The organism is Maribacter sp. 4G9, assembly GCF_002742265.1.
Lineage (GTDB): Bacteria > Bacteroidota > Bacteroidia > Flavobacteriales > Flavobacteriaceae > Maribacter.
Window position 1 is genome coordinate 57123 of record NZ_MDGL01000179.1, and the last position, 57671, is coordinate 114793.

The 57671-nt window shown below is 41.3% G+C and carries 50 protein-coding genes (1 of these 50 only partly in view); 22 read left to right on the plus strand and 28 right to left on the minus strand.

Annotated features, from left to right (window positions below; translation table 11 throughout):
• The 3 genes in view from lpxB to surE are tightly spaced (at most 1 nt apart) and all read right to left on the minus strand, a layout consistent with a single transcriptional unit that may run on beyond the window.
• A protein-coding gene (gene lpxB / locus BFP75_RS18715) for a lipid-A-disaccharide synthase (protein ID WP_099546853.1) crosses the window boundary here: on the minus strand, positions 1-265 show its beginning. 854 nt of this gene lie to the left of the window's left edge; only the first 265 of its 1119 coding nucleotides appear in the window; its start codon is at positions 263-265; the stop codon falls past the left edge of the window.
• A 1-nt stretch (position 266) separates the two neighbouring features.
• Positions 267-551: a hypothetical protein gene (locus BFP75_RS18720; protein WP_099546854.1), complete on the minus strand. Its 285-nt coding sequence runs from the start codon at positions 549-551 to the stop codon at positions 267-269.
• Complete coding sequence (gene surE / locus BFP75_RS18725; protein WP_099546855.1) at positions 548-1324, minus strand: 5'/3'-nucleotidase SurE; 777 nt, start codon at positions 1322-1324, stop codon at positions 548-550. Before surE ends, BFP75_RS18720 begins: the two co-directional genes overlap by 4 nt.
• 189 nt (positions 1325-1513) lie before the next feature.
• Here surE and BFP75_RS18730 point away from each other — a divergent pair, with 189 nt between their 5' ends.
• Positions 1514-3658, plus strand: coding sequence for a carboxy terminal-processing peptidase (locus BFP75_RS18730; protein ID WP_099546856.1), 2145 nt, complete (start codon positions 1514-1516; stop codon positions 3656-3658).
• A gap of 55 nt (positions 3659-3713) precedes the next feature.
• Here the strand turns inward: BFP75_RS18730 and msrA are convergent, their stop codons facing one another.
• Both msrA and msrB read right to left on the minus strand, forming a co-directional pair.
• The gene (msrA, locus tag BFP75_RS18735; RefSeq protein ID WP_099546857.1) at positions 3714-4253 is read right to left on the minus strand and encodes a peptide-methionine (S)-S-oxide reductase MsrA; all 540 of its coding nucleotides are present in this window, start codon (positions 4251-4253) and stop codon (positions 3714-3716) included.
• 4 nt (positions 4254-4257) lie between these two features.
• On the minus strand, positions 4258-4707 hold the full coding sequence (msrB, locus tag BFP75_RS18740) for a peptide-methionine (R)-S-oxide reductase MsrB (RefSeq protein ID WP_099546858.1): 450 nt from the start codon (positions 4705-4707) through the stop codon (positions 4258-4260).
• An 86-nt stretch (positions 4708-4793) separates the two neighbouring features.
• On the opposite strand from msrB, the gene BFP75_RS18745 reads away from it, so the two are divergent.
• Complete coding sequence (locus BFP75_RS18745) at positions 4794-5606, plus strand: DNA/RNA non-specific endonuclease (RefSeq protein ID WP_099546859.1); 813 nt, start codon at positions 4794-4796, stop codon at positions 5604-5606.
• Here BFP75_RS18745 and rodA read toward each other — a convergent pair.
• The 13 genes from rodA to miaB all read right to left on the minus strand — a co-directional run bounded on the left by rodA (position 5603) and on the right by miaB (position 20857).
• On the minus strand, positions 5603-6883 hold the full coding sequence (gene rodA / locus BFP75_RS18750) for a rod shape-determining protein RodA (RefSeq protein ID WP_099546860.1): 1281 nt from the start codon (positions 6881-6883) through the stop codon (positions 5603-5605). The genes BFP75_RS18745 and rodA overlap by 4 nt on opposite strands.
• Positions 6873-8741: a penicillin-binding protein 2 gene (gene mrdA, locus BFP75_RS18755; protein ID WP_099546861.1), complete on the minus strand. Its 1869-nt coding sequence runs from the start codon at positions 8739-8741 to the stop codon at positions 6873-6875. The genes rodA and mrdA overlap by 11 nt, the downstream gene beginning before the upstream one ends.
• Before the next feature lie 495 nt (positions 8742-9236).
• Positions 9237-10058, minus strand: coding sequence for a rod shape-determining protein MreC (mreC, locus tag BFP75_RS18765; RefSeq protein ID WP_099546863.1), 822 nt, complete (start codon positions 10056-10058; stop codon positions 9237-9239).
• Between the two features lie 39 nt (positions 10059-10097).
• Positions 10098-11126 (minus strand): rod shape-determining protein, encoded by a 1029-nt coding sequence (locus BFP75_RS18770; protein ID WP_099546864.1) that lies wholly within the window; start codon positions 11124-11126, stop codon positions 10098-10100.
• Between the two features lie 56 nt (positions 11127-11182).
• The gene (gene purH / locus BFP75_RS18775) at positions 11183-12715 is read right to left on the minus strand and encodes a bifunctional phosphoribosylaminoimidazolecarboxamide formyltransferase/IMP cyclohydrolase (RefSeq protein ID WP_099546865.1); all 1533 of its coding nucleotides are present in this window, start codon (positions 12713-12715) and stop codon (positions 11183-11185) included.
• A gap of 91 nt (positions 12716-12806) precedes the next feature.
• On the minus strand, positions 12807-13256 hold the full coding sequence (locus BFP75_RS18780; protein WP_099546918.1) for a GAF domain-containing protein: 450 nt from the start codon (positions 13254-13256) through the stop codon (positions 12807-12809).
• Positions 13257-13746: 490 nt separating this feature from the next.
• Positions 13747-15378, minus strand: a complete 1632-nt coding sequence (gene groL / locus BFP75_RS18790; protein WP_099546866.1) for a chaperonin GroEL — start codon at positions 15376-15378, stop codon at positions 13747-13749.
• Between the two features lie 114 nt (positions 15379-15492).
• Positions 15493-15771: a co-chaperone GroES gene (gene groES / locus BFP75_RS18795; RefSeq protein ID WP_094997291.1), complete on the minus strand. Its 279-nt coding sequence runs from the start codon at positions 15769-15771 to the stop codon at positions 15493-15495.
• Between the two features lie 144 nt (positions 15772-15915).
• Positions 15916-16275, minus strand: coding sequence for a preprotein translocase subunit SecG (secG, locus tag BFP75_RS18800; RefSeq protein ID WP_099546867.1), 360 nt, complete (start codon positions 16273-16275; stop codon positions 15916-15918).
• A gap of 5 nt (positions 16276-16280) precedes the next feature.
• A complete protein-coding gene (locus BFP75_RS18805; RefSeq protein ID WP_099546868.1) occupies positions 16281-17177 on the minus strand; it encodes a hypothetical protein in 897 nt (298 codons plus the stop codon).
• Between the two features lie 3 nt (positions 17178-17180).
• A complete protein-coding gene (locus tag BFP75_RS18810; RefSeq protein WP_240531835.1) occupies positions 17181-17702 on the minus strand; it encodes an LptE family protein in 522 nt (173 codons plus the stop codon).
• Positions 17703-18025: 323 nt separating this feature from the next.
• On the minus strand, positions 18026-19297 hold the full coding sequence (locus BFP75_RS18815; protein WP_099546870.1) for a sigma-54 interaction domain-containing protein: 1272 nt from the start codon (positions 19295-19297) through the stop codon (positions 18026-18028).
• 114 nt (positions 19298-19411) lie between these two features.
• Positions 19412-20857 carry a tRNA (N6-isopentenyl adenosine(37)-C2)-methylthiotransferase MiaB gene (gene miaB / locus BFP75_RS18820; RefSeq protein ID WP_099546919.1) on the minus strand — a complete coding sequence of 482 codons (1446 nt, stop codon included), beginning with the start codon at positions 20855-20857 and terminating at the stop codon, positions 19412-19414.
• 229 nt (positions 20858-21086) lie between these two features.
• Here miaB and BFP75_RS18825 point away from each other — a divergent pair, with 229 nt between their 5' ends.
• The gene (locus BFP75_RS18825; RefSeq protein WP_099546871.1) at positions 21087-22355 is read left to right on the plus strand and encodes an LVIVD repeat-containing protein; all 1269 of its coding nucleotides are present in this window, start codon (positions 21087-21089) and stop codon (positions 22353-22355) included.
• A gap of 69 nt (positions 22356-22424) precedes the next feature.
• Here the strand turns inward: BFP75_RS18825 and BFP75_RS18830 are convergent, their stop codons facing one another.
• Positions 22425-25571, minus strand: a complete 3147-nt coding sequence (locus BFP75_RS18830; protein WP_099546872.1) for a WD40/YVTN/BNR-like repeat-containing protein — start codon at positions 25569-25571, stop codon at positions 22425-22427.
• A gap of 175 nt (positions 25572-25746) precedes the next feature.
• Between BFP75_RS18830 and topA the strand changes: the two genes are divergently transcribed.
• From topA to BFP75_RS18905, 15 genes are all read left to right on the plus strand, one after another.
• A complete protein-coding gene (gene topA, locus BFP75_RS18835) occupies positions 25747-28236 on the plus strand; it encodes a type I DNA topoisomerase (RefSeq protein WP_099546873.1) in 2490 nt (829 codons plus the stop codon).
• 69 nt (positions 28237-28305) lie between these two features.
• The gene (locus tag BFP75_RS18840) at positions 28306-29463 is read left to right on the plus strand and encodes a formimidoylglutamase (protein WP_099546874.1); all 1158 of its coding nucleotides are present in this window, start codon (positions 28306-28308) and stop codon (positions 29461-29463) included.
• Between the two features lie 120 nt (positions 29464-29583).
• Entirely contained in the window at positions 29584-30948 is a 1365-nt protein-coding gene (gldK, locus tag BFP75_RS18845; RefSeq protein WP_099546875.1) for a gliding motility lipoprotein GldK, read from the plus strand.
• 72 nt (positions 30949-31020) lie between these two features.
• On the plus strand, positions 31021-31671 hold the full coding sequence (gene gldL / locus BFP75_RS18850) for a gliding motility protein GldL (protein ID WP_099546876.1): 651 nt from the start codon (positions 31021-31023) through the stop codon (positions 31669-31671).
• A 58-nt stretch (positions 31672-31729) separates the two neighbouring features.
• On the plus strand, positions 31730-33289 hold the full coding sequence (gene gldM, locus BFP75_RS18855; protein WP_099546877.1) for a gliding motility protein GldM: 1560 nt from the start codon (positions 31730-31732) through the stop codon (positions 33287-33289).
• Between the two features lie 61 nt (positions 33290-33350).
• A complete protein-coding gene (gene gldN / locus BFP75_RS18860) occupies positions 33351-34238 on the plus strand; it encodes a gliding motility protein GldN (RefSeq protein ID WP_099546878.1) in 888 nt (295 codons plus the stop codon).
• Between the two features lie 77 nt (positions 34239-34315).
• Positions 34316-35368 (plus strand): NAD(P)/FAD-dependent oxidoreductase, encoded by a 1053-nt coding sequence (locus BFP75_RS18865; protein ID WP_099546879.1) that lies wholly within the window; start codon positions 34316-34318, stop codon positions 35366-35368.
• 147 nt (positions 35369-35515) lie between these two features.
• Positions 35516-37426, plus strand: coding sequence for an ABC-F family ATP-binding cassette domain-containing protein (locus tag BFP75_RS18870; RefSeq protein WP_099546880.1), 1911 nt, complete (start codon positions 35516-35518; stop codon positions 37424-37426).
• A 155-nt stretch (positions 37427-37581) separates the two neighbouring features.
• Complete coding sequence (locus BFP75_RS18875; RefSeq protein WP_099546881.1) at positions 37582-38457, plus strand: hypothetical protein; 876 nt, start codon at positions 37582-37584, stop codon at positions 38455-38457.
• A gap of 170 nt (positions 38458-38627) precedes the next feature.
• On the plus strand, positions 38628-39515 hold the full coding sequence (locus BFP75_RS18880) for a leucine-rich repeat domain-containing protein (protein ID WP_099546882.1): 888 nt from the start codon (positions 38628-38630) through the stop codon (positions 39513-39515).
• A 415-nt stretch (positions 39516-39930) separates the two neighbouring features.
• Complete coding sequence (locus tag BFP75_RS18885) at positions 39931-41061, plus strand: efflux RND transporter periplasmic adaptor subunit (protein WP_099546883.1); 1131 nt, start codon at positions 39931-39933, stop codon at positions 41059-41061.
• Complete coding sequence (locus BFP75_RS18890) at positions 41061-44336, plus strand: efflux RND transporter permease subunit (protein WP_099546884.1); 3276 nt, start codon at positions 41061-41063, stop codon at positions 44334-44336. Before BFP75_RS18885 ends, BFP75_RS18890 begins: the two co-directional genes overlap by 1 nt.
• Positions 44336-45652 carry a TolC family protein gene (locus BFP75_RS18895; protein WP_099546885.1) on the plus strand — a complete coding sequence of 439 codons (1317 nt, stop codon included), beginning with the start codon at positions 44336-44338 and terminating at the stop codon, positions 45650-45652. Before BFP75_RS18890 ends, BFP75_RS18895 begins: the two co-directional genes overlap by 1 nt.
• A gap of 35 nt (positions 45653-45687) precedes the next feature.
• Positions 45688-46359, plus strand: coding sequence for a hypothetical protein (locus tag BFP75_RS18900; protein WP_099546886.1), 672 nt, complete (start codon positions 45688-45690; stop codon positions 46357-46359).
• A 12-nt stretch (positions 46360-46371) separates the two neighbouring features.
• A complete protein-coding gene (locus tag BFP75_RS18905) occupies positions 46372-46554 on the plus strand; it encodes a CPXCG motif-containing cysteine-rich protein (RefSeq protein WP_099546887.1) in 183 nt (60 codons plus the stop codon).
• Between the two features lie 39 nt (positions 46555-46593).
• Here the strand turns inward: BFP75_RS18905 and BFP75_RS18910 are convergent, their stop codons facing one another.
• Together BFP75_RS18910 and BFP75_RS18915 are read right to left on the minus strand one after the other, a co-directional pair.
• Positions 46594-47274, minus strand: a complete 681-nt coding sequence (locus tag BFP75_RS18910; protein ID WP_099546888.1) for a head GIN domain-containing protein — start codon at positions 47272-47274, stop codon at positions 46594-46596.
• Positions 47275-47366: 92 nt separating this feature from the next.
• Complete coding sequence (locus BFP75_RS18915) at positions 47367-48212, minus strand: AraC family transcriptional regulator (RefSeq protein WP_099546889.1); 846 nt, start codon at positions 48210-48212, stop codon at positions 47367-47369.
• A gap of 142 nt (positions 48213-48354) precedes the next feature.
• Here BFP75_RS18915 and BFP75_RS18920 point away from each other — a divergent pair, with 142 nt between their 5' ends.
• The 4 genes from BFP75_RS18920 to BFP75_RS18935 all read left to right on the plus strand — a co-directional run bounded on the left by BFP75_RS18920 (position 48355) and on the right by BFP75_RS18935 (position 53357).
• On the plus strand, positions 48355-49284 hold the full coding sequence (locus tag BFP75_RS18920; RefSeq protein WP_099546890.1) for a dihydrodipicolinate synthase family protein: 930 nt from the start codon (positions 48355-48357) through the stop codon (positions 49282-49284).
• Between the two features lie 8 nt (positions 49285-49292).
• Positions 49293-51020 carry a DUF885 domain-containing protein gene (locus BFP75_RS18925; protein ID WP_240531836.1) on the plus strand — a complete coding sequence of 576 codons (1728 nt, stop codon included), beginning with the start codon at positions 49293-49295 and terminating at the stop codon, positions 51018-51020.
• 68 nt (positions 51021-51088) lie between these two features.
• Positions 51089-52096: a 4-hydroxyproline epimerase gene (locus BFP75_RS18930; RefSeq protein WP_099546891.1), complete on the plus strand. Its 1008-nt coding sequence runs from the start codon at positions 51089-51091 to the stop codon at positions 52094-52096.
• A gap of 1 nt (position 52097) precedes the next feature.
• Positions 52098-53357, plus strand: coding sequence for an NAD(P)/FAD-dependent oxidoreductase (locus tag BFP75_RS18935; RefSeq protein WP_099546892.1), 1260 nt, complete (start codon positions 52098-52100; stop codon positions 53355-53357).
• Positions 53358-53366: 9 nt separating this feature from the next.
• Here the strand turns inward: BFP75_RS18935 and BFP75_RS18940 are convergent, their stop codons facing one another.
• From BFP75_RS18940 to rpsU, 7 genes are all read right to left on the minus strand, one after another.
• A complete protein-coding gene (locus BFP75_RS18940) occupies positions 53367-53786 on the minus strand; it encodes a GNAT family N-acetyltransferase (RefSeq protein WP_099546893.1) in 420 nt (139 codons plus the stop codon).
• Positions 53780-54214, minus strand: a complete 435-nt coding sequence (locus BFP75_RS18945) for a hypothetical protein (protein WP_099546894.1) — start codon at positions 54212-54214, stop codon at positions 53780-53782. The genes BFP75_RS18940 and BFP75_RS18945 overlap by 7 nt, the downstream gene beginning before the upstream one ends.
• Positions 54215-54255: 41 nt before the next feature.
• Positions 54256-55455 carry a glutamate-5-semialdehyde dehydrogenase gene (locus BFP75_RS18950; RefSeq protein WP_099546895.1) on the minus strand — a complete coding sequence of 400 codons (1200 nt, stop codon included), beginning with the start codon at positions 55453-55455 and terminating at the stop codon, positions 54256-54258.
• Complete coding sequence (proB, locus tag BFP75_RS18955; RefSeq protein WP_099546896.1) at positions 55452-56240, minus strand: glutamate 5-kinase; 789 nt, start codon at positions 56238-56240, stop codon at positions 55452-55454. The genes BFP75_RS18950 and proB overlap by 4 nt, the downstream gene beginning before the upstream one ends.
• Positions 56233-57048: a pyrroline-5-carboxylate reductase gene (gene proC / locus BFP75_RS18960; protein ID WP_099546897.1), complete on the minus strand. Its 816-nt coding sequence runs from the start codon at positions 57046-57048 to the stop codon at positions 56233-56235. Before proC ends, proB begins: the two co-directional genes overlap by 8 nt.
• Positions 57049-57093: 45 nt before the next feature.
• Positions 57094-57285: a hypothetical protein gene (locus tag BFP75_RS18965; RefSeq protein WP_099546898.1), complete on the minus strand. Its 192-nt coding sequence runs from the start codon at positions 57283-57285 to the stop codon at positions 57094-57096.
• Positions 57286-57463: 178 nt separating this feature from the next.
• Complete coding sequence (gene rpsU, locus BFP75_RS18970; protein WP_099546899.1) at positions 57464-57661, minus strand: 30S ribosomal protein S21; 198 nt, start codon at positions 57659-57661, stop codon at positions 57464-57466.
• Positions 57662-57671 lie beyond the last annotated feature (10 nt).

A 57671-nucleotide genomic window follows, 5' to 3' on the forward strand; every position in this document is an offset into this window, starting at 1 on the left:
CGATACTATCCGGATTAAAACTTTGAATGTCTTTTTTGCAAAAAGCAATGTTTCTGAAAATGGTATGTAGGTTCATCAACACTTCAAGAAAGCCCATGAAGGCCATTTCTTTGTAGTGTTTTACAAGGGTCGCACCGGCTTCCTGCATTAGATCTCCGCCCCAACATCGCACTTGGGCACTTGGATCTTCCTTCTTAAGTGCTTTGATCAAATTGGAGCCGTGCAAGTCTCCTGAGGCTTCCCCTGCAATGATGTAATATTTCATTCTAAAAAACTTTGTAGTATAGAATCACCAAAGCCGTTAGAATGGTGGCAATTAGAACCCCCTTGGCCCTATTGTCCCTCTTTATCCGCAAAAATCCAAAAAAAGCGATCAAGTTTAAAATGGCACCTAGTGCCAACAGACTGCCTACATGACCTTGTGTAACAGCGGCAGTATAGGTCTCCATAATACTTAGGTCTGAGAATAATACGATATAGGCCAAAGTTCCAGTGGTATTGGCAATGATGCCCACTAAAAACCCTATCAAAAGTTCTTTTTTAACGTTCATTTTAAGTTCCAATTATTGATGTCCTGTATGACATGATGTGCCGTAAGGTCAAACTGGGTGGGCACTACTGAAATATACCCGTTTGCCAAGGCCCATTCGTCCGTATCTTCCCCTTTGTCCAAGAGTTCGAATTCGCCCGTCAACCAATAGTAATCCTTACCCATAGGGTTTGTCCTTTTATCAAACTTCTCCTTCCAATTCGCTTTTGCCTGCCTACAGACCTTAATTCCCTTCAGGTCTTTTTTTGGCAGTTTGGGAATGTTTACGTTGAGAACCACCCCTTTTGGGATGCCAAACTTTAAGGCCTCACGGACAATGTTTTTTACAAAATCTTCGGAAGGTGCGAAATCTGCCTCCCAATTATAGTCGCACAGTGAAAATCCTATGGCCGGCACTCCCTCTATACCAGCTTCAATGGCAGCACTCATAGTGCCGGAATAGATGACGTTGATGGAGGAATTTGATCCATGGTTGATACCGCTCACGCAAATATCCGGCTTCCTTTCCAAAAGTTCTTGAAGGCCTAATTTCACGCAGTCGGCGGGGGTACCACTACAACTATATTCCTCCGTACCAGTATGACTGAGGTCCACCTGCATTTTTTTTGAATAGAGTGTACTGTCCAAGGTTATGGCGTGCCCCATTCCGGATTGGGGGCTATCGGGAGCTACCACCACAACATCCCCTATTTCTTTCATGTAGGAGACCAATGCACGAAGCCCAGGGGCCGTGATTCCATCATCATTGGTTACCAATATCAAAGGTTTTCCCATGGTTTATACTTTCTGGGGTAAAAATACGTTTTTAAATAGGATTTGTCATTTGGCTCGTTTAACAAAAAATTAATCCCAAGCCCCCAAATTGGCATGGTATTTTCTTTATCTTAGAGGATTTCGACAAAAAAGTTGCTCGTATAATCTATAAACTCCTAGGTTTTGAAAATTAGATTTAAAAATATATTTATGAAAAGAAATTTAGCTTATGTTCTTACGGTAATGCTGGTTGCGGTGGCATCCTGCAGTTTCACCAATAAGTCTTTTGACAATGACGATAAGGATAAATTGTTATTGGACCTGATTACCTATGTTTTGGAAAAGGGACATTACGAGCCCAAGGAAATCGACGATGATTTTTCGGTAAGCGTTTTTGAGGACTTTATAGATGTTCTCGATCCCACAAAACGCTATTTTTTGGCTTCAGATATAGCTGATTTTGAGCAATATAAGTTCCAAATCGATGATCAAATAAAAAATACGGATATCTCTTTTTTCAATTTGGTGTATGAAAGGCTGATGGAAAGAATGGGCGATGCGAAGGAAATCTACAAGGAAGTCCTTAAGAAACCTTTCGATTATTCGGAGAATGAAATTATAAGTATAAAATACGAGGACGAGCCATTCGCTTCCAACAGGCAGGAATTAATGGAAAGATGGAGGAAGCAACTCAAATATGCTACTTTGGGTACGTATGACTCCAAGATCGCACATGCTGAAAAGCCGGCTGACGAGGACATATCAGATGACCATGACCATAGTGCCCATTCCCAGAAAGAGGCTGAAATAGAATCAAGGGAATCAACCGAAGCTACCTTGGATGAGTTTTTTGATTTCGTGGATGATTTGGAGCGAAAGGATTGGTTCGTGCAGTATATCAATACCATAGTGGACGAGTTTGATCCTCACACATTTTATTTTGCCCCGGACGACAAGGAGAAATTTGACATGAATATGTCCGGAAAATTTGAAGGTATAGGTGCCAGGCTACAGAAAAAACCGGAAGGTGCCAAAATTGTTGAAATCATTTCAGGGGGTCCGGTGTGGAGAGATCAACGGTTGGAAGTTGGCGACGAAATTATCAAGGTGGGCCAAAATGGCGAGGAACCTATCAACATAGTTGGTATGCGCTTGGATGATGCCATAAAGTTGATCAAGGGCCCACAGGGAACGGTTGTTGACTTAACAGTACGAAAGGTAGATGGTTCCTTGGAGGAGATATCGTTGACTAGGGATGTTGTGGAATTGGAAGAGTCATATGCAAAATCTGCCAATATTATACGAGGTGATGAAAAATTCGGGATTATCAATCTTCCAAAATTCTATGTGGATTTTGAGGATTACAACGAAAGAAATGCCGCTACAGATGTGGCCAAGGAAGTTGAGCGCCTAAAAGAAGAAGGTGTAGAAGGATTGATTTTGGACCTAAGGGACAACGGGGGAGGTTCCTTGAAGACAGTTGTTGAAATGGCTGGTCTATTCATTAAGGATGGTCCCATTGTGCAGGTTAGGTCTGGAAACAAGCAAAAAGAAGTTTATGATGATAAGGATGAAAGAATACAGTGGGAAGGACCTTTGGTGATACTCGTGAATGAGCTTTCTGCATCCGCATCCGAAATTTTGGCCGCTGCCATGCAGGATTATAAAAGGGCCATCGTGATAGGAAGCAAGCAAACCTTTGGAAAGGGAACCGTACAAAACGTCATACCTTTGGACAACATCGTTAGAAGCAATGAGCATGGAGATTTGGGAGCCATTAAATTGACTACCCAAAAATTCTATAGAATCAATGGAGGTTCCACCCAATTGGAAGGTGTTAAAAGTGATGTTGTGGTACCGGATAAATACAGTTATATCGATTTGGGGGAACGCGATCAGGCGAATCCTTTAAAATGGGATAAAATTACTCCTGCCGACTATGAAATCTGGGATGGGTATCTTGATTATGAGCAAACGGTGGCCAAGAGTAAAAAGAGAATGGAAAGCAACCCACAGATAAAACTTATTGAGGAGAATGCCAAATGGTTGAAGTCTGAACAGGACGAAACAGAGATTTCCCTAAATTACAATACGTATAAAGAGGAAAAGGAAAAGGATAAGGAACAGTCCAATTATTTCAAAAATCTAATGGACTATGACTCTAAATTAACTTTTACATCCTTGAAATATGAACAGGAATTATTTGCCCAAGATTCTGTATTAAGGGAAAAAAGGGATAGATGGCATAAGAGTTTGGCCAAGGATGTATATGTAGAAGAAGCCGTTAATGTTCTTGAGGATTTAAAAATGAACAATCTTAAGAACCTCAAACTCGCCAGTAGCGTAAAAAACTAACCCTTGGTATAAGGTATATAATAAAAAAGGCCCCATTTAAACGGGGCCTTTTTTATTATTTGATTTTAGTGGCATGCAACTTTCTTAGCTTGGCAAGTTTAGGATTAATGACCACTTGGCAATACCCTTGTGAGCCATTATTTTTATAGTAGTCTTGATGATAGTCCTCTGCCTCATAAAAAATGCCAATTGGGGATACTTCCGTTACAATGGGATTTTCATAGAGTGGTGCTACATCTGCTAGTATATTTTCCGCAATTTTTTTCTGATAATCATCTCTATAGTAGATTACGGAGCGGTATTGTGTTCCTACGTCCGCCCCCTGCCTGTTCAAGGTGGTAGGGTCATGCGTGGTCATGAAGATTTGTAAAAGGTCGTACAGGGTAATTATGGTAGGGTCATAGGATATTTTTACAACTTCGGCATGACCGGTCAGACCGGAACATATTTCCCTATACGTGGGTTTGCCAGGTGCATTTCCACCCGTATATCCTGATATAACGGTTTGTACGCCCTTGACTTCTTGAAATACGGCTTCGGTGCACCAAAAACATCCTCCGCCCACTGTGATGGAATCTAAATTTGTTTTATTCATTGACCTACTCCTTTATCATTTTCATAGATACGGAATTTATACAATATCGTAATCCGCTTGGAGGAGGACCATCAGGAAAGACATGCCCTAGATGGGCATCACATGTATTGCAAAGAACTTCTACCCGTACCATTCCAAAAGAGGAGTCCTTTATGTACTTTATGGCATTTTCTTTTATGGGCTGGGTAAAGCTTGGCCATCCTGTTCCAGATTCAAACTTAATGCTCGAGTCAAATAAAAGGGTACCACAACAAATGCATCCATATTTTCCCGCATCGTGAACACTACATAAGGCACCTGAATGGGGAGCTTCCGTTCCCTTCTTTCGGGTAATCCTAAATTGCTCTGGGGTCAATAGTTGTTTCCATTCACTTTCCGATTTTTCTACGCGCGTGTCCGGAGTGGGATTCCCTTTAACTGAAAAATGAATTATATCTTTCCAAGTAAGTGCCATAAGTGTCCTTTCTTTATTAATCGTTCGATATGTTATAGGTCGGTTTTAACCTGAAAATCTTACAAATTTGTGGTTACCTTTGAAGGATGTCCAGATATCGTAAAAATAGCACTATTTACTCCATTTTAATAGTGATGTGTATCGTTGGGTTTTGGGTATTTGAGAACTTTTACACTCCGGATACCTATTCAAAAAAGAATGATGAAAATAACGCAAGTTCTTTTCCTTTGGAGTATTTGCCCAGTTCCACTACCGGGGATATCGTGCATCATTCCTATTTTTCATTATCGTATTATGAGCCGTTTGAACAAGCGGAATGGGTCGCTTATGAATTGGAAAAAAAACATTTGACTTACGATGATCGAAATAGACCTTATTTCATTGAAGATCCTTATGTCAAGTCCAAGTCGGCAGACTGGCGAAACTACAGGGGTTCTGGGTATGACAGAGGACATTTATGCCCAGCTGGGGACCGTAGGTTTTCGGAACAAGCCTATAATGAAACATTTTATACGAGTAATATCAGTCCGCAGGACAAGGATTTTAATGCCGGTGTTTGGAATCGGTTGGAGATACAAGTACGACAATGGGCAAAACGTTATGGAAAAGTGATCGTTATAACGGGCGGTGTTCTGGAACCGGGATTACAAGAAATAGGGGAGGAGGACGTGGATGTTCCCAAGAAATTTTTTAAGATAGTTGCCCGCGAGGAAGGGAAAAAATTCAAGGTTTTGGGCTTTTTACTTCCTGGAGTGGAACAGCAAAAACCGCTACAAGACTTTTGCATTCCTATAGATAGTATAGAAGCCCTAACCGGAATCGACTTTTTTGGGCAAATGGATGTTGGACTACAGAAAGAATTGGAAGGAAATGTGGATACGGGAGATTGGAGGTTCTAAAAATTTTCCTTCAATCGATTTGTGTCCAATTTCAAAAAAACAAAAAGCAATAGGGTAAAGAAAAGTAGCCCTGAGCCGCCGTAGCTAAAAAAAGGTAAAGGGATCCCAATGGTAGGTAAAATTCCTATGACCATGCCTATATTAATAAAATAGTGGATCAGGAGGACAGATATGACACCATAGCCATACATTCTTGAAAATGCATTTTTTTGACGTTCCGCCAGGTAAATCAATCTTAAAAAAAGAATGGAAAAAAGGATAATTACCGTAGCTGTTCCAATGAATCCCCATTCTTCTCCTATCGTTGTAAAAATATAATCGGTGTCCTGTTCAGGTACGAAATCTCCTTTGGTTCTGGTGCCTTCCAAAAACCCCTTTCCGAAAAAACCTCCAGATTCTATAGCTTTCTCCGACTGGTAGGTATTATATCCGATAGTCTTTCTAATCTGTTCCAATTTTTCAGGGTCTTTTTCCAAACGAAGCCACAGGCTGAACCGATCCCGATGTCGTTGTTCAAAAAGATTGTTAAATACAAAATTCACCGATAGTGAGAAGAGAATTATGGCAATAGAGCCTATAGCGATTGGAAGTAAGGGAACCTTTAAGGACTTACGTTTTAGAAGAAAAAACAGGGCTATCAAAAGTAATAATCCAATTGTCAGCCAAATAGTTCCGAACATTAAAGTGGTTATAAAGATTAAAATCAAGGTAAAACCAATACCTAAGTAATATAAGGGCAACCCTTCCCTAAAAATCACGAATATCAAGGAAAAGAACACCAAAGCGCTTCCGGGATCAGGTTGAGGTATAATAAGCAGGGCAGGAATAAAGATGATCAATAAGGCGTAGAGTTGGTCTTTGATACGCCTTAGGTCTGTTTGTATATCGCTCAAGTATTTCGCAAGGGCCAGGGCAGTGGCTACCTTTGCCAATTCAGACGGTTGAAAGTTAAAAAAACCTAGGTCGTACCAAGATGTTGCTCCTGCTATAGTTTTACCAAACAGGTACAGTCCTATCAAAGAAAGTATGGTAAGTAGATAAAATAGGCTTGCAAAGCGTTCATAAAAGTTGGCTTCCAAGGCAAGAATTACAATTATAGTTACAAAGCTTACAATGATAAAAAAGAGCTGTTTTCCCGATCGCGTAGTTAAATCCAATAGCGAGGTTTGCTCATCAGTAAACGTACTTGAATAAATATTGGTCCAACCTATGATAACCAGTGCCAAGTAAATAAGAATCGTAAGCCAATCTATGCGTCTTAGAACTTTACCAAACACGTTCGTTTATTTTAAATTCCTCACCACTAAACGGTTTGGCGTATTCGTGTTCCAGTGTTTTTTCCAACATCTTCTTCTCCAAATCCTTTCTGGTAATTTCACCTTTTAAGTATTTTTCTATCATCAAAGACGCTATATGACCTGCATATCTTGAACCGAAATAGCCATTTTCAATATACACCGCTATTGCAATTTTTGGATCTTCAACCGGTGCAAAGGCTATGAACACGGAGTGGTCCGTTAACTGGGTGCGTACACCGTTAATCTTGGTGAAATTTTCGGCAGTACCTGTTTTTCCCGCTACCTCAATACCTGGTATTTGCAACCATCTTGCGGTTCCCTTTCTGTAAACATCGGCCATTCCCTGAACGACGGGCTCAAAGTGTTCCTTGTCTATTGTAGTGCGCTTGGGTTCGGTGAACCTGGGGTCTGTAATTTCTTTCCCTTCGATTTTTTTTAGGATATGGGGTGTATAATAAAATCCCCTGTTCGCTATAGCAGCCGTCATATTCGCCAATTGTACAGGAGTTGCCAATACCTCACCTTGCCCTATGGAGTTGGATATAATGAAGGACGAGCTCCATCTATTGTCGCCATACCATTTGTCGTAGTATTCTTTACTTGGTATTCTGCCTTTTTGACCAAACGGCAAGTCGTAGCCTAGATAATCGCCAAGGCCAAAACTTTTCATATGTTTCTCCCAGACATCCATGGCTTCGTCAGTAGTATCGAATTTTTCAAAGATTTTTCTGAAAGTGCCTGCAAAATAGGCATTGCAGGATTGGTAGATACCACTATTTAGATTTCGGAGACCTCCACCACAGTGACATCCCCGTTTCTTTTTCCCTACATAAAAGCCGTTATAACATCTAATGGTCGTTGATTCATCCAAAACACCTTCCTGTAAGGCAATTAGGGCATTCAAGGTTTTAAAGGGAGATCCTGGTGGTTGTTGGGCATGAATAGATCGATCCCATGTTGGATTTGCAATGGTGTCATTGTAAAGTTCTGTATAGTTTTTTGAACGTTCCCTACCTACAAGGAGGGAGGGGTCATAGGTGGGCCCTGAAATCATACTTAAAATTTCACCTGTGGCGGGTTCCAGTGCCACGATACCACCTCTTTTACCCACCATCAGGCGCTCCCCATATTCCTGAAGGGTCTTGTCCAAGGTTATACTGATCTGTTTTCCCTGTTCTGGAAGTGTATCCAAGGAACTATTTTTATAGGGGCCAATATCTCTGTTAAATCGGTCTTTCTGAATATACTGAACACCCTTTCTTCCCCTTAAGAGTTCCTCATAATATCTTTCAACACCTGTTCTTCCCCTCAGTTCCCCCTGAATGTAATACTTATTTTTTGCCAGATCCCCTTCATTTACCTCGCTTATATAGCCCAATACATTTGCAGCACTTGGGGTATCATAATATCTTAGGGATCTCTTTTGTATGTAGAATCCCTTATATTTCCTCATCTTCTCCTGCAACTTGGCATAGTCCTCTTTCGAGAGTTGCGGAACCAGTACCGATGGCAACCTAGGAGAATATACCCTAGCCTTTGTGAGCTTTTCAACAAATTTCTCCTTGTCTATACCTAACATTCCACAAAATTCCAAGGTATCCAAAGGTTGGACTTCCCTTGGTATCACCATTACATCATAGGCAGGATCATTGCCCACCAAGAGATTTCCGTTTCTATCATAGATATAACCCCTTTCAGGATAGGTGTATACCCTTTTTATACTGGGATCTTCAATAACTTGATCGGGCGAGAAGCTGAATATCTGCAAATAGGACAACCTACCCAAAAAGGTAATTCCTATTATTACGATAATCAATGAAAGTAATACTCTTCTCATTCCTTCCTAGTACTGAACAATGAACTAAACAATAAACATAATAGTATGGATGCCGCCCCAATAGTGATACTTTTTTTGAAAATCAGCAGTACATTCGCAAAACTAAAAATCTCCAGTGTAAAATATATAATGTGGTGGGTTACAATTAATAACGCTAAAAACGTGAATTGTTGTGCCTTGGTTGAGCTATTTAACTTAAAGCTTTGAAACTCATAATTCACCCCAAAAACAAACCGCATGATGGATGGTCTTAAATAAGCTATAGTGACGGTAGCTGCTGCATTTAGGGCTAAGGTATCCGAGAAAATATCGATAAAAAGCCCAAGTAGGAAGCAGATCAAAATAAAGGTTGTTCTATTCTTCTTTATTGGGTACCAATAAAGAAACAAAACGTATACCATGGGATTTATATAGCCAAAGAAGTTTAATCTGTTGAATACAAGTACCTGCACCAGGATCAATAGCACAAACCTTAGTATGTTTATAAAAAAGGTATTATTGATCATTTGTTCCCGTTGATTCCTGTAGTTCTAAGATTTCCTGCCTATTCAGGTTTTTTATTATGTAGACATTGTTAATGTTGGTCATATCATTAAAAAGGGAAACATCTATACGGTAAAAACTTTTGGAGGTATCCAAATCGAATTTTTTAATGGTCCCAATGGGAATATTTTCGGGGAAAATACTGCTCATGGCACCCGTAACTATCGTGTCTCCTATGGTAAGTTGCACCAATCTGGGAATGTCCATTAGTTGTACGGTCTTGTAATCCTTGGTATCCCAAATCAAAGAACCAAAATGATTGGAATTCTTGATTTTTGCATTTATGTTGGACTTTTCGTTCAGTATGCTTTGTACCGTGGAGAAACCGTTGGAGGTGTTTTCTACAATACCCAGAATACCTTTGGACGTAATTACGCCCATATCTTGTTCAACACTATCCTTATTGCCTTTGTTTATGGTAATATAGTTACGTTGGTCTGAGTAACTGTTTTTGATTACCCTGCCCCTTACCACTAAATAATTGCTCTCTAAGGTATCCAAGGGTTGTGCCCCGTTATTTGTCTTGTTATAAAGTTGGTATCGTAACCTTTGGTTCTCCTGTACCAGTTTTTCGTTTTCCTCCCTCAAATCAAAATAGGAGGTAGTATTATCGAAAAAAGCATAAATACTTCCCGATACATAATTGGCAGAATTTAGGAATCTGGATTGATGGTAGGAGTGCGATTGAAAAGTAAAAATTAACGAAATGAATAGTAGCAGAAGGTAGAATAGAAAGATTTTATACCGAATCAGAAAATTTATTATCTGTTGCATTCACTTCTAAATTTTCATTACAGGAATCTCTGTAGGGTATTACTTGATAAGTATGCTCTTATATCTTTCCAAGTTTTTAAGGGCAATACCTGTTCCACGAACAACCGCTCTCAAAGGATCTTCCGCTATGTAAACCGGCAAATCCGTTTTTTGCGAAAGTCTTCTGTCCAATCCCCGTAGCATGGATCCTCCACCGGCCAGGTAAATTCCCGTATTATAAATATCCGCGGCCAATTCCGGTGGTGTTTGCGACAATGTTTCCATAACCGCGTCCTCAACCCTTAAGATAGATTTATCGAGGGCCTTTGCGATTTCTCTATACGAAATTTGGACCTGCTTCGGTTTTCCTGTTAATAGGTCCCTACCTTGAACCGACTTTTCCTCAGGGGGGGATTGTAAATCCTCAGTGGCCGAACCTATTTCGATTTTTATGGCTTCGGCAGTAGTTTCGCCCACATAAAGATTGTGTTGTGTGCGCATGTAATAAATAATGTCGTTGGTAAAAACATCGCCCGCAATTTTTACGGATTTGTCACAAACAATACCCCCCAATGCTATAACTGCAATTTCAGTCGTACCCCCGCCTATGTCAACAATCATATTACCCTTGGGCTGCATGATGTCCAATCCTATACCGATAGCGGCGGCCATAGGTTCATGTATCAAATAAACCTCCTTGCCGTTCACCCTTTCCGCAGACTCCTTTACGGCTCGCATTTCCACTTCTGTAATACCTGAAGGAATACAGATAACCATTCTCAAGGCCGGTGGGAACCATTTTTTCTTTAGGGCGGGAATGTTCTTTATGAACATGTTGATCATCTTTTCCGATGCATCAAAATCTGCAATTACACCATCCTTCAATGGTCTAATGGTCTTTATGTTTTCATGGGTTTTTCCTTGCATCATGTTGGCTTCCTTTCCAACCGCGATGATTTTTCCACTAACCCGATCCCGTGCTACGATCGATGGACTGTCTACAACGACTTTGTCATTGTGGATTATTAAGGTGTTAGCAGTACCTAAATCAATTGCTATTTCCTCGGTCAAGAAGTCAAAAAATCCCATATGATAATGTTTGGTTATGGATTAGGGGTTGCAATACATCGACAAAAGTAGTAAAATTAATGCTTAAAATGACGCGTACCTGTCATCACCATAGAAATTCCATTTTCGTTGCAATAATCTATACTTAATTGGTCCTTAATGGAGCCACCGGGTTGTATGACGCTGGTAATTCCGGCATTGGCAGCAAGCTCAACGCAATCCGGGAATGGGAAGAAGGCATCGCTGGCCATAACGGCACCCTTTAAATCGAAATTGAAGGAGTTCGCCTTATGAATGGCTTGGTTTAAAGCATCTACCCTAGAAGTCTGGCCCGTGCCACTCGCACAAAGCTGTTTGTTCTTGGCCAAGACGATGGTGTTGGACTTTGTATGCTTACAAATCTTGGAAGCAAATAACAAATCTTCCAACTCTTGTTCACTCGGTTTGGTGATAGTGGCATGGCTCAAATCCTCGGAAATATCGGTCTTATAATCTTTTTCCTGCAGTAGGATACCGTTAAGGCAGGTACGCACTTGCATTTCAGGCATAGCCACGTCGTTCTGCACCAAAATGATACGGTTTTTTTTCCCTTTCAATGTGTCCAAGGCATCGTTGGAATAACTTGGGGCAATGACTACCTCACAAAAGAGTTCATGGATCTCTGTGGCGGTAGCCTTATCTATTTCCTTGTTACTGATCAAAACACCCCCAAAAGCGGAAACGGGATCGCCAGCCAATGCATCAATATAAGCCTTATGCAGCGTATCCCTTTGTGCCAATCCACAGGCATTGTTATGTTTTAAAATAGCGAAGGTAGGAGCCTCGTTTTTAAATTCGAGCATTAAGTTCACGGCCGCATCCACATCTAGCAAGTTGTTATAGGAGAGTTCCTTACCATGCAACTGCGAGAACATGGCATCAAAATCTCCAAAGAAAAACCCTTTTTGATGTGGGTTTTCCCCGTATCTTAAAACTTTTCCTTTGGTCTCGCTCACTTTTAGGGCAGCGATATCATGGTTTTTATTGAAGTAATTGAAAATGGCTGAATCATAATGGGAGGAAACATTGAAGGATTTGGCGGCAAATTTCTTTCGCTCCTCTAAAGTAGTCTCGCCAGCATTTTTAGAAATAATCTCCAAGAATTCTGAGTAATCCTCCATTGAGGATACGCACATAACATCTTTGTAATTTTTGGCTGCGGCCCTGATTAGGGAAATCCCTCCAATATCTATTTTTTCAATAATATCCTGTTCCGATGCCCCACTGGCCACTGTTTTTTCAAAAGGGTACAAATCAACGATGACGATATCCAATTGAGGGATGTCAAATTCTTCCAATTGGGCAACATCGCTTTCATTGTCCTGTCTATTAAGGATACCCCCAAAAACTTTGGGATGTAGGGTTTTTACCCTTCCGCCCAAAATCGAAGGGTAGCTTGTAACATCTTCTACCGGGATAACATCAACTCCCAAATCCCTTATAAATTTCTCTGTTCCTCCCGTTGAATAAATTGTAATACCAAGTTCTTGGAACTTAGTAACGATGGGTTCCAAACCGTCTTTGTGAAATACGGAAATTAAGGCCGAAGAGGCTTTTTTTGAGCTGCTCATTTTAGGATACTTATGGGTTTGATTAAGGCAACAAAAGTACTTTTTTTAAGAGTAAAATCAGGTTGAGTTTATCAACAAAAACATTAAAGTTTTAAAGAATTTTGGCAACTTCACCGTTTACGAATTCCAAAAACCGTTCATCTTCTTCCGTGAATGGATCCAAGGTATTTGAATCGATATCAATTTGCCCAATGTTTTCCCCGTTTACGAACAGCGGCACAACAATTTCGGATTTGACAGTAATGCTACAGGCGATGTAATTGTCCTGCGCCTTCACATCGGGAACCACAAAGTTTTGGTTGCTCACCGCCACCTGTCCGCAGATACCCTTGCCAAAGGGAATAATGGTATGGTCTGTGGGTGCTCCTGCATAGGGCCCTAGCTTTAGTTCTTCCTTTTGACCGTTTTTAAAATAAAAACCAACCCAATCGTAGTGGTCCACTTTCTTTTTTAGAAGGTCACAAAGTTCCTGGAGTTTTGAATCCAAATCCTTTTTAGATCCTAATATTGAGATTATTTGGGGTTTTAAAGTAGTAAACATAATGGGTCTTTTTTGGGATATAAAATTGGGGTTAAACAATTTAAAATGCAATGGTTTTACCTTAAATTTTACCATAGGATCTAAGGCGCGTAAGTATCTGTATTTTAATATTTTAACTCGTAATTTGTTTCTGCTGAAATCAATTTTAGTTAATATTTTCTTAACAAAAATATCATCGATCACTATCTGAAATACATTCGTGTAAATTTCTATAAATTAGATTTCAATGGCACAAGCAAAATCAGCTGGTAAACCTGCTGCGAAACCTTCTCCTGCAAAGGCTGGTAAGAAGGCTGCTCCAAAAGCTGCTCCTAGAAAGAAGTAGTTGTGTTCGGACCTATGGGATAGGTCCTTACCTTTGGAAGAAGAAACCACCTTTTGTAAAGAAAGAAGGTGGTTTTTTTATGACTTGAAATAAAAAAGCTGCCCAATATTTTGGACAGCTTTTCACTTTAGTTATCTAAGTCCCCTCTTGAGATTTGGGGGCTTATTACATCATACCGGGCATGCCACCGCCACCCATTGCTGGGCCTGCAGGGGCATCTTCCTTAATATCGGTCAATGCACATTCTGTGGTCAATATCATTCCAGCAACAGAAGCGGCATTTTCCAAGGCCACCCTGGTTACTTTCTTAGGGTCGATTATACCGGCCTTCATCATCTCAACATATTTATCTGATTTGGCATCATAACCGTAATCTCCTTTTCCTTCAAGAATTTTGGCAACAACTACGGAACCTTCACCACCGGCATTTTCAACGATGGTCCTAAGTGGCGCTTCTATAGCCCTGGCAACGATTTGTAGACCTGTAGCTTCATCCTCGTTTTCCGTACTTACTTTTGAAAGAACCGACTTGGCCCTTACCAAAGCTACACCACCACCTGCTACGATACCTTCCTCAACGGCGGCCCTTGTAGCGTGCAATGCATCGTCAACACGGTCTTTTTTCTCTTTCATTTCAACTTCGGAGGCAGCCCCAACATAAAGAACGGCCACACCACCGGCCAATTTGGCCAAACGCTCCTGTAACTTTTCTTTGTCGTAATCAGAAGTTGTTGTCTCAATTTGAGACTTTATTTGGTTCACCCTAGCCTTTATATCCTTGGCAACCCCGCCTCCGTTTACGATGGTCGTGTTGTCCTTATCGATCTGTACTTTTTCACAAGTACCTAGCATATCGATTGTTGCATTGTCCAAGGAGAAACCTCTTTCCTCGGAGATAACGGTACCTTTTGTCAGGATTGCGATATCCTCCAACATGGCCTTTCTTCGGTCTCCAAAACCTGGAGCCTTAACAGCGGCAATTTTTAGGGAACCTCTTAATTTGTTTACCACCAAAGTAGCCAAAGCCTCACCATCCACATCTTCTGCAATGATCAATAATGGCTTGCCGGATTGTGCTACTGGTTCCAATACGGGAAGCAGGTCCTTCATAGAAGAAATTTTCTTGTCGAACAACAAGATATATGGGTTGTCCAATTCAGTGACCATTTTTTCCGAATCGGTTACAAAGTATGGTGAAAGATAACCCCTATCGAACTGCATACCTTCCACAACATCCACATAGGTGTCCGTTCCTTTGGCCTCCTCAACGGTAATAACCCCTTCTTTGCCAACTTTATCAAAGGCTTGAGCGATCAAATCCCCAATTGCCTCATCGTTATTTGCCGATATGGAGGCAACTTGTTTGATTTTTTCGGATGAATCACCAACTTTTTTGGCTTGCTTGGCCAAATTTTCCACGATGGCCTCAACTGCTTTGTCGATACCTCTTTTAAGGTCCATTGGGTTTGCGCCTGCCGCAACGTTCTTTAGACCTTCCTTAACGATAGCTTGGGCAAGAACGGTAGCTGTAGTAGTACCATCACCTGCCAAATCATTGGTCTTGGAGGCAACTTCCTTAACCATTTGCGCACCCATGTTCTCAAGTGCGTTTTCAAGCTCTATTTCCTTTGCTACGGTAACACCGTCTTTCGTTACTTGCGGTGCTCCAAATGATTTGCTGATTATTACGTTTCTACCTTTTGGTCCTAAGGTTACTTTTACAGCATTTGCCAATGCATCCACGCCTCTCTTGAGTCCGTCTCTTGCATCAATGTCAAATTTTATGTCTTTTGCCATGTTTTAATTATTTTGCTTTTCGGCCTTTCGCTCTGCGCATGTGGCCATTATTTAATTTTCTATTAAACTTTTTTGGATTGGGCTATAGGCCAATGGCCTGCAGCCAAGAGATTTTTAAATGATCGCTAAAATGTCACTCTCACGCATCATTAGGTAATCAGAACCATCCAACTTTAATTCTGTACCGGCATATTTTCCATAAAGAACGGTATCACCAACCTTAACAGTAACTTTTTCGTCCTTGGTTCCAGGTCCTACGGCAACCACTTTACCTCTTTGAGGTTTTTCCTTTGCCGTATCTGGAATATAAATCCCCGACGCAGTTTTTGTTTCAGCTGCCATTGGCTCAATAAGTACTCGGTCTGCCAATGGTTTGATATTAACTTTAGCCATAATATTAAAATTTTAAATTGATTTTTAAGTTTCACACTTTAAAGGCAGAAATTATGCCATTACCTAAAAACTGACACATTGTGAAAGCAAAAATGCCAGCTTGTCATTAAGCTGGCATTTTATATAGACTTTTAAGTTCTTAAACTACAGACTGTCGTTCGTTGAACTATCATTTGTGACAGGTGGGGTCACTTCCTCGGGTAAAGTTTCCGGAACCGTGGTCTCGAAATCATCGCCCTGCAAAAGTTTGGAATCCGCATCCCCAAAGTTTCCTTTTAGAGCAATGTTGGAAGCTAAAATCAGTATGACCAAAAGTCCGGCCAACGTCCAGGTGCTTTTGTCCAAAAAGTCACCAGTCTTTTTGACGCCCCCTACAACTTGATTTCCTCCGCCGCCAAAAGAAGATGATAATCCCCCTCCCTTTGGGTTCTGAACCATGATTACCAATACCAATAAAAAGCAGACAATGATAATTAGTATCAGAAATATTGAAAATGTACTCATTATACCTACTTGTTTTCTTGTTGAATTTTTTGTACCGATTTTATTCGGTCTGCAAAGAAACTACTTTTTTCCGGATATTTCAAACTTAAAATTTTGTAGGCCTGAATGGCCTTTTTGTATTTTTTTTGTTCCAGATAGACCCTTGCCAAGGTTTCCGTCATTAACTCATTTTTATCGATTTTAACCGAGTCTTTTGGATTGAAGGAGGTCTTTATATTTTCCTTGGGTACTATTTTTGGATTTTCAGCAATGAACTTATCTATGCGGTCGAACTTCTGTTTCTTGCGGTCGGGATTTCTGGATTGTTTTTTTTGTGCCGTTTCCTTCGTTTTTTCATTTATAGAATCCCCGTTTTCTTCCCGTTCTATTTTTTTCTTCGACGCGAGTTGAAGCCATTCTGTAAAAGAATATTTTTCTTTTTTGTCAAAATCCAAAGGCTTTCCCAAATCCAAGGTTTCAACCTCTTTTTTTATTTCCTCTGAAGGTTTTTTGGAGGTGAAAATTTCAGGATCCAGAATGTGTTCGGCATCGTGGATGTCCTGTGGCAAAGGCTTGTCTTCTGATTCCTCGATGAGTTTTATCTCCTTTTGGGTCAAGTTGGGTGCTTTGTCCGTAACGGGGTTTTCATCGACTTCTGGCGATGTGGGCAAATCGTATTGTAGAAAATCCTTGGAGGTAATAAAATCAAAGAGAACATCACGGTCCGTGGTACAGGCCGCCGTAAGTTTCAATGCCTTATTGTACTTATAGCTATTTAGGTTTTTAAGTCCCTTTAGATGCAAGGCCCTTGCCGCCTGAAAATATGGATATTCCTTAATGATATCCTCCAATTGCTTCGTTTGCAAAGGATCTACAACTTTGTTGGGGTGTTCAAGGAAGTATGTAAAATCCGAAATAGTCATGGGTTACCAATCTGCTAAGGAAGCATTAAAAATATCTTGGGTTATACGTTCAAAAATGACTTCATGGGCTTCGTCCTTTATTGCCGACAACTGTACGTTTGCAGGATAGTCATAAAAAAAGGAAAAACTTTGGTCAAAATCCGCATCGGGATTGTTTCGGTTGTAGAAGCGGGCCTTTACCCTAATGGAAAGTCGGTTTTGGGCCGCTGTTTGTTGCGCCGTTGCGGCCATGGGTGAAATTCTATATTCTGTTATTTCCCCTTCGTACAACAAATCGGCATTCCCATTGTTCACCAAATCCAAACTCGATTGGTCCAATATCCTATTCTGTAATGCCTGAGTGAAATCCCTGTCCATACCTGGTTCAAAGGTAGAACCCGGACTCTGCGTGGCATAATTTTGAAAGTAGTTTACCTGAAAGGTTTCCGCGTCAATGGGTCCGGCCCCCGTAAAATTATAGATGCCGCAGCTGATTGTCAAAAGCAGGGGCATGAGAATCAAGATTATTTTTTTTAGTGTGTTCAAGGGTTTACTATGTTTCAGGTTTCAGGTTTCAGGTTTCAGGTTTCGCGTTTTGGGTTTTCCTTTTGCCATATAAATATAACTTGGATTTTTTCTGGTTCAATAACAGAGACCCGGTTATGGTTAAGAATAGACCCATAACAGTTTATGGTAAATTCGAACTATTGTAATTTGTCATTTTAAAAATTCCGTACAACAGAACAACAATTCCTGCCATTCCTAAAATCGTTCCAATTAATTTATTGTTTTTCATTTTTGAGGGTGTTTTCTAAACTATGAAACTTGAAACTAGGAACTTTCTAACATCTAACATCTAACACCTCAAATCAGAGATCGTATTGCTTTATTTTTCTGTATAATGTTCTTTCCGATATTCCAAGCTCAGAAGCTGCGGCCTTTCTTTTGCCCCTATTCCTGTCCAAGGATTTCTTGATCAATTCAATTTCCTTTTCCTGTAAAGATAGGGTTTCCTCTTCCTGGATTTCCTCTGCAAAATGATATTTGTCCTCTTGGGGCACTTGGGTAAATGCTCTTTCTACTTGGGGTTCCGGTAAATGTAGCACTTCCAAAGGTGAAATATCCTGATCTTCAATCTCCTCCTCCTGTTTATCTCCATAGATTTTGCGAATCAGGTTTTCATTTTCCTCCTGAACTTTTTGGGAATCGTTGTTCTTTAAAAGTTCCATGGTCAATTTCTTGAGATCGTTGAGGTCACCCTTCATATCGAACAACACTTTGTATAAAATTTCCCGCTCATTACTGAAATCTCCTTCTGATTTTTTGGTATTTATGACGGCAGGTAGGTTGCTGCCCACATTATGCGGTAGGTAGCGGTTAAGTGTTTTGGCGTCTATGGCCCTGTTTTCTTCCAATACTGAAATCTGCTCCGCTATATTTCTTAGTTGCCGTATGTTTCCAGGCCAACGGTATTTCAATAATAGATCCACGGCACTGTCCTCCAAACGGATGGTGGGCATCTTATATTTTTGTCCAAAATCCGAAGCAAACTTCCTAAACAATAAATGGATGTCCTCTTGCCGTTCCCGCAGGGGAGGAATATTGATTTCCACCGTACTTAACCTATAATAAAGATCTTCCCTGAACCTTTCCTTTTTTATGGCCTCGAACATGTTGACGTTTGTGGCCGCCACGATTCTTACATTCGTCTTTTGGACTTGGGAAGAACCTACTTTTAGAAATTCCCCATTTTCCAGAACCCTTAACAGTCTTACCTGCGTAGTCAAGGGAAGTTCCCCAACCTCATCTAGGAAAATAGTACCTCCATCCGCCACTTCAAAATAACCGCTCCGGGTTTGTGTGGCTCCGGTAAATGCCCCTTTTTCGTGTCCAAAAAGTTCACTGTCAATCGTCCCCTCTGGAATGGCCCCGCAGTTTACAGCTATATATTTGGCGTGTTTCCTGTGAGAAAGGGAATGTATGATTTTTGGGATAGACTCCTTCCCAACACCACTTTCTCCCGTAACTAAAACCGAGATATCGGTAGGGGCTACCTGTATGGCCTTTTCAATGGCCCTGTTCAGTTTGGGGTCCTGGCCTATGATTTCAAATCGTTGTTTTATACTTTGTATGCTTTCCATGTACTCTATCGTCGAGATTAAAAATACTCCGATTGCTTATTTCGGAATAAAACTTGATTTTTTTATATGTGCCTCTAGGGCTCGCGACAGTTTGGGTTATTGTCCCGCACGTACTCAGTTATTATGGGAATACCCCACGGCCTTGCCCAACAAGGTGGCAGAGGTACATTCCTGCATTTCTACCATCACAAAATCTCCAACCTTATAATCCTCTTTTGGAAAAACGGCCACCGTATTCTGGGAGGTACGTCCCATCCAGTGGGCATCTGATTTTTTGGAAACGCCCTCTATCAATACTTCTTGGGTTTTTCCTAGATTGGCTTTTATACGTTCCAAGGAATGTTGTCTCTGTAAGTCGATAATTTCAGTTAGCCTTCGTTTTTTTATTTCTGGCGGTACAGTGTCTTCCAATTTTCGTTCTGCCAAGGTTCCAGGCCTTTCAGAATATGCAAACATAAAACCATAATCATATTTCACATACTCCATCAAGGTAAGGGTGTCTTGATGGTCCTCTTCATTTTCAGTGGGGAAGCCGGCGATCATGTCCTGGGAAATGGCACAATCTGGAATGATGTTCCTAATGTTATCGATGAGCGCAAAATACTCCTCCCGGGTATGCAGACGATTCATCGCTTTTAAAATCCGGTTACTTCCGCTTTGAACGGGCAGGTGGATGTAATTGCAGATGTTTTCATACTTCGCCATGGTGTGGATAACATCCAAAGTCATATCCTGCGGATTGGAAGTAGAGAATCTGATTCTCATTTTTGGCTGGGCCAATGCCACTTTTTCCAATAGCTGGGAAAAGTTAACGGCCATGGCCTGCTCCATTTCGGAAGCTTTTCCAAAATCTTTTTTTAACCCCCCCCCGTACCAAAGATAACTATCAACATTTTGACCCAATAAGGTCACTTCCCTGAACCCTTTGTTCCAAAGGTCGTTTACCTCGTTTATGATGGATTGGGGGTCCCGGCTTCTTTCCCTTCCACGGGTAAAGGGAACCACACAGAACGTACACATATTGTCACAACCCCTTGTAATCGATACAAAAGCAGTAACTCCGTTCGAATTCAATCTAACCGGAGCAACGTCCCCATAGGTCTCATCTTTGGAGAGTATGACGTTTACGGCATTTCTACCTTCATCTATTTCTTGGATGAGGTTGGGCAGGTCTTTGTAGGCATCTGGACCTACGACCATGTCCACAATTTTTTCCTCTTCCAGGAATTGGTGTTTCAATCGTTCTGCCATACACCCCAATACCCCCACTTTTAGATGGGGTCTGTCTTTTTTTATGGCATTGAATTTTTCCAGTCTTTTCCTAACCGTTAATTCGGCCTTTTCCCTAATGGAGCAGGTGTTCACCAAGACCAAATCCGCGTCCTCCAAATTTTGCGTAGTGTTGAACCCTTCCTCAGCCAGGATAGAGGCCACGATTTCACTATCGGAAAAATTCATCTGACACCCGTAACTCTCTATATATAGGTTTCGCTGGTTTTGAACCTTACGTTCGGTACTTAGGACTGAACCCTGTATGCCTTCATCAATTGTTTTCTCCATAAAGCCTTCAATTGCCATTAAATATTGGGTGCGCAAAGATAACATTATATTCAAAAATATGACAAGATGACAGTTTAATTTAGCTTTATTTTATAGTTTGAATTGCCATATAAAACTCTGTCATACCTAGGTAATACAAAGAGAGCGGGGCAAAATATTTTTACCAAGTTTACGCAACTTGATTCACCATTTTTCATCTTAGGAGGGTAACTGATTTAATCCTAACATCATGAAAAAGAATATACTATTGCTTTTTTTGTGCTCCTTGATTCCTTTCGTCTCCTGTGAGGACGACGGACCATACGAGGACTATTTGGTTGCGAGACCCATTTTGGAAGATGCCATATCCTTTAAGGCAGAGGCCATTGACATTGTTGACCCTTTACCCATACAGTCCTCCGGTAAAATCTATGCATACAAGAACTACATTTTTATTAACGATGTAGGAAGTGGATTTCATGTAATCGACAATCAGAACCCTACGAATCCCCAAAATATTGCCTTTATTAAATTGGAAGGAAACAACGATATTTCCATTAAGGACGACAAGCTATTTGCCGATAGCTATGGTGACCTGGTCATTTTTGATATTTCCGATATAAACAATATTCATTTGACCAGCCGTATGGTCAATGCCATTTACAAGAATTATGACGTTTGGGTCCAAAACGTTGAATTTCCACAAGCCGATATTTATGACTATGGTAATATCGATTACGATAGGTTCGTCGTTGTAGGTTGGGAGGTAAATATGGAGCGAAGACCGGTTTCTGAATATGAGGCGCAATACAGATGTGATGGGTGTGAGTTCCTGAGTTTGGACAATGCCGTAAACACTGCCGAGAGTAATGTGGGCCAAGGTGGTTCCCTCGCTCGGTTCAAGATTGTGGGCGACTACCTGTATGTAGTAGATTATAGCGACCTGAATATTTTTGATCTATCAGATCTGGAAACACCGTTAGCGTTGGACGATGTATCCGTGGCCTGGGATATAGAAACGATTTTTAATCAGGGTGAGATTTTGTTCATTGGTGGAAGACAGGGCATGTATATCTACGATATTAAGGACCCTTCAAAACCGGAGTTTGTTTCTGAATTCAGGCATGGAACGGCGTGCGATCCCGTGGTGGTCGATGGAAATTATGCGTATGTGACCTTAAAGGGCGGCGATTTTTGCGGGAATACGGAAAGCGGTCTTTATGTAGTGGACATATCAAATTTAAAAAATCCTGAATTGAAGGTCATTTATCCTATGTCCGGTCCCAATGGACTAGGTATTAAAGGGGATAAACTCTTTATTTGTGATGGAAGCGACGGGCTTAAGGTATTCGACAAGAGTAATGCTCCAAATATTACCCAGCTCAACCATTTCCCAAATATCGAAGCCTATGACGTGATACCTTTGGAAACTACCTTGTTGATGATTGGAGGTGGCACGTTAAGGCAGTACGAATATTTGGAAAACGATATCCGGCTGATAAGTACTTTTGAATTGTAAGCCATATACAACAAAAAGGGGAAGCCATTTGGCCTCCCCTTTTTTAGTATTATGATGGAATCATGGTTCCTACTCCACAGAAATCATTTTGATCTTTCTTTCCTGTACTTTGTTGTTTATATTTTCCACATACTGTAACATCACCTTATTTAGGTTTTCGATTTCAACATTCAATTCCTTGGTCACTACATCAAAGAATTCTTTGGCCTGTTCCGTTGGAGCATGGTCCCCTCTTTGGGAATCGGCCAACAAAAATGCAAGCCGGTTGTTTATACGAATGCCATAGTTCAAAGGGTCTTGCCTACTTTGGTTTTTGGTCATGTGGATCTTGTTTTCTATAACGGATATTTTGGATTCAAAGTCAGAAATAAGTTCTTGCATTGTAGTATCCTCCTTGGTTTTCGACTTTACATATTCCAAATCGTTCTTCACCTTTCTGATAGTAATGATGGCGTTGTTGGCGCGGCTAACCTGATCGCGTACCTTGATTAGAAAATTGAACTGATCGTTTAATTCTTCTTGTGTGATGTCAAGCCTTGGGTCTATTAAGATGCTAAAATCCTTTTCCTGTACTTGCCCGTTATAAGTCAATCTCACCTTATAATCCCCAGGTACGGCTTTAGGGCCAATGTTTGGTGATGAATAGAAAACCATTCCTTTGAAAGCATCAAAACCGGGATACCTCATGTTCCAGATGAGTCGGTTACCGCCGGACTTAACATTTAAACTTTTGGTAGCGGAAGGATTCAGTTTGTCGGCAACGGCCTTGTTTGAAAAACTTTGGATAACCGTTCCATTGTTCTCCAGAATATCGATTTGTACAGAATCGGTTTCCTTAAGGTCTTTGAGGTAATAATTGATGATGGTTCCGTCTGGATGATTTTCCCCCTCCAATTTGGAATTTCTATCGTCTGAATCGCCAGATTGATACATCCTGTAGGAGATATCTGGTTTGTACATATAAAAATCACTATTGGCAACTTTATCAGACAATTGATGCAGTGGGGTAAGGTCGTCGATCATCCAAAAGCTTCTACCATGGGTGGCGGCAATTAAGTCATTGTCCCTAACGTGAAGATCTCGTATAGATGTTATGGGTAAATTCAGCTGAAAGGGGGACCAAGATTTGCCATCGTCAAAGGACACGTACATGCCCCATTCCGTTCCGGCATATAGGAGACCTTCCCTAACTTTATCGGAACGTATGGCGCGCGTATAATATTCTTTGGGTATACCGCTAGTAATGACCTCCCAGGTTTTACCGTAGTCCACTGTTTTATATAAATACGGGGTATAATCGCCAAACTTATAGGCGGATGCGGCTACATAGGCAGTGCCCTTATTGAACGGACTTGCGTCGATACAATTGATCATATTCAATTTAGGGGACATATCCAAAGGTGGCGTTACATTCTCCCAGTTTTCACCGTTATCCCGTGTTACGTGTATGAGGCCGTCATCGCTACCGGTCCATATGACACCTTCTTCCAATGCCGATTCAGAAATAACAAAAATATTCGAATAGAATTCCGCTCCGGTATTGTCTTGGGTAATGGGGCCGCCACTGGATTTTATGGTTTCCGGTAACCCACGGGTTAAATCGGGCGATATGGTTTTCCAGGACTGTCCCCCATTGGTTGTCATATGTAGGTAATTGGATCCAGCGTAAAGTTTTTTGGAATCATGGATACTGAAGGTTACCGGATAGTTCCAATTGAACCTGTATTTCATGACTTCGGCGCCGGAACCAGCGGGATTGTCGGGCCATACGTTTGTAGATCTTGCCTGCCCTGTACTATGGTCCAACCTATTCATGTAACCTTTATAGGTACCGCCGTATACAATGTTGTTGTTCTTGGGGTCTGGAGCCAAATGTGCACTCTCACCTCCGGCGGTAGGTTCCCAATCACGCTCGGTTATGGCACTACCTGCGGTTCTATGAGCTATACGTAAGGCGGTATTGTCCTGTTGGGCACCATATAGGCGATAGGGAAAAACACTATCTGTCACTACCCTATAGAATTGGGCGGTTGGTTGGTTGTGGTAGGTGGTCCAATTATTTCCACCATCATTTGAAATTTGGGCCCCTCCATCATCTGCAATGGCCATTCTATTATTGTTGTTGGGATCTATCCAAAGGTCATGATGGTCCCCGTGCGGTGCATTTTTTAAGGTAAAGGTTTTTCCTCCATCCGTGGATACCCCGTAACTTACGTTCATGACATATAGCTTGTCTACATTTTGGGTGTCCGCATAAATCCTGGTGTAGTACCAGGCGCGTTGTCTAAGGGCACGGTTCTCATTTATCTTGGCCCAAGTTTTTCCACCATCGTCCGAACGGAAAAGACCACCCTCCTCAGCTTCAATTAGGGCCCAAACCCTTTTTGAATCCACGGGAGATACGGTCACCCCAACAATGCCCCATGGAAATCCCGGTAAACCGGAGTTTGATGAAATGTCCGTCCAAGTATCGCCACCATCGGTACTTTTGAACATCTTGCTATCCGGCCCACCGCTGTCCATACGATACCCATTTCGCTTCATTTCCCAAGTAGTGGCAAAAAGGATCCTTGGGTTATTGGGGTCCATAATTAGGTCACCTGCACCTGCCTTGTCACTTACATAAAGAACTTTTTCCCAAGTATCGCCCCCGTCCATTGAGCGGTAAACGCCTCTTGTTTCGTTTGGTTTCCACAAGTTTCCTAGAGCGGCCACATAAAGGATGTTAGGATTTTTTGGATGTATCCTGACGCGTGCAATGTGTTCCGAACCTTCAAGCCCTATGAATTTCCAGGTTTCTCCTGCATCCATGCTTTTCCACATACCATGACCCGAGGAAACGTTGCCACGCAAGGTCTGTTCGCCTTCTCCCACATAGATTATATTTGGGTCTGATTCAGACACCGCAACGGTACCAATTGATCCCCCGTAAAAACCATCTGAAATGCACTCCCATGAATTACCGGCATCCGAAGTTTTCCAGACACCGCCACCCGCCGTACCCATATAATATAGATTTGGGTCATTGATAACACCTGTTACCGTTCCAGCCCTGCCACCACGAAAGGGTCCCACCAAACGCCATTCCATACCTTCGTAAAGCGATTGGTCAAATTGCACGCCCTTGGCCTTATTGTTTTTTCGTTGACCTAATGCTTCGTTATAGGGTAGGAAAAGAAGTAAGCATAGAGCTAGTAAGAAGTAGTTTTTTTTCATCTTTGGTCCGTTCTTTAATTATTTCTTCTAAAAATAAGAAAACATATCCTTCACATTCATAACTCGCTTCCTTTTCTTTATTTGCACAATAATCCTTTATCTAACCCCGAAATAAGGGGTTGCAAATTTTAAAGTATAATTTTTAGTATACATTTGTATCCATAAAAATCAATGCATGGCCAAGAATTTAGTTATCGTCGAGTCCCCGGCAAAAGCAAAAACCATTGAAAAGTTTCTAGGAAAGGATTTTAAGGTAGAATCCAGTTTTGGGCATATTGCAGATTTGCCGTCCAAAGAATTGGGTGTGGATGTGGAGAATGATTTTGCGCCAAAATATGTAGTTGACAAGGAGAAAAAGGCCTTGGTTAAAAAACTAAAGGATTTGGCCAACAAAGCGGAGACCATTTGGTTGGCAAGTGATGAGGACCGTGAGGGAGAGGCTATTTCCTGGCATTTGGCGGAGGAATTGGGCTTGGACAAGAAAAAGACCAAAAGAATTGTTTTTAACTCGGTGACCAAAGCGGCCATTCAACGGGCAATAGAAAACCCCAGGGATATAAACTACAATTTGGTGAATGCCCAACAAGCGAGAAGGGTACTGGACCGTTTGGTGGGGTATGAACTTTCCCCTGTACTTTGGAAAAAGATAAAACCGGGATTGTCCGCTGGACGAGTGCAATCAGTGGCCGTTAGGCTTATTGTTGAAAGGGAGCGGGCGATTGATGACTTTACACCTGAAGCCTCGTTCAAGATTTATGCGGAGTTCAAAGCGGAATCTGGAAGTGTCTTCCTAGCCAAGTTGGGTAAGGCCTTTGACTCCAAGGAAGAGGCGAATGCCTTTTTGGAGCAAAATATCGGAGCAAAATTTTCAGTAGCCAAACTGGATAAAAAACCGGCCAAGAAATCTCCTTCGGCACCGTTTACCACCTCCACCTTACAGCAAGAGGCCTCTAGAAAGTTATATTTTTCTGTGGGTAGAACCATGCAGGTTGCACAAAGGCTCTATGAGGCCGGACTCATAACCTACATGAGGACAGATAGCGTAAATCTTTCCGGGGAGGCCATAAATTCGGCAAAAGAGGCCATAATCAATAATTATGGGGATAAATATAGTAAGGTCAGAAACTTTACTGGAAAATCCAAAGGTGCCCAAGAAGCCCATGAGGCCATTCGACCAACTGATATGTCAAATCAATCGCCTTCCCTGGAACGGGATCAGTCAAAATTGTATGATCTTATTTGGAAAAGAACGGTAGCATCACAAATGAGCGATGCCGAACTGGAGCGTACGAATGTTCGTATCCAGGCCGATAAACATTCCGAGGAGTTCACGGCCAATGGAGAGGTCATCAAATTCGATGGTTTCCTAAAAGTATATCTGGAAGGGGTCGACGATGAGGATTTGTCAGAGGAGCAGGATGGTATGCTGCCCGCCATGAAGGTTAACGAGGTCTTATATAACAATCACATAACGGCCACGGAACGGTTTAGCAGACCTCCCTATAGATATACCGAAGCTTCCTTGGTCAAAAAATTGGAGGAATTGGGTATTGGAAGACCTTCCACCTATGCCCCAACCATTTCCACTATACTTAATAGGGGGTATGTTGAAAAGGGAACCATAGAGGGTACGGAAAGAAAATATGCCCAATTGGTTCTCCAGGCGAATACTATAAAGGAAAAGAATCTTACTGAAAATGTAGGATCGGATAAAGGTAAAATGGTTCCAACCGATATTGGTACAATTGTAACCGATTTCTTGGTAAGCAATTTTGGAAATATCCTGGATTACAATTTTACGGCCCAAGTGGAAGAGGATTTTGATGAAATTGCCACTGGAGAGGAAGATTGGAAAAAAATGATGAAAAACTTTTACAAGGATTTTCATCCCAATGTCCTGGACGTGGAAGAAAATGCCGATAGGGCCAGCGGTGAGCGGGTTCTGGGCAAAGATCCTAAAACGGGAAGGCAAGTTTCCGTTCGTCTGGGCAGATTTGGGCCCATGGTACAAATTGGAACGGTTGAGGAGGAGGATAAACCGCTTTTTGCAAGTCTTTTACCGGATCAGTCCTTGAACACCATTAGCTATGAAGAGGCCATGGACCTATTTAAACTACCCAGAAAATTGGGGGTTTATGAAGGCGAGGAAGTGGAAGCGAACGTAGGAAGGTTTGGACCTTATGTGCGTTTTGGCAAGACATTTATTTCATTGCCCTCGGATGAAAACGCCTTGGAAGTGGAAATGGAACGTGCCATTGAGCTTATAAAAGAGAAGCAAAAGGCCGATGCCCCTATAGCCAGTTATGAAGGTGAGGACGTAACAAAAGGTGTAGGTCGATTTGGTCCGTATATAAAATGGAACGGTATGTTTATCAATGTCAATAAAAAGTATGACTTTGATAATTTGTCCCAAGACGATATCGTAGCCCTTATCGAGGACAAAAAGCAAAAGGAACGGGAAAAAGTCGTACAAAACTGGCCGGACCAAGGAATCAGGATTGAAAAGGCAAGGTGGGGACGGCACCATATCATAAAAGGGAAGACTAAGGTCGAATTGGCAAAAACGGTGGACGTTTCCAAAATGTCATTGGAAGAAGCTGCAGAATTGATAGAAAAAAAGACCCCCAAAAAAAAGACAAAAGCGAAACCCAAATCAAAAAAGTAGTATAATTTTGAAAGAAAGTGTTGGGCGACCTTACTTTTAAACAATCAAAATCAATACTTAAAAACCAACATGGCCTTTGATTTTTTAGTTCCTGTAGAGGAAAGGGTGCTTGCCCACTGTGAACTATTGCCAGCCCAGGCAATAGGTAGAAATACCCATATACATACAGTAAAGGATGGCTTGCCCGTCTTAGCGAACGCTACCGTTGCGATCTTTGGCGTTAAGGAATCCAGGAATGCCTATGAAAAGAAACTGGAAATTTTGGACGTCTCCGCCATAAGGTTACAATTATACAAACTCATGTTGGGAAACTGGGACACTACGATCGTAGATCTTGGTGATTTGGAAGAAGGTGAAACGGTCGAGGACACCTATTTTGTCGTGAAGGAGGTTACAGCGGGCTTGTTGGAAGAAAATGTAATTCCTATCATCTTGGGAGCTACTCAGGACATTACCTACCCCATGTACCGGGCGTTCGACGGCATAAAGGATATGATAAATCTGGTCGCCGTGGACAGTAGGTTCGACTTTGGTATCGATGACGAACTTATATCCTCCCACTCCTATATGAGCAAGATCATTACGGATAAGCCCAACAATCTTTTCAACTTTTCCAACATGGGCTATCAGAGTTATTTTATTGCCCAGGAAGAGGTGGATCTTATGGAACGCCTTTTTTTTGATTCCTATAGGTTGGGAGAAATTGTCAGCGATTTATCGCTGGCGGAGCCCGCACTCAGAAACGCCCATATGGTCAGCTTGGATGCTAGGGCCATTAAGGCCAGTGAGATTGGATTTTCTGGAAATTTTTCCCCTAACGGATTTACCGGAAGGGAGATTTGTGCCATTTCAAGATATGCAGGTATCAGTGAGCGGGTCATGGCATTTGGTATTTTCGAAATGGAAAATAACATTCAGTGCCAACAATTGTTGGCACAAATAATATGGTACTTCATAGAGGGTATCAATTACAGGATCAAGGAGTCCCCTTATACTAAAACAGAGGACTTTACCAAATACAATGTTCCTAACGATGAAGAGGAACTCGTTTTCTACAAGAGTCTTCTGACCGAAAGATGGTGGGTAGAGGTACCATCAATTTTTACTTCACATACTAAAGAAGGTACACCAGCGTTATTACCTTGCACAGAGCAGGATTATTTGGACGCATGTGACCAAAAAATTCCCGAAAGGTGGTTTAAGGCCTATAAAAAGGGCTTTAATTAATTGAAAAATTAGTATTACATAAAATTTATAATACAATAATTTATTCAAAACATAGTTTTAAGAGTTAGAATAACCTTATAGTATTTGCATTTTAACCATAATCGAAATTTAACCTAAAGTATGAAGAAGCTATTGTTATCATCTATAGCGTTTGTTTTTTTGCTCACAAGTTGTGGGTCAAAGACTAAAGGAGAGCTAGTCGGCGTCCAGGGCAAAAAATGGTATCCGGAAAAACCATATGGAATGGAACTTATCCCAAGGGGTTCTTTCATTATGGGTAAAAGTGAAGAAGATCAAGCCAAAGTATTAAACGCTCCTACCAAGACAGTTACAGTACGTTCCTTTTATATGGACGATACTGAGATTACCAACAGTGAGTACCGTCAATTCGTGGAATGGGTAAAGGATTCCATTACAAGAACCCGTTTGGCCATTTTAGCGGATGAATTAGGATTAGGTCCAGAGGACGGCGGTATTGGCGATTATGCCTTTAAGGATGCGGATACTACCAGAGCTTCGGTGTACGACAAGTATATGTTGGACAACTATTCCGGTATGGGAGAGACCGGTTATGAAGGAAGGGCCTTGAACAAGGATGAAGACCTTATTTGGGACACTTCAGACTATCCAGATGAATACTATGCCGAGGTTATGGATTCCCTATACATACCAGAAGAGGAATCCTATAATGGTCAGCGAAGTATCGATGTTACCAAATTAAAGTACAAGTATAGCTGGATGGATATTGAAGCTGCCGCCCGTGCCGCCAAAAAGGGAAAGGGTAGTAGAAAGGATTTTATCCGCACGGAGGAGTTGGAAATCTATCCTGACACTACGGTTTGGATCAGGGATTTTGAATACTCCTACAACGAACCTATGCATAACGATTACTTTTGGCACGATGCCTATAGCGAGTACCCTGTAGTTGGAATCTCTTGGCAACAGGCAAAGGCTTTCTGTAACTGGAGAACAAAGTTCAAGAACGATGATCAAAAGAGTCGCGGTAAACAATTTGTAAACCAATTTAGGTTACCAACCGAAGCTGAGTGGGAATATGCTGCCAGAGGTGGAATCGAAGGAGGAACTTACCCTTGGGGAGGACCTTATGTAATAAGTGACACAGGTTGTTTTATGGCCAACTTTAAACCGCAGCGAGGTGATTATGCTGCAGATGCTGCGTTGTACACCGTAGAGGCAAAATCCTACGAACCAAACGATTTCAACCTATATAATATGGCAGGTAACGTTGCGGAATGGACCAATTCCAGTTATGACCCAAGTGCATACGATTACGTATCCACTATGAACCCTAATGGAGGAGACCAGTCCAATACACGAAAAGTTATACGGGGAGGATCCTGGAAAGATGTCGCCTACTTCTTGCAAGTAAGTACAAGGGATTACGAATATGCAGATTCTGCACGTAGTTACATTGGCTTTAGAACGGTACAGGATTACATGGGCGAGGAAGATTCAACACAGTAAACAAGTAAACTATTCATATTAATTAATTATTAACCAAATCTTTAGTATTAAACCTTAAATTAAAATTAAATCATGGCACAGTCAAAATCAACAAAAAAATTATTCAACATGGCCTACGGGCTTGGAGCATCGGTAGTAATCATTGGTGCATTGTTTAAAATTCTTCACTGGGAATTTGGCCCTTTAACAGGTGGTCTTTTATTGGCAGTAGGTCTTATTACAGAAGCCCTGATCTTCGCTATTAGTGCATTTGAACCTGTAGATGACGAAGTGGATTGGTCTTTGGTATATCCGGAATTAGCGGGTGGAGAATCCAAAGGAAGAAAGAATGAAGTAGCCGAAGTTAAGGAAGCCGAAACTTCTTTGTCCAAAAAATTGGACGATTTATTGAAAGAGGCAGGTGTTGACGCCAGCCTAATGGAGAGCTTGGGATCTAGCATCAAGAACTTTGAAGGTGCTGCGAAAGGTATCGCTCCTACCGTAGACGCAATGGAATCTACAAGAAAGTATTCAGAAGAAATGGTACAAGCTGCCGCTCAAATGGAATCTTTGAACAGTCTTTATAAGGTACAATTGGAAAGTGCAAGCAGACAAGCTTCCGTAAACGAGGAAGTAGTTCAAAATGCAAGTGCGCTTAAAGAACAAATGGCTTCCCTATCTACAAACCTTTCTTCATTGAATGGTGTTTATGGCGGAATGTTGTCTGCAATGAACAGAAACTAAATTGGATTTTAATAAAACCAAACCAAATCAGTATTAATTAAAATCTAATTAAAAAACCATGGCAGGAGGAAAAGCAACACCACGTCAGAAGATGATCAACCTTATGTATTTGATCTTCATCGCAATGCTGGCGTTAAATATGAGTAAAGAGGTGCTAGCGGCATTCGGTATTATGAATGAAAAGCTGGAGACTTCTAACGAAAAGACAACCGCAAGTAACGAAGCGTTCTTGGGCAGTCTTGAAACGAAGGCATCGGAGGATGCGGCTAAATATGAAAAGCTGTACCAAGATGCGCAGAAAATCAAATCAATGTCCCAAGAGTATTTCGATTATTTGGAATCCCTAAAGGATGGTATGACAGAAGGATTGGAAGACCCAAAGGATTATGCGCGTATGGATAATGCCGATTATTTGGACCAAAAATTCTTTCAAGGTGACAATCTTTCAGAAGGCGGTCAAGAGTTTATGAAAAGACTGACCGACTATAGAGATCAAGTTGCCGCTATCGTACCAGCTACGCTGAAACAATCCGTGATCGATCGCTTTAAAACAGGTGATGAAAATGGTAAAGTGGAGAAAAGAGACGGTACCAAGCAAGATTGGATCAACTATCACTATGAAGGATATCCATTGGTCGCTTCTTTGGCCAAGTTGACTTCTTTGCAAGCTGATGTAAAGGCTACGGAAGAAGCTGCCTTAAAGTCTATGTTGGAAGGAGAGTTGACCAGTCAAGTTTCTCTTAAGAACTTTGCTACATCATTGTCAGCAACAAAGTCTGCTTTTTACGCTGGAGAAAAGTACGATGGTAAGATCATCATCAGTAAAACTGACAACACCTCTACGCCGGTAAGGGCTGAATTAACTTTAGATGGTAGAAAACTTTCTGAAGGTACGGACTATAAGTTGGAAGCTGGAGGCGTTAAAATGCTTATTGGTGCAGGTAATGCCGGGGATCATAAAGTAGAAGGAACGATTTATTTTAAGCAGGATGGCGAGGAAATCGAGGTATCGGTAAGTAACTCTTTTGCTACTATCTCCAAGCCGAACGCTGCTTTGATCGCTGCGGATAAAATGAACGTGGTATATCGTGGAGTTGCCAACCCAATGTCTATCTCCATACCTGGTATCCCAAATAACAAAGTAAGTGCATCCGCACCTGGTTTGAAGTCATTAGGGGGTAGCAATTATGTAATGAACCCAGGAACAGGTAGAACGGTAACGATTTCTGCTTCGGGTACTTTGCCTGATGGGCAAACAGTCTCCTCTAAATCGGAATTTAGAATTAAGGATATTCCAAGACCTGAAGGAACGGTTAGCAAACAGTCCGGTAGTCTTAAACTTCCTAGAGCAAATGTGGAGATTGCTACCGTTGGTGCTATGTTGGATGACTTTGATTTTGACTTGAATCTTGCCGTTAGTGGATTTAAATTCAAGGTACCAGGACAACCAACGGTTAGCGTAAACGGTAACAAGTTGGATGCCAAAGCCAAAGCGGCATTGAGACGTGCCGGTAGAGGTGATGTGGTACAGATCTTCGATATCGAGGCGTACATTACAAATAACAAAAGTTACAAGTTGAAGAAAGTTTCTCCGGTAGTTGTGGAGATAACAAACTAAAATAGTGAATACTACCGGGTAGCCCTACAAGGTTGCCCGGTTAATTTTAAAGTTAACAAGAATGAATTGGAAAAATGTTTTAATAATGGGTGCGGTTACTTTATTGCCCGCCTCCATGATGGCCCAGGCCAATATCTTGAACGCTAAAAAGCCACAGGAAATAGGTGTTCGTACGGAAGAGCAAAAAGCCGTAGACAACGACGCTCCATTGGAATATGGTTACGTGGATGATAGAGACATTCTTTGGTCCAAAACACTTTGGGAAACCATAGATTTGGATGAAAGGGTAAATTTTCCACTATATTATCCTACGGATACTATGGACATTGGTAAAAACAGAAGGTCCCTATACCACGTATTGATAAAAAACCTTAAGGAAGGTAAATTGGAAGCCTATGCGGATTCCTATTTTACGGAAAAAAGGACCTACAATGATCTTGCCGGTGCGTTACAATCCGTGGATACATTGGATTACGGATATGAACAAATGAATGCCGGTGAGCAGGTTTCTGCCGAATATATTACCCGCAGAAATATCACCGCCGGGGAAATTGAGGAATACCATATCAAAGGTATGTGGTATTTTGATAAAAGGCAGGGAGAGTTAAAATATCGTTTATTGGGGATAGCCCCGGTTGCTCCGGACGTAAATTTCATAGACGATGAAAACCCAGATATGGTTGAACTTTTCTGGATATGGTACCCGGATGCCCGTGAAATATTGCATGAGGCCAAGGTCTTTAACCAGCAAAATTCGGCACAACCCATCTCCTATGATATGTTGTTGAACGCAAGAAGGTTTAATGCTGTCATCTATAAAGAAGATAATGTGCATGGTGACCGTAAGGTCAGTGATTACATTGCGGACAATGCGCTTTTCCAATTATTGGAAGCAAAGCGTATCAAAGAAACCATTAGGGACAGGGAACAAGATATGTGGGCCTACTAAGGCAAAAGAAAATTCCAATTCAATAATATAAGCTCCGATATATATCGGAGCTTTTTGTTTATGGCTATTTTTGCCAAATGATGGATTATATTGTTGTGGGCCTTGGATTGGCGGGCGCGGCTTTTTGCGAAACCCTTAGGCGTAATCATAAAGGATTTTGTGTCATAAGCGACCAATCCCAGACATCCTCCAAAGTAGCTGCAGGATTGTCCAATCCCGTAATTTTAAAACGGTTCAACCTAGCTTGGAAGGCTAACGAACTAATGCCCTTATCCAAAAGTTTTTATGAGGAAATGGAGCATGAATTGGGTGAAAAATTACTGATTGACCAACCTATATTGCGAAAATTCAGTTCCATAGAAGAACAAAACCTATGGTTTGAAGCTTCGGATAAGGACTATTTAAATCGATTTTTATCGCCTGTAATTGTAAGGAATACCAACCCTGCTTTGAACGCTCCCTATGATTTTGGAAGTTTACAGGGAGCCTATCGACTAAAAACCGAGGCATACTTGAATGGGTTTCAAAAGAAAGTACTTTCGCCGGATACCTTTCTGCAAGAGTCATTTGATCATGTTTGTTTGAAGGTAATGAACGATGGTGTGGAGTATAAGGGAATCAGGGCCAAGAATGTTGTTTTCGCTGAAGGATATGGTGTTAAGCATAATCCATTTTTCAACTATCTTCCTATACAAGGGTCCAAGGGGGAATATTTAATCATTGAAAGCCATCATCTACAGGAACAGCGTGCCATTAAGTCCTCCATTTTTGTAATACCCCTTGGGGAAAACCTTTATTTGGTTGGGGCGAACTATAATTCCGTTGATAAGGACAATATACCTTCAGAAAGTACCAAGCGAGAGTTGCTATCAAAATTGGAAAGGATAATTAACAGCCCGTATCAAGTGGTTGGACACATTGCAGGTGTTAGACCAACTGTAAAGGACAGAAAACCCTTAATTGGAACGCATCCCATTCATAAGTGCCTTCACGTTTTAAATGGTTTTGGGTCCCATGGCGTCATGATCGCACCTTGGGCTGCTAGGGAATTGTTCGCGTTTTTGGAAGCGGGGGCTTTGTTGGAGGATGAGGTAACTGTAGCTAGATATCAAAATTTGTATTATAGTTGATGTTACACTATAATTTAAGTTATCAGATCTTCTGTGAAATACCGTAGACTTCTTGTCCTTTTTTTTGACCTTTGCAAATCCAAAAAGGCAATCGGTCAATTAATTAATTTCATTGGTTTCCTGTAGGTTTTAAAAACAGAAAATAGCATGCTGAACATTCATAATTTATCCGTTTCATTTGGCGGGGAATATTTATTCGAGGAAATATCTTTTCGGTTAAATGCCGGCAATAGGGTAGGGCTTGTTGGTAAGAATGGAGCTGGAAAATCCACATTGCTTAAGTTGTTGGCCAAGGATATGTCCATAGATTCCGGGACTATTGCCGTTGAAAAGGACATTAAGATCGGTTTTCTCCGTCAGGATATCGATTTTGAATTGGGCAGGACGGTTTTGGAAGAAGCTTATCAAGCATTTAAGGAGCTAAAGCACCTAGAGGCAAAGATGGATGAAATAAATCATCAATTGGCGGAAAGAACGGATTACGAGAGCGAGGCATACAATCAGCTTATAATCGATTTGAGCGATGTCACTTCCCACTATGAAATATTGGGTGGCTATAACTATCAAGGTGAAACGGAGAAAATTTTACAGGGTTTAGGCTTTAAGAGAGAAGATTTTGACAAGAAGGCCGAAACCTTTTCCGGGGGTTGGCGTATGCGTATTGAACTGGCCAAATTATTGTTGCAAAGCAATGATGTACTGCTTTTGGATGAGCCTACGAACCATTTGGATATCGAGTCCATTATTTGGTTCGAACAATTTTTAAACAATTATACAGGAGCGGTCATGATTGTTTCACACGATAAAATGTTCCTGGATAATGTTACCAATAGAACCATTGAAATATCATTGGGTAGGATATATGATTACAATAAACCGTATTTCAAGTATTTGGTATTACGCGATGAAATAAGGCAGCAGCAATTAAGTGCACAAAAAAACCAAGATCGTGAAATACAACAAGCGGAACGTTTGATAGAGAAATTCAGGGCCAAATCCACCAAGGCTTCCATGGCCCAGTCCCTTATAAAAAAACTCGATAAAATCGAGCGCATTGAAGTGGATGAGGATGACAATAGTGTAATGAGCCTTCGTTTTCCTGTTTCCGTTACACCGGGAAAGGTAGTGGTGGAAATGGAGAACCTTACCAAGGCCTATGGGGAAAAAAAAGTTTTGGAAGGCATTGATTTATTGGTGGAGCGCGACAGTAAAACCGCTTTTGTTGGGCAAAACGGACAAGGAAAATCCACTTTGGCCAAAATAATTGTAGGGGAACTGGAGCATAAAGGCCATCTTAAGCTGGGGCACAATGTGCAAATTGGTTATTTTGCCCAAAACCAAGCGGAGTACTTGGATGGGGACAAAACCATTTTGGATACAATGATAGATGCCGCCAATGAATCCAACAGAAGTAAGGTTCGAGATATATTGGGCTCCTTTTTGTTTCGGGGAGATGATGTTGAAAAATATGTAAAGGTGCTTTCAGGAGGGGAACGTAACCGCCTTGCCCTGGCCAAAATGCTATTACAGCCCTTCAATGTACTGGTGATGGATGAGCCAACGAATCATTTGGACATAAAGTCCAAAAACGTGTTAAAACAGGCCTGTTTGAATTTTGAGGGAACACTTATCCTAGTCTCCCATGATAGGGATTTTCTACAAGGTTTAACAAATAAAGTATATGAGTTTAAGGATAAAAAGATCAAGGAATATTTAGGGGACATCGATTTTTATCTAGAACAGCGAAAAGTCAATGATTTTAGAAGTATAGAAAAACGGGAGGAAAAAAAGCAGGAGAAACCTGTTGAAAAAAAGAATACCTCCTTTGAAGACCAAAAGCAATTAAAGAGTTTGAAAAATCAAATCAGCGGGTTGGAAAGTAAAATAGCGACACTTGAAAGGGAAATTAAAAAAATAGATCATGATTTATTATTGAATTATGATGCCACGATCGCCAAGCCAAATTTCTTTGATGACTATCAAAATAAAAAGGCAAGATTGGAAAAACATATGGAAAAATGGGAGGCACTTACATTGGAAATTGAGAGTATCCAATGAAATCAAACATACAGTTTTTGCTGTTTCACAACAACTTGGGGCATTTTCACAACAATAGCTTTCCTTTAAACGATAATTTTTGGTGGTTTATCGTTCTTATAAGAAATTTGTAGGATAATTCTTAAGTATTATAGTATCAACTAACTTCGCGGTATATGAAAAAGCTTCACCTAATTCTTTCGGTATTCATGTTGATTTCGAGCCTTGGTATTGCCAAAGTTTCCAAAACCGAAAAAAAGGCTTTGATAGCGCTCTACAATAGTACAAACGGGGCTCACTGGATAAGAAAGTGGGATTTGAAAAAACCAGTTTCAGAATGGTACGGGGTAAAGGTAGTTGAGGATAAGGTAGTTGAAATCAATTTATTCCATAACAATTTAATGGGCCCTTTGCCTTTGGGAATGTCAAAATTGGAGAATCTCAAGGTTCTGAACTTGGCCTTTAATTCCATTACCGGGGAATTACCAGAGGACTTGGCCCTCTTAACAAGCCTAAAGACACTCAAGTTGGAGATGAACAGACTAAAGGGAGAATTGCCACAAAACATAGGCGGACTTTCAAGTTTGGAGGAACTCACGGCCTTTAACAACTTTTTATCCGGTGGAATTCCAGAAAGTATTGGGGATATAAAGAATTTAAAGGTTTTAAACCTTTCAAGTAATTCCTTGAAGGGGGCTATTCCAAGTTCACTTGGTCAGTTGACCCAACTAGAGACGCTTGGACTTTTTGAAAACACGTTGGAAGGGTCTATACCTGGAGAACTAGGCCACTTGACAAAATTAAAGGAATTGGTATTGGCCAATAATAGCCTCAACGGGGAAATTCCAGAGGAATTCAATCAACTGGCCAGTCTTCAAATCTTTCAAATACAGAACAATAATTTTTCCTCATTTAAGAATCTTGAAAAACTTAAGACAAGGGAATATCTGGTTTTTGATCATGATGGATTTGACAAAAAGTACGAGTTCAAGGAGCTAAAACTTGAAAGAACCAGAATGGCCGATACAAAATACGAAGACATTGAAAATTAAGAGTAGTTTACACTTTTAGTTAGTTTGGTTAAGAAAGGGGCGTTGGTAGCGCCCCTTTTTTGGTTTTGGAAATAAAATAAATACACATTCTTTTCGTTATTAACAGGTGCTTTGTAGTTATAAAAGTATACGGGTATATATTTACTACCATGCGCCTAAAAAACAATTGAATGAACAAAATCTTGTTTAAGGTTGGTTTAATAATTAGCCTCATAGTCTCTAACAGTTTTATCGTTGCCCAAGTTCCTTTGAAGGAACGACAAGCCTTGGAGGAGCTCCACGCCCTTACTTCCGGTTCATCTTGGACCAATAAATGGGACTTAAACGAAACGGTGACTTCATGGTATGGGGTTCATGTAAAGGAGGGCCATGTAGTGTCCATCAATTTGCACCATAACGGACTAACGGGCGAAATACCCGATAATTTTAAGGATTTACCCTATTTGGAAGAATTGAATCTAGCTTTTAACCAACTGAAAGGTAAGCTTCCCCCGTCCCTTTTCAAAAATTCAAGGCTGCAAGTAGTAAGGCTTGAAATGAATTCCCTTTCAGGGACATTGCCCAAGGTGTATGCTTCAGACTCCCAATTAAGGAAATTAAGCTTGTTCAACAATCAATTGGAAGGAGAGATTCCTAGTGAAATCGCGCACGCAAAAGCCTTAAAATCACTAAACCTTTCCAGTAACTTTCTCATAGGCTCCTTGCCGGAAAGTCTTTCTGGTCTTACTCAATTGGAACATTTGGAGCTATTTGGCAACAAACTTTCCGGGGAAATCAGACTTGAGTTAGGTAACATGGTAAACTTAAAGGAATTGGTTTTGTCCTATAATAGTTTTGAGGGGAACCTTCCTAGTAGTACCGCAAATTTGGAACACCTGGAATTGGTACAGTTGCAGGGCAACAATTTTAATTCCATAAGGTCCTTGAGGAAATCAAAATCTGAAGGATTGGCGACTTTCGACAGTGATGATTTTCTAATGAATAACCAGTTTAAGAATAATAAGGGGTTTAGCAGTACAAGGATGGCCGATACAAAATTTGAGGATTCAGAAAATTAATTTTCAAGATGCATTTTATTCAAAAGAGGCGCTTAAAGCACCTCTTTTTTGTTTTAGGGTCAATTAGTTTTAAACCACTTTGCCCAGCATCAATGTTTGCAATTCAAGTTTTATGAAATTTTTAACCTCCTTCAAAGAATACATGGCAGGCGATTTTTTGTAGTTTCGTCGTCTTAAAGAGATTGATATTCATCTAATACATTGATTTTTATTTAGTTAACCTTGTTTATGGGTTTTCTTCTAATGTTTTGGATGGTAGAGTGCATCCCTTGGATTGTCACCCAAAAGTTTAGGAATGCTACAGGTCGTTTCAAGAATTAATTTGGACGTTTCACTTACATAATGGAAGTATTGGAAATATACAGGGCTATATTTGTAGTCGTTTTAAAAATCAATAGTTAAAACCAAAACCACAATGCGAAAAATCATCTTTACCGGACTAGGTATCGTATTAATATTGGCTTCATTTTTCTTGGCGAAAGTGATTATAGACAATAAAAAGGTCTTTAAGCCAAGAGCCCAAAAGGTCGTAAAAACCGTTTTTACCGAAGTCGTTCAGAACAAGACCATTCCAATTGTTGTAACGGCCAATGGTAATTTAACGGCCAAGGAGAGAATGGAGTTGTATGCAGAAGTACAGGGAGTTTTTAAAACGGGGAGTAAACTTTTTAAGGAAGGACAGTCGTACAGGCAGGGCGAGACCATTATCAGTATCAATGACGATGAATATGCAGCCAGTGTTCAATCCGCCAAAAGTAATCTTTACAATGAGCTGACCTCTATTATGCCGGATTTGCGGTTGGATTATCCTGATTTCTATCCCAAATGGCAAAAGTATCTGAACGGATTTGATTTATCAAAAAGTACCCCAAAGTTACCTGAAATGACCTCGGAAAGTGAGCGTTTCTTTATTACAGGCAGGGGTATTTTATCTAGTTATTACAACGTGAAAAATTTGGAACAACGGCTATCAAAATATAGGATCATCGCTCCGTTCACCGGGGTATTGACCGAAGCTCTTGTAACCGAAGGCACCTTGGTCAGATCTGGTCAAAAATTGGGAGAGTTCATCAATCCCGGTGTTTACGAATTGGAAGTTTCGGTGAGTAAATCTTTTACTGATTTATTAAAGGTAGGGGAGTCCGTAGCATTGACAAGTCTAGGTGGTGATGAAACATATACAGGAAGGGTTACTAGAATAAATGGGAGGGTTGACCAGGCTTCCCAAACCATCAAGGCCTATATTGAGGTGGACAATGATAAGTTGCGGGAGGGTATGTATCTAGAAGCGAAATTGGATGCCAAAAAAGAGGAGAACGCCATAGAAATAGATAGAAGCTTACTGTTGGAGGGCGATAAGATTTTTGTAGTAAGGGATTCTGTATTGGATCTTATAGATGTAAAGCCTGTTTATTTTTCAGAGAAAAGCGTAGTGTTAAAGGATGTTCCCAATGGAATGACGATTATGTCCAAACCTTTGATCGGTGCCTATACCGGTATGGCTGTCAAGGTATATGAAGACCAACCAGATAACTCCAAAGGATAATGCGAAAAATTATTGAATACTTTATAAGGTACCATGTTGCTGTCAATGTGGTGGTTATTGCCTTTGCCCTTTTTGGTATCGTGGGGTACAAATCCTTAAAATCCTCTTTCTTTCCGTTATCGGATTCTAAGAACATATCCATTTCTATAACATATCCAGGTGCTTCGCCACAGGAAGTTGAGGAAGGTATCGTTCTCAAGATCGAGGATAATTTAAAGGGCTTGGAAGGTGTTGATCGTGTCACTTCTACTTCAAGGGAGAACAGTGGTACCATCAATATAGAAATTGAGAAAGGAAGGGATATCGATTTTATGCTGCTCGAGGTTAAAAACGCAGTGGATAGGGTACCTACCTTCCCTACTGGTATGGAACCCTTGATTGTTTCCAAATTGGAGGCGGTTCGTCAAACGATTTCCTTTGCCATTAGTGGCGAAAATATACCCTTGGCCACTTTAAAAAACGTCGGCAGGCAGATAGAGAACGACTTAAGGGCCATTCCCGGTATTTCCCAGATAGAAATTTCAGGGTTTCCACAGGAAGAAATTGAGATTGCTGTAAACGAGAATAGTCTATTGGCCTATGGTATTTCCTTTCAGGAAGTGGCCACTGCTGTTGGAAATGCCAATATTTTGGTCACCGGTGGTAACATAAAAACGGAGGCGGAGGAATACTTGATCCGTGCCAACAATCGGTCATATTACGGGGATGAACTTTCCAACCTTATTATAAAGGCGGACCCATCCGGGAGTACGGTGCGTTTAAAGGACGTAGCGGAAATTAAGGACCGCTTTGCCGAAGATCCAAATGCCAGTTACTTTGATGGTAATTTGGCGGTAAACGTGTCCATAACCAGTACCAATACGGAGGATTTGATCCAATCTGCCAACGACGTCAAGTCCTATGTGGAGGAATTCAACCAAAAATATACCAATGTGGAATTGGATATTGTTTCGGATCAGTCGGAAACACTGGTGCAAAGAACCGAATTGCTGGCTGAAAACGCCATCATGGGAATGATTCTGGTATTGATATTCCTGTCACTTTTCTTGAATACCAGGCTAGCGTTTTGGGTAGCCTTTGGATTGCCGGTAGCTTTCCTTGGAATGTTCGTATTTGCCGGATTTTTCAATGTCACCATCAACGTACTATCCTTGTTCGGAATGATCATTGTAATCGGGATATTGGTGGATGACGGTATCGTGATTGCGGAAAACATCTATCAACATTACGAAAAGGGAAAATCGCCTGTACAAGCTGCCGTAGATGGTACCATGGAAGTGTTGCCCCCAATTATTTCGGCAATTATTACAACCATCTTGGCCTTCTCCATCTTTCTGTTCCTTGATAGCCGAATAGGGGAGTTTTTTGGAGAAGTTTCCGTTATCGTAATCCTTACGTTGGTAGTTTCCCTCATTGAGGCCCTGATTATCCTGCCGGCGCATTTGGCGCATTCCAAAGCATTACAACCCTTGGATGATAAGCCTAAAAAAGGATTGGCCAATGCTTTTGCCAAACTAAGGGTTATCAATGATTTTGGAGATAAGATCATGGTTTGGATGCGTGACAAATTGTACGCACCATCCTTGCGTTTCGCCATGCGTTATAAAATTCTCACCTTCAGCTTTTTTGCCATGGCCTTGGTGCTCACTTTTGGTTCTTTGGGAGGAGGTATCATACGAACCGCCTTTTTTCCAAGAATAGCCAGTGATAGGGTGAGTATTGAACTTCAAATGCCCAATGGTACCAACGAAAAAGTTACGGATTCTATCATAAGCCTTATAGAGGAAAAGGCCGAAATCGTAAATCAGGAACTTACCAAGGAATACTTATCCAACTCGGATAAGATGATGTACGAGAACATGATCCGTAGACTTGGCCCTGGATCTTCAACGGCGCAATTGACTATTAATCTATTACCAGGGGAAGAACGGCCGGATGAAGTGGTGGCCGATGTGGTAACGAGAAGAATCGAGGATCTGGTAGGACCGGTTATAGGAGTGGAAAGCCTCATTTACGGTTCCGGAGGAAATTTTGGAGGCTCGCCCGTATCCGTTTCCTTGCTGGGCAACAATATCGAAGAGCTCAAGGCGGCCAAGAATGAACTTAAGGGAATTCTACAGAACAATACCCGTTTAAAGGACATTTCTGACAACGACCCTGCCGGTATCAAGGAAATCCGATTACAATTAAAGGAAAATGCCTATTTGTTGGGATTGGACCTACGAACGGTAATGAACCAGGTGCGGGCAGGATTCTTTGGTGTACAGGCCCAACGTTTTCAAAGGTCACAGGACGAGATCAGGGTTTGGGTGCGATATGACCGGGAAAACAGGTCGTCCATTACAAATTTGGACGAGATGCGTATTGTAACGTCCTCCGGCGACCGTGTGCCCTTAAAGGAAATTGCAGAATATTCCATAGAGCGCGGTGACGTAGCGATCAACAGGTTGGAAGGCCGTAGAGAAATACAGGTATCTGCAGATATGAAGGATATTAAGGATAGCCCTACGGAAATCATGGCCGAAATCCAAAATGTTATCATGCCGGATATTCAGTCCAAGTACCCTACGGTTTCAGCTTCTTATGAGGGTCAGAACAGGGAATTGGGCAAGTTGACCGGTTCGCTTAAAGTTGTTGGTCTTTCCGTTTTGCTTCTTATTTATATTACCATTGCTTTTACTTTTAGGAGTTTTAGTCAGCCCTTAATGTTGCTGCTATTGGTTCCCTTTAGTTTTACGGCGGTCGCTTGGGGACACTGGATCCACGATTTCCCCCTCAATGTACTTTCAATTTTGGGAATTATCGCCTTGATAGGCATCATGGTAAACGATGGCTTGGTACTGATTGGTAAGTTCAACACGAACTTAAGGGAAGGAATGACCTTCGATGCGGCCATTTATGAAGCAGGTAAATCGAGGTTCAGGGCTATTTTCCTTACATCTGTAACCACGATTGCCGGTTTGGCGCCCCTTATGGCGGAAACTAGTAGGCAAGCCCAGTTTTTAAAACCTATGGCCATTTCAATCGCATACGGTATTGGTATCGCGACTGTTTTAACATTATTGATGTTGCCATTGTTTCTGTCCTTTGGAAATAAATTGAAATCGAAAAACAAGATGTTGGCGAGCGGTCACAAGATTACCAAGGAAGAGGTAGAAAGGGCCATCTTGGAGCAAAGGGAAAAAGAACATTTGGAAGGACAAAAGAATCATGGCCCCAACGGAAATCTATTGGAAGAAAAACCATATCATAAAGAATTAGAAGAAACCTTATAATGATAAGATTTAAATTAACAATTTTCCTAGTACTGGTCTCTTTTTTGGGTAGTGCACAGGAAAACCTACTTTCCAAGCAAGAAGCGATTGCGAAAGCTTTGGAGAATAATTTTGGCATCTTGGTGGCCAACAACAATTTAAGGATTGCGGAGAATAACAAAAGCCTTATGAATTCAGGTTTTTTGCCTTCCTTAACAGGAAATGCCGGAGCTTCCTATGATAAAAACAATCAAGAGGCCACTTTTCAGGATGGTAATGTTAGGGTTATTGATGGTGCAGAAACCACAAGGTACAATGCTTCCTTAAACATGAACTATACACTTTTCGACGGTCTGGGAAGAATGTATGATTTCAAGAGACTCAAGGAAGAATATAATTTGAGTGCTCTGGAGACGAGGGAAACTATTGAGACCACCATGCTCCAATTGTTTACGGTCTATTTTGAAGTAGCAAGACTTACCGAGAATATTAATGTATTGGAAGAAACTTTTTCCAATACAAAAAACAGATTGCAAAGGGCGGAATATAGCTTTGAATTCGGCCGTACAAATAAATTGGATGTCTTGAACGCTGAAGTTGACTTGGTCAACGATAGTATAAACCTTATGAACGAGCGGCAAACGCTCAGAAATACCAAAAGGGATTTGAATCTCCTGTTGAACCGTGAGCTCCTTACCACTTTTGAGGTGGATACGGTCGTGACTTTTTCCAACCCTATTAGACTCGAGGAATTTCTTGGGCTTGGAGTCGAAAACAATGTGCGGATTCTTCAAATGAAACAGAATATCAAAATTAACGACTTCACCTTGAAATCCAGTAAATCGGTCTTTTTGCCCACCGTTGGGCTAACAGGATCATATGGTTGGAACCAAGGTAATTTCCCTGCAACCAACTTCTTGGCGTCAAATGTATCTACAGGGGTTTCCGCAGGTCTAAATTTAACTTGGAATTTGTTCAATGGAGGAACAAGTATTACCCAAATAAAGAATGCCAAGATTTTACTGGATAACCAAGAGATATTGGAAAATCAGACCATTCAAGAGGTGAAACGGGATATTGAAAACGCCAAGGACGATTATAGAAACCGACTTGATATACTGGCACTGCAAGAGAAAAATGTAATAACGGCGCAAAACAATTTTGATCGATCTAACGAGCAATATAAACTGGGGCGAATTACCTCCGTAGAACTAAGACAGGCACAGCTCAATCTTTTGAATGCCCAGACCAACAAAAATTTTGCCAAATACGATGCCAAATTGGCGGAATTACAATTACTTCAGTTGACCGGGCAATTATTGAACATTGAAATATAATAGGAATAGGTCAACAACTTATTAAGTATACAACTATGTACAAGGATAAAACGGACAAGGAACTTTTGGAGGTGTTGGAGCAATATGCCATGTTGACTTTTGAGTCCCAACTTATATTGAAGGATGAGATTAGGGAAAGAGGTATCATTGCCGATACTGCAGGATTGGATGCCGCTATCGACGATAAAATATCGCGAATCAAGAATTTTGAATATTTAAAGGATTTTGGCTTTAAGGCTGAGACCATGGCGGATAAATTCTTGGTAACCAGAACCCTAAATGCCACTTTAACAGATGTCTTTGCGGTCATATTGGGCCTTGTCTTATTCTTTTTGGGGGTCAACGGGGTTGTCAACCTTGTAATGACCTTCGTAAATGGCGATGAAATTGACGTGTTTACCCTGGCCGTCAAGTTTGCCATGGCGGGACTTGTTTTTGTTGGCATTAAATTCTTTAGTGGCTTAAAACGCTTGTTTGATTATACCGGATTTGAGTTGGCACGAACGGATGGCGATATTACCCTTAAAAAACGCTTTGATATAAAGTTGGAAGAAATAAAGGCAAAGGCATCGGATTTATTTTTGGACAGGAATGAAGATGATTTGATGCTTAAACTGGGTAATGAAGTCATCTTTACTTCCAATGCACAGAATTTGGTTCAAAGAATGACCTTGGAGGAACTGACAAAGCGCCTCAAGGGAAACTAGCTTTTTTCAACTATGTACGAACACTTCTTTCAATGTCCCTATTGTTGGGAAGAGGTTTCCATGCTTATGGACCCATCAATTTCCAGGCAAACGTATATAGAGGATTGTGAGGTATGTTGTAATCCCATTGAAGTAGCCCCAGAGTTCCAAAACAATGAATTGGTAGGTTTTGAGGCTAGGGAAATTGGGCAATAATACCAGTTCTGGCTCATTCCTAAATTGGAAATGGTATAACTAATCCATTTCTTCAATCTTACCTCCAAAGACTTTGTCCCTTTTCACGTTCTTGGGTTTGCCGTAAATATAAATTGAACCACCGGCCTTTACTTTGGCATTTACTTCCTCCGTGGCTTTAACATCGGCCCTACCGCCTGCCATCACGGTTACTTCGGTCACCTCCGTATTCAAATCCTTGCAATAGGCCTTTCCGCCCGTATTCACGGAAACTTCCTGTTTTTTACTGCTTCCCGTTAGGTTTATTTCACTTCCGGATACGGAACGAACGTAGACTTCCTCCAAATCGACCTTTAGGTCAATGATTCCACCTTCCTGTCCTTTGATTTCGACTTTGGAACCTTTAAAGGTTTCTTCAGAAATAATTTTTGCATTTTCGTTGACATCCAGCAACGTGAGGTCTTCCGTGTAGTACAAGGTGCCCTTGGCCTCATCGCCGTCCATAAAATTGCCAAACTCCATCTTGATTTTTAGAAGTCCGTTTTTGTTGGATATTTCCACTTCGTCACGGTCGTCTCCCGTAATCACCAATTTGTTCTCATTGCTCTTCACCAATGAAATAACAATACGGTCATAAACCTTGAGCTCGGTGAATTTGTCAAGGGTCTTGGTATTGGCTTTTTGCGCGATACAAAAAGAACTGATCAATGCGAAACTTATGTTAAATAACCAGATTTTCATTTTAGGTTTTACTTTTTGGTGCTTGTTATTGCCCGTTAAATTACGATTAATCTTTCAAATGTGATAGGAATTAAACATGCCTCAATAAAAGATTAGGGTAGGGTGGCCCTATATTGGGTTGGGGTGATTCCCTTCAGTTCCTTGAACCTTCTATTAAAATTGGATTGTGATTGAAAACCACAGGCTTCTGCAATTTCGCTGATGGACATGGAATTGGATCGGGCCAATTGCTGGGATGCGTGTGCTACCCTATATTCTATTAAAAAGTCCATAAAGCTTTTGTTGGTATGTTTTTTAAAGAACCTACAAAAGGAGTTTTTGGTCAAATAGCTCAACGAAGCTACTTCTTCCAATGGTATGGGCCTATGGAAGTTTTGTATCACCAAATCAAAAATGCGCTGCAAACGTTCGCCCTCATCCAAACTCCTGACTTTTGTAGGTGCCGAAATGGAGAGTATTTGATCGGGATGGTCGCACAACCTGCTCAATAGCTTCAACAATCCCAAAAAACGGTCGAACCTATTTTTATGTTCCATCGCTTTTATGAAATGACCAAGTTTCTTTTGATTTTCCAGGACTCGAAATCCAGTTTGCGCTTTTTCAAAAAATCTTCGCACCTCCTGTAGTTCCAATAGATGGAAAAAATGCTCCCCAAAGGATTCCTTGGTAAAAAAGAGGGTGTACATTTTTGAAGCTGTATTGCCAATATCCTCACTTTTAAAAAGATGGGGGATATTGCTTCCTAACACAAATAGATCTGTGGAGTTGTATTGATGGATGCCATCCATGAGAACCAGCTTTCCGGTACCCTGTTCAATATAGCTGATTTGTATTTCTTCATGTTGGTGAAGCTTATCATAAAACCGTTCCTCCCTGTCAATTTGAAATACCAAATTTTCGGAGGGAGACTTCGGGATGATGAACGGTAATACCTTCATAAGCTAAAAATAGTTTTAATTATCCATTAAAATTGAAAAAAATATAATAATTGGGGTAATATAGTATTGATTTAGGATAAAATCCAATTGGTTGCTTTTAAGGACGTATATGTATTTTTATACAATTAAAATATACAGAGTTATGGCACTTTCATGGAGCGGGGTAATGCCCGCGGTTACTACAAAATTTACAAAGGACGGAGCGTTGGACCTAGAAATGTTCCAAGTGAACATAGAGGCCCAGGTAGCTGCCGGGGTAAATGGAATAATATTGGGAGGTACCCTTGGCGAGGCAAGTACGCTTACAGGTGATGAAAAGGAGACCTTATTGAAGAAGACTATTGGGATTGTGGACGGAAAGGTTCCCGTAATATTGAATATCGCGGAGCAGACCACCCAAGGTGCCAAGGATGCCGTGAAGGCCGCGGAGAAAAATGGCGCTTCTGGTCTAATGATGTTACCTCCAATGCGCTATAAGGCGAACGATCTGGAAACTGTTACCTATTTCCAAGAAGTGGCAAGAAGTACGGATTTGCCCATCATGATTTACAATAATCCTATTGATTATGGAATCATGGTGACCTTGGATATGTTCGAAACCTTATTGGAGGAAAAAAATATTACGGCCGTTAAGGAAAGTACACGCGATATTTCCAATGTTACACGTATAAAGAACCGTTTTGGCGACAGACTCAAGGTATTGACGGGTGTGGATACCCTTGGTCTTGAAAGCTTATTGATGGGTGCCGAAGGATGGGTCGCAGGACTGGTATGTGCCTTTCCAGCGGAAACGGTCGCCATTTATAAATTGGCAAAGGCCGGAAGGATCATGGAGGCTTTGGAAATTTACCGATGGTTCCTGCCTCTATTGGAATTGGATATCAATCCCCAGCTAGTACAGAACATAAAATTGGCAGAGGTCGCCACGGGCATAGGCACGGAAAATGTAAGGGCTCCAAGACTTCCTTTACAGGGGGCCGAGCGGGAAAGGGTCTTGAAAATTATCGAAATTGGTATGGCGACCAGGCCTCAACTACCTGAATATTTGCATTTGGAGGAAACCATTTCATAGATGAAAGGATGATGGCAAGACGGATTTTTAAGCGAATTTTTACCCTATGGGTAGGTACATTACTATATCTAAATCCCCTTCAGGCACAAAAGGAAGTCTTGGAAAAAATCATCGGGGAGGTGGAGGCATTTGAACTGTATGACCGGAACGAATTCCCCCTTGGCCGATACTTGCCCGAAGTCTATAAAAAGGATGCCGATTTTGCATCGGAACAGTTGGCAAAACTGGAATCTGTGGAAACGGATGATCTTTCCGAAACCGAGTTGATATCCTTGGAATTACTAAAATTTAGTCTCCAGAATAGGGTGGACGAGTATAATTTCGGTCTGTATCTAAACCCCATTCAGGCGGATCAAGGTTTTCATCTTAGCCTTAATTATCGCATACGCCCTATACGGGATTATGAAAGTGCCAAGCATTATTTGAACGCGCTCAATGATATGCCCCGCTTTGCCGAGGAACATTTTCAAGTATTGCGAATGGCCTTGGAAAGGAAGGTTTCGCAACCAAAGGCAATTTTTGAGGGATATGAATCCACCTATAAACAACATATCACGAAAAATGTTGCCGAGAATGCATTTTACGGGCCCTTTATGGACCTACCCTCATCCTTTACACCAGCACAAAAGGATTCCATTCTAAATGCGGCCAAAGTGGCCATTGAGGCATCGGTGGTGCCTACCTTCAAAAGAATAAAGGAGTTCTTTGAATCGGAATACTTGCCCCGTACCCGAAATACGTTTGGTATTTCCGCCACACCAGGAGGGGCTGAACTCTATCAGAACAGGGTAAATTTTTATACCACTACGGATACCTATACGGCCAATGATATACACGAGATAGGGTTAAAGGAGGTAGCACGGATACGGTCTGAAATGGAGGGAATCATCAAGTCCGTCGATTTCAAGGGAAGTTTTGCCGATTTCCTGAGGTTTCTTCGCACAGACCCACAGTTTTACGTGACCGATGGCGAGGAGTTGTTAAAGGAAGCCAGGAACATTGCAAAGCAAATAGATGCCCAATTACCGGCTTATTTTTCCACTTTGCCAAGAAAACCCTACGGAGTCATAAAAGTACCGGATGCCTTGGCTCCAAAATATACGGGCGGTAGGTACTCCGGCTCTCGAAGTCCAACAGAACCCGGGTATTATTTGGTAAACACCTATAAATTGGACAGCAGGCCATTGTACGTATTGCCGTCCTTGACCCTTCACGAAGCGGTTCCCGGCCATCATTTGCAGGGGAGCCTCAATCAGGAATTGTCCGATAGTATACCCCAATTCAGAAGGGATATGTACCTCTCCGCCTTTGGGGAAGGATGGGCCCTGTATACCGAGTTTTTGGGCGATGAAATGGGCATGTACAAGACACCGTACGAAAAATTTGGCAAGCTCACCTATGAAATGTGGCGCGCAACCCGTTTGGTGGTGGATACGGGCATTCACGCCAAAGGTTGGACAAAGCAACAGGTCTTGGACTTTATGAAGGACAACACGGCACTCTCCTTACATGAAATCAATACGGAAACGGACCGATATATCGCTTGGCCGGGACAGGCCTTGTCCTATAAAATGGGCGAATTGAAGATCAGGGAGTTAAGAACCAAGGCAGAAGCGGAGCTTGGCCCCAAATTTAATATTCGGGAATTCCATGAGGTTATTTTGGGCCAGGGTACGGTTACCTTGCCCATTTTGGAAAGAAGGGTGAACGATTATATTAAAAGAGAAAAGGCCTAGGAGCGAACCATAAATTTGAGCGAACTTCGGAGTACAAATTCCAGCATATCCAACAAAATAGAAATTGAGTGAAAAGCCATGTGTTTAAATGTGTTGATGGCCATACCTGCGGAAATCCGGTAAGGCTTATTGTTAAAGGTGCGCCGGATTTGAAAGGTGCGAATATGAGCGAAAAGCGACTCCATTTTATGGAAGAGTTTGATTGGATCAGGAAGGGCCTCATGTACGAGCCTAGGGGCCATGACATGATGAGCGGGGCCTTTTTGTATCCGCCTACAGATCCTAAAAATGATTTTGGCATTGTCTTTATAGAAACGAGTGGATGCCTGCCTATGTGCGGGCATGGCAGTATTGGCGTAATAACGATGGCCATTGAGGAGGGAATCGTGGTTCCCAAGGAGCCAGGGAAGATCAGAATGGAAGCCCCGGCCGGTTTGGTGGAAGTTACATACCATCAGAACGAAAATAAAGTGGAGTGGGTAAAATTGGTCAATGTAGGCTCCTATTTGGCAGCATCTGATTTGACGGTCTCTTCCAGTTTTTTGGGTGAGCTTGTTTTTGATGTTGCCTACGGCGGAAACTACTACGCCATCTTTGATCCACAGGGAAATTTTTCGGGATTGCAAGATTATTCCGCATCGCAACTGATAGAAATGGCCCGGGAGCTTCGGCAGGACATCAACTTAAAATATCCCGAAAGGTTCGTGCATCCAGAAAATCCTTCCATCAAGGATGTGAGCCATATTCTTTGGACGGGCACTACCATTTCCCCCGATGCTACGGCCAGAAATGCCGTATTCTATGGGGATAAGGCTATCGATCGTTCTCCATGTGGCACCGGGACATCGGCAAGGATGGCACAATGGCATGCCAAAGGGAAACTGGGAATGGGAGAGGAGTTCATACATGAAAGTATCATCGGTTCAAAATTCATAGGTATGGTGGAATCGGAATGTAAAATTGGTAATTTTACGGGCATAGTACCTAGCATTAAGGGTTGGGCCAGAAAGTATGGCTATAATGAAATCAGTATTGATGATTCCGACCCTTATTCAGAAGGTTTTCAAGTAATCTAATATGGCGGCGAAAAAAAAGACATTGATTATAGGTGCTGGCATTATGGGGCTTTGTTCGGCCTATTACCTGCATAAAAAAGGACATCAGGTCACGGTTTTGGAAAAATCCAATGGCGGCCAGGGAGCCTCCTTTGTAAATGCCGGATACCTCACTCCCAGCCATATCGTTCCAATGTCGGCCCCGGGGGTGATTACGAAAGGATTGTCCATGATGATGGACAGTAAAAGCCCTTTTTATATCAAGCCACGGTGGGATACCGATTTTTTTAAATGGGCTTGGGCCTTTCATAAATCTTCTACCCAAGTAAAGGTGGACAGGGCCGCTCCCATCATTAAGAACATCAACCTTTTGAGTTCCAGTTTGTACGATGAAATAAAGGAATCGAGGGATTTAGGGGACTTTCATTTGGAAAAAAAAGGACTTCTGATGATCTACCAGACCGATGCCTATGGGGATGCCGAGAAAAAAGTAGCCGCAACCGCAAAGGGATTTGGGTTGGAGGTTTCACATTTGGAAACCGATGAATTAAAGAAGCTGCACGGGGACACGGAAGTTATTGGGAAGGGCGCCCTTCATTATTTTTGCGATTCCCATACCACGCCCACGGTTTTCATGGCCAAAATGAAGGAGTATCTTTTGAACAATGGTGTTCGAATAAAATATGGCGAAGCGGTAACGAATTTCGATTATTCAAACGGTGTTATCAGCAAAGTCCAAACAGAAAAGGAAACCTTCCATCCTGATAATGTGGTTTTGGCTTCGGGATCTTGGAGCAATGATTTGGTAAAACAATTGGGGATTACATTACAGGTACAGGCCGGAAAAGGGTATTGTATCGATGTGCACAGGCCTACGGGAATAAAATTGCCGGCCATCTTAATGGAAGCCAAAGTAGCGATTACGCCAATGGCAGGATTCACCCGGTTTGCCGGAACCATGGAGTTTTCCGGGGTAAATTATGATATTAATTTGAATAGGGTGGAGGCCATTGCAGAAGCTGTAAAGAAATTCTATCCAAGCATTGAAATAACCCAAGAGGAAATCAAGAATGCCAAATGTGGTTTACGTCCTGTATCGCCGGATGGTCTTCCCTACATAGGTAAGTCGGGCCATTTTGATAATTTATTTATTACGACCGGCCATGCCATGATGGGCTGGAGTTTGGGCCCGGCCACGGGAAAATTAATATCGGAAGTCATGGAGGCCAATGAGCCGTCCATGGATATCAGCCCTTTTGATCCCGACAGAAGTTTTGGGTAATGCTATAATTTAAAGTTGATTGAAATACCAAACATTCATACTTTCCAAGGCATCGCGCACAAAGGCATTGTTCGTAAGTGTACCTGCATATTTAAAACCGTGCTTGCTGTAGGTGATGTTTAAACCATAGGAAGTGGCCCTAGCCAAGGCATAAATCGTCGTGCAATTCACCTCGTTCATGAGCGTTTTAATTTCTTGGACCAAGTAATAGGAGAGGTTTTGGCCCCTAAAATCCGGATGGGTGGCAAAATCTACAATTTCTAGGTTTTCCTCTTTTGTGTGTACCCTTAATATAGCCGATACCAAGAGATCTCCCTTCACGAACAGGCCATGAAATTGATGGTCCATATCTTCCAACTCCTCAAAATCCTGTTCTCTTTTTATATGCTTGGGATGGTATTTATAGGCCTTTTCGTGTAATGCTACCAAGGCGGAAAATCATTTTTGCCCAATTTTCGTACCGTATAGTCTTTGGGTATGCCCATGTGCGGATTTTCATTGGGCTTATTGGCGGCCATTGCAATGGTCTTTACCGTTTCAATCGTTTTCAATTGTTTTTTATCGCACTGGTGCCTGTTTTGGTTCAAATAATCCGCCAAAAAATAACCTGTAACCTTTCCATTGTACAATCCGGGTATTTTTGCCTCTATCATATAACCGTTGGATTCAAAATGGGGGATGGCATTTTCAGGGACCCTGCTCAGGATTTTATCGTACTTCCGTTGTTTGGCCAATTCCGTCATTTTAGGCAGGATGGCATCAATTTTTTCGGAATCTATTTCCGATAGGTAAATACGATTGTGGATTTCGCCGTGATATATGGTCGCCCCGTCAATATTCTCTACTGTTTCAAACATTTTGTAGGATTTAATTAGGTATTTGAGCTTGATTCTTTTTCTTATTCCCTTATTTGACCGTCGCCAAAGACATAATATTTGTTGGTGACCAATTGTTCCAATCCCAAAGGTCCCCTATGGTGCAATTTGTCCGTGCTAATGGCCAGCTCAGCACCTACGCCCATTTGACCCCCGTCCGTAAATCTTGTAGAGGCATTCTGGTAGACTGCCGCACAATCCACCTGTTCCATGAACTGTCTGGCAGAGCCTTTGTCGTTCGTCATAATAGTGGCGGAGTGTCCCCCGGAATTTTCATTGATTTTTTCAACAGCTTCGGTCAAGGAATCAACGGCTCCCAGACAACATTTCATAGCTAAAAATTCCTCTTTCCAAATAGCTTGATCGGTAATAGGTTTGGCAGTAGTCAATGTCTTTTTAACGGTCTCATCTACCAAGGTATCGACTTCCTTTGAGCTAAGTAGATTATATAACTCGGTTAGCTTTTGATCGTAGTTGTTGATTTTCTGGTTAATGAGAATTTTATCCAAAGCATTGCATGCGGAAATTTTATCGGTCTTGGCATTCATGATAACATTGATACTTTTTTCCCAATCCGCATTTTCATCTACATACAGGAAATTGTTACCTCTACCGCTTACAAGTACTGCGCAATTGGCATGTTCCTTTACGAAATTGATCAACCTTTCCCCGCCTCGTGGAACGATGAGGTCTAATTTTTCCGTGGGATTTCTCAAGAAATCCTGAGTTTCCTGTCGGTTCATGGTCAACAATTGGATGTATTCCTTAGGAAGTCCATTTTCCTCTAAGGCTTGATGCCAAAGCTCGGTAAGTATAGTATTGCTATGAAGGGCTTCCTTACCACCCTTCAAGAGTATTTTATTACTGGCTTTAAAGGCCAAAACCGCTGCTTCAATGGTCACATCCGGTCGCGATTCATAAATGATCATAATGGTGCCGAAAGGGGCCGTTTTATTGGTTATTTCCAAACCATTATCCAGAATTCGAGATGAAATGGGTTGGTTTACCGGGTCCTCCTGGCTCTGAACCTCTCGTATGGATTGTATCATACCATCGATTTTGGTATCGGTTACAATAAGACGGTCATACATAGCCTGGTCCTCTTTTTGGAAGAGGTCCAAGTCCTTTTTATTTGCTTTGATGATACTTTCCCTGTTTTTGTCCAACAGGTCTATCATGCTTGTTAATACGTTGTTTTTTATCTCTGTAGTCAATATTTTCATTTTATCAATTCTTCTTCCAAGGTTACTCTTGTCCCTACATTTTTACCGTCAATGATGTCGATGATGGTATTTTTCTTTTTACCGTTGGCAATATAGGTAGGTATGCCCTTCGCTGCCGCCTGCTGGGCATAATCCAGTTTAGATCCCATACCTCCTCGGCCTTCCTCCTCTTTTTTATTATTGTCCTTGATATACTTGTCCAGATTTTCCTCTGGTTTTACATGTTGCACCAAGTCACTGTTCTTTTCATTGGGATCACCTGTGTACAGTCCATCGATATCGGTTAGGATAATGAGCTTGTCCGCATTTAATAGTTGGGCAATCAAACTTGCCAATTCATCATTATCGGAAAACATACTCATAGTTACGGATACAGCGTCATCTTCATTGGCAATGGGAATAACACCTTCAGACAATAGTCCTTCACAACAGTTGACCATATTTTGTCTATGTACGCCAGGACTGAAATCTCTTTTGGTGGGAAGAACCTGGGCACATTTCATTCCGTAATCATGGAAAATATTGTAATAAAGGCGCATCATTCTGGGTTGTCCAATGGCAGAATATACTTGGCGTCTTTGGGTCCTATCCTCGATGTTGGATTTTCCCAAAACTTCCTTTCCGGCGATGACGGATCCGGAAGAAACCAGTACCGTAATAATATCCCTCTCGTATAATTTTGCGATTTGCTCTACTAAGTTTCGTAATACAGGTCTAACAATTCTATTGTCTTTGTTGGTCATTACGTTGGTGCCAACTTTCACGACTATTTTTTCTTTATACATACGATTTCTCTTTTCCAAGTTCAATGGCACGTTCAAATGCTGCAAAGGCGGCTTCCTTGATCAATTCACCTACCTTATTATTGTCCATACTATCCAAAGCGGCACGGGTGGTACCTCCTTTACTGGCCACCTTGTCCATCCAAGAATTTGGTGAAAGGTCGTTTTGATTGAAAAGTTCAATGGCACCCGTAAAGGTTTGGCTTACCAAAACCTTGGAGACATTTTTCGAGAACCCCATTTTCAAGGCTGCTTCCATCATGCTTTGCATGAAGTAAAATACATAGGCCGGGCCACTCCCGGATATCCCAGTGGAGGCATCGATAAAGTTTTCATCGCTTACCAAAATAGATCTACCAGTGGTATCCAATAAACTTTCAATGGTTAAAAGCTCTATTCTGGATACTTCTTCCGAGGCTACGAAAGAAGTTAACCCCTTTCCTATTTGGGCAGGGAGGTTGGGCATGGCCCGTACCACTTTATTAAGACCGGTTAGGTTCTTAATCGTTTTAATGGTTACGCCGGCCATAATGGAAATAACAATTTGCCCTTTGTTGACCAACGGTTCCATTTTCATCATGAGACCCTCAGCATGATACGGCTTAACGGCAATGAAAATAATATCCGCCTGTGGGACACAATCTGCCAATTCCTTAAAAGTGTCGAACTTGGCCTCTTTCTTAAGCGCTTCTAATTTTTCTTCGGAGGTATCCAATACCATGATATTTCTTCTTTTCAATAGTTTGGATTTGGACATTCCTTCCGCATAGGTAAGTCCCATGTTTCCCGCTCCGATGACTAAAATCTTCATAAAATAGTATGTTGTTTATTAAAAATTTAAAATTGCATTACTAGCTTAAACAAATAGCATTTTTTCTGCCCTGTTATTTTTTTTAGTAAAATAGGTATGCGTGTATTTGTGTATGGTTTTGAACGGCATTCCTAAAAAATATTTTTTAATGTAGGTTACCTTCGAGTTCAAATGCCCTAGACTCGTTCGGTATACTTCTTTTACATTACTTTCTCTTTTTACATAAATAATTTTCATTCTTTGGTATTTGTGGGGGTTAACATAAGATTCTCCATGATCATAACAAATTAGCCATGTTAAGCTTATGTTATATTGATTATCAAGTAGTTAATCTTCAAAGATTAACCAAAATTATCGTCAATTTGTTAGTTTATGAGCTAAAGGGAGGGCGATATGATAATTACCCTATTTGCTCTTATTGATCTTCATTCTCTAAAATATATTGTTGCCGATATTCCGCTTTTTGAAGAGCCTCTCTCCTTTCGGTGGATTGTTTTTTGTAGTGTTTCTTATCTTTTATTTGGTCCAACACCTTTGTTTTTCTGTATTTTCTTTTGTATCGTTTTAAGGCTCTCTCAATGGATTCTCCTTCTTTTACTTCTATTTTTAACATGTTTCTTTTT

What these genes read in the sequence shown, in the direction of transcription:
- BFP75_RS18925 (WP_240531836.1), top strand. Translation starts at nt 49,293, where the DNA reads ATGATGGCAAGACGGATTTTTAAGCGAATTTTTACCCTATGGGTAGGT.
- rpsU (WP_099546899.1), bottom strand. Translation starts at nt 57,661, where the DNA reads ATGTTAAAAATAGAAGTAAAAGAAGGAGAATCCATTGAGAGAGCCTTA.
- BFP75_RS18935 (WP_099546892.1), top strand. Translation starts at nt 52,098, where the DNA reads ATGGCGGCGAAAAAAAAGACATTGATTATAGGTGCTGGCATTATGGGG.
- gldK (WP_099546875.1), top strand. Translation starts at nt 29,584, where the DNA reads ATGAAGAAGCTATTGTTATCATCTATAGCGTTTGTTTTTTTGCTCACA.
- BFP75_RS18900 (WP_099546886.1), top strand. Translation starts at nt 45,688, where the DNA reads ATGTACAAGGATAAAACGGACAAGGAACTTTTGGAGGTGTTGGAGCAA.
- BFP75_RS18805 (WP_099546868.1), bottom strand. Translation starts at nt 17,177, where the DNA reads ATGACTATTTCGGATTTTACATACTTCCTTGAACACCCCAACAAAGTT.
- BFP75_RS18885 (WP_099546883.1), top strand. Translation starts at nt 39,931, where the DNA reads ATGCGAAAAATCATCTTTACCGGACTAGGTATCGTATTAATATTGGCT.
- mrdA (WP_099546861.1), bottom strand. Translation starts at nt 8,741, where the DNA reads ATGAGAAGAGTATTACTTTCATTGATTATCGTAATAATAGGAATTACC.
- proB (WP_099546896.1), bottom strand. Translation starts at nt 56,240, where the DNA reads ATGTATAAAGAAAAAATAGTCGTGAAAGTTGGCACCAACGTAATGACC.
- msrB (WP_099546858.1), bottom strand. Translation starts at nt 4,707, where the DNA reads ATGGCACTTACTTGGAAAGATATAATTCATTTTTCAGTTAAAGGGAAT.
- purH (WP_099546865.1), bottom strand. Translation starts at nt 12,715, where the DNA reads ATGAGCAGCTCAAAAAAAGCCTCTTCGGCCTTAATTTCCGTATTTCAC.
- miaB (WP_099546919.1), bottom strand. Translation starts at nt 20,857, where the DNA reads ATGGAGAAAACAATTGATGAAGGCATACAGGGTTCAGTCCTAAGTACC.
- topA (WP_099546873.1), top strand. Translation starts at nt 25,747, where the DNA reads ATGGCCAAGAATTTAGTTATCGTCGAGTCCCCGGCAAAAGCAAAAACC.
- BFP75_RS18870 (WP_099546880.1), top strand. Translation starts at nt 35,516, where the DNA reads ATGCTGAACATTCATAATTTATCCGTTTCATTTGGCGGGGAATATTTA.
- BFP75_RS18770 (WP_099546864.1), bottom strand. Translation starts at nt 11,126, where the DNA reads ATGGGATTTTTTGACTTCTTGACCGAGGAAATAGCAATTGATTTAGGT.
- BFP75_RS18895 (WP_099546885.1), top strand. Translation starts at nt 44,336, where the DNA reads ATGATAAGATTTAAATTAACAATTTTCCTAGTACTGGTCTCTTTTTTG.
- BFP75_RS18780 (WP_099546918.1), bottom strand. Translation starts at nt 13,256, where the DNA reads ATGTTTACTACTTTAAAACCCCAAATAATCTCAATATTAGGATCTAAA.
- secG (WP_099546867.1), bottom strand. Translation starts at nt 16,275, where the DNA reads ATGAGTACATTTTCAATATTTCTGATACTAATTATCATTGTCTGCTTT.
- BFP75_RS18880 (WP_099546882.1), top strand. Translation starts at nt 38,628, where the DNA reads ATGAACAAAATCTTGTTTAAGGTTGGTTTAATAATTAGCCTCATAGTC.
- mreC (WP_099546863.1), bottom strand. Translation starts at nt 10,058, where the DNA reads ATGCAACAGATAATAAATTTTCTGATTCGGTATAAAATCTTTCTATTC.
- proC (WP_099546897.1), bottom strand. Translation starts at nt 57,048, where the DNA reads ATGAAGATTTTAGTCATCGGAGCGGGAAACATGGGACTTACCTATGCG.
- BFP75_RS18840 (WP_099546874.1), top strand. Translation starts at nt 28,306, where the DNA reads ATGGCCTTTGATTTTTTAGTTCCTGTAGAGGAAAGGGTGCTTGCCCAC.
- msrA (WP_099546857.1), bottom strand. Translation starts at nt 4,253, where the DNA reads ATGAATAAAACAAATTTAGATTCCATCACAGTGGGCGGAGGATGTTTT.
- gldM (WP_099546877.1), top strand. Translation starts at nt 31,730, where the DNA reads ATGGCAGGAGGAAAAGCAACACCACGTCAGAAGATGATCAACCTTATG.
- BFP75_RS18865 (WP_099546879.1), top strand. Translation starts at nt 34,316, where the DNA reads ATGATGGATTATATTGTTGTGGGCCTTGGATTGGCGGGCGCGGCTTTT.
- BFP75_RS18920 (WP_099546890.1), top strand. Translation starts at nt 48,355, where the DNA reads ATGGCACTTTCATGGAGCGGGGTAATGCCCGCGGTTACTACAAAATTT.
- BFP75_RS18830 (WP_099546872.1), bottom strand. Translation starts at nt 25,571, where the DNA reads ATGAAAAAAAACTACTTCTTACTAGCTCTATGCTTACTTCTTTTCCTA.
- BFP75_RS18950 (WP_099546895.1), bottom strand. Translation starts at nt 55,455, where the DNA reads ATGAAAATATTGACTACAGAGATAAAAAACAACGTATTAACAAGCATG.
- BFP75_RS18945 (WP_099546894.1), bottom strand. Translation starts at nt 54,214, where the DNA reads ATGTTTGAAACAGTAGAGAATATTGACGGGGCGACCATATATCACGGC.
- BFP75_RS18720 (WP_099546854.1), bottom strand. Translation starts at nt 551, where the DNA reads ATGAACGTTAAAAAAGAACTTTTGATAGGGTTTTTAGTGGGCATCATT.
- gldL (WP_099546876.1), top strand. Translation starts at nt 31,021, where the DNA reads ATGGCACAGTCAAAATCAACAAAAAAATTATTCAACATGGCCTACGGG.
- BFP75_RS18825 (WP_099546871.1), top strand. Translation starts at nt 21,087, where the DNA reads ATGAAAAAGAATATACTATTGCTTTTTTTGTGCTCCTTGATTCCTTTC.
- BFP75_RS18730 (WP_099546856.1), top strand. Translation starts at nt 1,514, where the DNA reads ATGAAAAGAAATTTAGCTTATGTTCTTACGGTAATGCTGGTTGCGGTG.
- BFP75_RS18875 (WP_099546881.1), top strand. Translation starts at nt 37,582, where the DNA reads ATGAAAAAGCTTCACCTAATTCTTTCGGTATTCATGTTGATTTCGAGC.
- surE (WP_099546855.1), bottom strand. Translation starts at nt 1,324, where the DNA reads ATGGGAAAACCTTTGATATTGGTAACCAATGATGATGGAATCACGGCC.
- BFP75_RS18815 (WP_099546870.1), bottom strand. Translation starts at nt 19,297, where the DNA reads ATGGAAAGCATACAAAGTATAAAACAACGATTTGAAATCATAGGCCAG.
- BFP75_RS18910 (WP_099546888.1), bottom strand. Translation starts at nt 47,274, where the DNA reads ATGAAAATCTGGTTATTTAACATAAGTTTCGCATTGATCAGTTCTTTT.
- BFP75_RS18915 (WP_099546889.1), bottom strand. Translation starts at nt 48,212, where the DNA reads ATGAAGGTATTACCGTTCATCATCCCGAAGTCTCCCTCCGAAAATTTG.
- BFP75_RS18745 (WP_099546859.1), top strand. Translation starts at nt 4,794, where the DNA reads ATGTCCAGATATCGTAAAAATAGCACTATTTACTCCATTTTAATAGTG.
- BFP75_RS18890 (WP_099546884.1), top strand. Translation starts at nt 41,061, where the DNA reads ATGCGAAAAATTATTGAATACTTTATAAGGTACCATGTTGCTGTCAAT.
- groES (WP_094997291.1), bottom strand. Translation starts at nt 15,771, where the DNA reads ATGGCTAAAGTTAATATCAAACCATTGGCAGACCGAGTACTTATTGAG.
- BFP75_RS18905 (WP_099546887.1), top strand. Translation starts at nt 46,372, where the DNA reads ATGTACGAACACTTCTTTCAATGTCCCTATTGTTGGGAAGAGGTTTCC.
- groL (WP_099546866.1), bottom strand. Translation starts at nt 15,378, where the DNA reads ATGGCAAAAGACATAAAATTTGACATTGATGCAAGAGACGGACTCAAG.
- gldN (WP_099546878.1), top strand. Translation starts at nt 33,351, where the DNA reads ATGAATTGGAAAAATGTTTTAATAATGGGTGCGGTTACTTTATTGCCC.
- BFP75_RS18965 (WP_099546898.1), bottom strand. Translation starts at nt 57,285, where the DNA reads ATGAAAATTATTTATGTAAAAAGAGAAAGTAATGTAAAAGAAGTATAC.